Here is a 55,791-nt window from a genome sequence, read left to right on the forward strand (position 1 = left end):
TGAAACAAGAGGCCAGATAGGGCCTGCTTGTGGAGTCGAGTGCAGTTCATAGGACTGAATGCTGCATCTGCTGCCAGCTTTGCGGTACACTGGATGGGTGTGCCTTTTTTGCTGAAAAGCCGCTAAGGAAGTAAGAAATGAAAGGTCAAATGCTTAATCTAAGAGAACTGGCTCCAGAGGGCAGGACAGCCCTGTGTGGGATTATCAATGTCACGCCGGATTCTTTTTCGGACGGGGGCCGCTATAATACGGTTGAAACTGCCTTGGAGCAGGCCAGAAAGCTGATTGCTCAGGGGGCGCATCTGCTGGACATCGGCGGAGAGTCTACGCGGCCGGGCAGCCATTTTGTCGATATCAAGGAAGAAATAGAGCGGGTGGTGCCGGTTATTGAAGCGATTCGCCGTGAAAGCGATGTGCTGATTTCGGTAGATACTTGGAAGTCGGAAGTTGCTGCGGCAGCTCTCTCTGCCGGCGCTGCGATTATCAATGACATTACCGGTCTTCTGGGGGATAAAAGGATGGCTGGATTGGCCGCAGAAAGGGCAGTGCCTGTCATTGTGATGTTCAATCCAGTCATGGCCCGGCCCCAACATGCCAGTTCCAAAATCTTCCCCGTTTTTGGCTTTGAACCAGCCTTTAGCGAGGCTGAGCTGACCGCCTGTGCGGAGATGGAGATTGCCGATCTGATGTGGACTTTCTTTGGCAAGTCTCTGAAGCAGGCGGAGCGGGCCGGACTTTCCAGAGAACAGCTTCTGCTGGATCCGGGTATCGGTTTTGGCTTGACCAAGCGGGAGAATCTTTTGCTGCTGCAGGAATTGGATGCTCTGCACGAGGCTGGCTTTCCGATTTTTCTGGGGGTGTCCCGCAAGCGTTTTCTGGTCAGTATCTTAGAAGAACATGCGATTGAAAGCAATCCTGAAAAGGAAGAAGGCTTTCAAAATAGGGATTTGGCTTCAGCGCATTTGACCAGCATTGCGGCCAGCAAGGGAGTGGAAGTGGTACGGGTGCATGATGTAGCCGTTCACAGGATGGCTGCAGCAGTCGGCGATGCCATTCGTTTGGCTCAGAAAACAGAAGACATGAATTTAGCTCAGTATAAGTAAGATGAAAGAAACACAACTACCGGATGTCAGCTGGCTGGAAGCCTATCGGACGGACAGTCCGAATTTTGGATTGGAGCGTATGGAGCGTTTGCTGGAGCTGCGGGGCAAGCCGCATCTGCAGCTGTCGGTCATTCATATAGCAGGGACCAACGGCAAGGGCTCGACCATTGCCCATCTGCGCCAGCTTTTGCAACAGAAGGGCCTTAAAGTGGGAACCTTTACCTCGCCTTATCTGGTCAGCTACAATGAACAGATTGCCATCAATGGCTCTGCCATTTCTGATTTGGATCTCCAGCAGCTGCTGACAGACTATCAGGCTCTCTTGGCCCAGCAGGCAGAAGATGCTCTTTTGCTGGGAGTGACTGAGTTTGAGATTGCTACAGCCTTGGCCTATGATTACTTTGTCCAGCAGCAGGTCGATGTGGCCCTGATTGAGGTCGGCATGGGCGGGCTTCTGGACAGTACCAATGTCTGCCGGCCGGATCTGACCGCCATTAGCACCATTGGGCTGGATCATGTGGCGCTGTTAGGCGATTCTTTAGAAAAAATAGCAGAGCAGAAAGCAGGGATTATCAAGCCGACAGTTCCGGTGGTGACAGGCAGGATTGCTCCCCAGGCCTTAGAAGTTATTAAGAAGACCGCCGCCCAAAAAGGAGCACCGCTTTTGACCTGTCCGCAGGATTATCAGGCAGAATATATCCATAGCACAGAGCAGGGTCAGGTCTTTTCCTTTGCCAATGCCTATCGGGCTGAGGCTTATTATCGGACAGCTCTTTTAGGGCTGCATCAGATCGATAATGCTGCTCTGGCTATTGAGCTCTGTGACACATACTGCCGCCTCAAAGGACTGCCTCTCCTGAGTCAGACAGAGGTAGACGAGGCCCTGCTTAGGGCAGTCTGGCCGGGGAGACTGGAAAAGCTCTCAGAACGGCCCCTCATACTCATAGACGGGGCCCATAATCCTCACGCTATGCGCTCGCTCCTCGCTTCACTGTCAGAGCATTATCCGGCTCAGAAGAAGCAGCTGTTGTTTGCCTGCATTCAGACCAAGTCTCTGGAAGAAATGGTCGGGCTGCTGAAGACAGTGCCTGCTGCAGAGCTGACTCTGACGGCTTTTGCAGACAAGCGGAGTTTTTCCCGGGAAGCGATGGAAGAGCTGGCTGAAAAGGAGGGGCTGTCGTACAGGGACTGGCCGGACTATCTGGAGCATTATCTGGCTGCAGAGCATGAGGCAGATGAGCTCCTGCTCCTGACCGGTTCTCTTTATTTTCTGGCTCAGGTCAGACCCTATATCATAAAAAAACTAAATCCAAGACAGGAGTAGAGATGGATACCAAGAAAATAGAAGCAGCAGTTGCTCAGATTATTGAGGCCATTGGCGAGGACGGAAGCCGGGAAGGGCTGCAGGAAACCCCGCAGCGGATAGCCAAGATGTATCAGGAAATTTTTGCCGGCCTTGATGAGACGGCTGAAGAGCACCTGTCAAAATCTTTTGAAATTATCGACAATAACATGGTGGTGGAGAAGGATATTTTTTTCCATTCCATGTGTGAGCACCATTTTCTGCCTTTTTATGGTAAGGTTCATATCGCCTATATTCCCAACGGCCGGGTTGCCGGTCTCTCTAAGCTGGCGCGGACGGTAGAGGTCTATGCTAAAAAACCGCAAATTCAGGAGCGGCTGACGGTGGAAATCGCTGAGGCTTTGATGGACTATCTGGGGGCTCAGGGGGCTCTGGTCTGGGTCGAAGCGGAGCATATGTGCATGAATATGCGCGGAGTCAGAAAGCCGGGAACAGCCACGGTGACGACAGCTGCCCGCGGAATTCTGGCGACAGATAAGGATTTGAAAAATGAAGCCTACAAATTAATGGGCCATTAAAAGATGAGGAGGGTTGCATGGACCAACTGCGCATCAAGGATTTGGAAGTTTATGCCTATCACGGTCTGTTCGGAGCGGAAAAGGAATTGGGACAGCGCTTTGTTCTGGATGTTATCTTAGACTATGACATGACTCAGGCGGCCAAAACAGATGATCTGACGGCGTCCATCCATTACGGAGAGCTGGCTCAGGATTTGACCCATTGGTGTCAGGAAGGCAAGGAGGATTTGATTGAGACGCTGGCTTACAAGCTGATTGACCGGATTTTTCTGGCTCATCCGCTGGTGCAAAAGGTCAGTCTGGAAGTTAAGAAGCCTTGGGCACCGGTGCCCCTGCCTTTAGAAACCTGCTCGGTTAAACTGGTCAGGCAGAAACGCCGGGTCCTGATTGGCCTCGGCAGCAATCAGGGGGATAGAGCGGCCAATTTGGATGCAGCCTTGGCTAAAATGGCAGAGCAGCACATCCGGCTGGTGCAGGCTTCCGGCCGAATAGAGACAGAGCCTTGGGGCGGTGTGGAGCAGGATCCTTTCCTCAATCAGGCGGTAGAAGTCGAAAGCTGGCTGGCACCGCAGGATTTATTGCAGACCCTGCTGGCTATTGAGGCCGACCTAGGCCGTGTGCGTGAGGTCAAGTGGGGACCGCGGGTCATTGATTTGGACATTCTCTATATCGGGCAGGAAGAGATTTACAGCCCGGACTTGATTGTCCCGCATCCTTATGCGGCTGAGCGAGCTTTTGTCCTGCAGCCGCTGCTGGAAATTGCCCCGCATTTTGTCGATCCTGTACGGAGAAAGAGCATCCGCCAGCTGTGGGAGGCGGTCGAAAAATGAGAGAAGAGAGGCGGTGGGACAGACTCTTATACGGTATCTTCCAAAAGATCCATCCCTCTGTGGGTGAGGGCACAGCCATCATGGGAGTCTGTCCCACCGCCTTAGATTGAAGAGAAAGTCCTCATTAAGACTTCCCTTAGGAGAGTACGGACGCTAGCGGCTTCCTTCGGAATTCCGTAGCTAAGTTTTGAGCTTCCTCGCCTTTTGGTTTCTAGGCTTAGGCTAAAATCGTTTACAGAATTATTTTACTCTCAAAACTTCCGAGTGAGTCTGTCCCGCTCTCGCTTTTCTCACAGCGGGAAGTCTCGGTTAGTTGCTCGCCTTACTTACAATAATTGGAATCATTCAACTGTTCTTGCAACGCATCGCAGAAAATTAGAATGAAGAATTAGTGGCTCTTTGTCTACGGTCTGAAACTTGTCGCAAGGCAAGTTTTTTTCTTGTCTGAACTTCTTCTGAACTTGCTCCTGTATACTCGTACTCATCAAATAATATCGTCATTTAGTTTATCTTTTATTCCGTCGTTAACTCGCCTTGCCTTACCCCAGTACAGCCTGCGGCTCGTTGCCTAGTACTAAAAGCAAACTAAAAGACTATAAAAAGGAGCATGGGATGGAACATTTGGTAAAAATAGAAGGAGTCTGCAAGAAGCATGGGGACAGGCAGATTCTGAAGGATATTTCTTTTAGGGCCGGAAGCGGTCGGATTACAGCCTTTCTGGGACCCAATGGTGCTGGCAAAAGCTCGACGCTGAGGATTTTGCTGGGCTTGGATCGGGCAGATGCGGGCGAGGCCGTCTTTGACGGACGGACTTATAGCAGCCTGCCTTATCCCCTGAAGACAGTGGGAGCAACTTTCGATGGTATCGGCGGTCTGCCCAGCCGCAGGGTCTGTGATCACCTGCAAATCATTGCCGCCAGCAATGCCATCCCCAAGTCTCGGATTGATGAGGTGCTGGAGATGACGGGAATCGCTCATAAGAAGAAGGCACTCTTATCCAGTCTGTCACTTGGCGAAGGTCAGCGCTTGGGCTTGGCGGCGGCTCTTTTGGGGGATCCGCAGTTTCTGATCTTAGATGAGCCGACCAATGGGCTGGACCCGAGCGGTATCAAGTGGTTTCGCAGCTTTATCCGTCAGCAGGCCGATCGGGGCAAGACGGTGCTCCTATCCTCTCATATCCTGTCAGAGGTGCAAATGGTGACCGATGATGTGGTGCTGATCCATCAAGGGCGGATTATCGAGCGGGGGACACTGGAGGAGGTGCTGCAAGGTGCGGATAGTCTGGAAGAGCTCTTCTTTGATCTGACAGAAGGGAGGGACTGAGATGGGAGAATACCTGTCTTTGATGCGGGCCGAATGGCTGAAAATCAAAACAAGCAAGGCTTTCAGAGTGAGTATGGCTATCCTGCTGTTCTTGGTGCCTCTCATAACCTGGCTGGAGGGGCGGCAGTATCTGTCTGTCGGCCTGAATGCCACGCCTGAGACGACCCCAGGCCTGATAGAAGCCATTGATCCGCTGGAATACCTTGGTCTCAATGGGGCTTCGATGACTAGCATGGTCTTGGTTATTCTGGGCGGTATACTGGGTGCAATGGACTTTCAGTCTCATAGCCTGCGAACCAGCCTTTTGGCCTGCAACAACCGCCTGAAATTGCTAACAGGAAAAGTTTTGACTTTTGGCTTATTTTCGCTGCTGGTTAGCTTCTTATCAATTTATTTGAACTATATGGTTATGCACCTGGCTTTGGGGAAAGAAGGCCTCCATCCAATCCTGCTCAATCAGGCTGCGTGGAGCCATCTTCTCTGGAAAACACTGGCTGTCGTGCTGCTGGGGCTCTTGTCCTTTTTACTGGGCTTGCTGGGGCGGACCCTGCTGCTGCCCCTGCTCTTTCTCGTACCGCAGCTTTATAATCTGGGGAATTACCTGGCTGAGCATACCAGCTGGGGAGCTTATTTGCCGCAGCCTGCAAGTGAGCTGTTTGCTGCGGTGCCGACCTCTCACTATGCCAATCAGCCCTTGCAGGGACTGCTGATATTGAGCGTCTGGCTGCTTGCCGTCGGCGGTATGAGCGCCCTGCGCTTTTTGAAGACGGATTTAGGAGGACGCTACTGATGTTAAAGGCTCTGCTTAAAAGTGAATGGATTAAGTTTCGCTCTGACTATCTGTCTCTAGCTGCGGCTTTGGCGGTTTTGGCAGCTATTCCTTTTTTCCTGATGAATCTGGACTACAGTCGGACGGCAGTTGGCCAAGCCAAGGCTCTGAGCGAGGCCTTGCACGCCCTCTATCTAGCGCAGCCGGCCATCGTTATCTTTACTTCGCTCTATTTTGCCCAAGAGTTTGTCAAGTCGGGCATGCGGACCAATTTTTTGGCTGTCTCCAGCCGAAAGGCTTGGCTGACTGGGAAGCTTCTATTTCTGCTTTTGCTGCTTGCGGTTCTCTACAGTGTCATTCTAAGCAGCTGTTTCCTTGTCATGCTGGCCCGTTTTGACTTAGACTTTAGCTGGTCCTTGCTGGGAGACTTCCTTTATTTCAGCTCCATTGGTCTTTTGAGCAATCTTTTTATGGCTTTTTTAACTGCCGGTCTGGCTCTGCTGTTTCAATCTTGGATTGTGCCAGTCTCTGTTCTCTTTCCGCTGCTGATTGGCCTCAGCCAACTGCTGGCCACCTTCATCAAAGAGGCCGGCTACCTGCCGGATCTGGCAACGCTCCCTCTGTTTGAGTATGAGAGTCTGCGGTCAGGCCTCAGTCTGTCCGGTCTGGGGATTCAGGCGGTCTGGCTGCTTTTGATTTGGAGCTCTGCTATTTTTCTAATCCTTAAAAAGGATATTCGCTGAGGTGTGTTATAATGGAAACTATGAAAGAATATCGTATTTTAGCTGTGGATGATGACACAAGCATTCTCAAACTGCTGCAGCATATCTTGGAGCTGGACGGTTATTTGGTGACAGTCTGCAGCCGGCCGGAGGAGCTGGATTTGTCAGACTTTGTCGGCTATGACCTGATATTGCTGGATGTTATGATGAGTCCGGTCAGCGGTTTTGAGCTGTGCTCCTATATCCGGCCGTATGTTTCCTGTCCTATCCTCTTTTTGACGGCCAGAGAGCTGGAAGAGGACAAGGTAGAGGGCCTTTACCGGGGAGCAGATGACTATATTGTCAAGCCTTTCGGAGCCAAGGAACTGCTGGCCCGGATTCGGGCTCACCTTCGGCGGGAGGAGCGGCATCAGGAAGAGCAGTATGAAGCAGAAAACTGCTGTTTTTATCCTAGTCGCTATCAGGTGGTCTGTTTTGAGCGGCTGATTGATTTTTCTGAGCGGGAATTCAAGCTGCTGCAGCTGTTAGCCCGGCATCCTCAGCAGATTTTTTCCGCTGAAACGCTCTATGAGCTGCTGTATCCTGAGAGCTCGGATACGCAGCTTCGCTCTATTTCCGAATACATTTATCAGATTCGGCAGAAGTTCAAGCAGGAAGGCTTAAAGGCCATTGCAACTGTGAGAGGAGTCGGCTATCGATGGCAGTTAGAACCCGAAGTTTCAGAAGTCTAGTCTGGACGACCAGTCTCAAGATTGTCTTTTTTCATGGCCTGATTTTTTTAATGATTGGCTATGACTTTGGCCCCAGCCAGCTAAGTCCGCTTTATCGGGTCCTCTTTTGGGCCGTCACCTTGCTGCTGGTGACAGGCTATCAAATCCTCAAGCTGCTCTTGTGGATTGAAAGGGAGATTGGCCTTCTCAGCAGTCCGCAGCTGGACGATCAGGATCAGACTGAACAGATTCAGATTCGGGAACTGATAGCTGTTTATCAGGAGCTGCGGTCCAGCCGTCAGGAAATTATCAGCCTGCTTGACCGTGAGCAGGGACGCAATCGGGACCTGGTCCTGCAGCTGTCAGCGACTTCCCATGATCTGAAAACCCCCCTGACCGTTATCAGGGGCAATGCTGAGCTCTTGGAATTAGCCCAGCTGCCCCAGCCGCAGGCCGATTATGCGGCTGAAATTCTCCTGGCCAGCCAGAAGATGGCGGATTATGCGGCGGCCTTAATAGACTATGCCAAGACCTTTCAGGCTCAGGAGTCCGACTTTGTCACTCTGGCCCTGGCTGATTTTGTCCGTGATTTGCAGGAGGATTTTGCCCTCTTCAGCAAGGGGCAGGATTTTCATTTTTCGACCCAGCTGGACTGTGCACCGGACCTGGCACTGAGGCTGCATCCGGACTACCTCCGACGGGCCCTGATTAACATCCTTCTCAATGCTCTCCAGTATGCGGATCCTGACAGCAGAGAGCTCAGTCTGACTATCAGCTGCCCATCATCCAGCCAGCTGGTCTTTTCCATCTGGAACAATGGTCCGGCCTTTTCTCAGGAGGACTTGGCTGCTGCCGACCAGCTCTTTTACCAGAGCGAGCTTAGCCGCAATTCTGACAGCGGCCATCACGGCATCGGTCTGGCCTTTGCCAAGCAGGCAGCCAATCTCCATCAGGGCAGCCTCAAAGTCTGGAACCCGCCCCAAGGAGGGGCGGCGGTGGAGCTGGCTATCAGCAGGGAAATTTTCGAATAAAAGAGAGGAGCTGCTGCCTCTTTTTCTTTGACAAAAAATGTAAAAGAAGCTATACTATATTTATAAAGTAAAGCAAGCTATACATTCAAAAGGAGAGAAGCATGGACAACCGCATTCAGGAACTGCGCAAAAGAAAAAAACTCAGTCAGGAAGAACTGGCTGAGAAGCTAGAGGTGACGAGACAAACGATTATTTCTTTGGAAAAGGGCCGCTACAATGCTTCTCTAATTCTGGCCCACAGGATTGCCCGTTTTTTCGGGCTGGCTATCGAAGATATTTTTCTCTTTGAGGAGGATTCGTCATGAAAATAAATGATTTGTTTAAATGGCTGCTGGCTTCGGCAATCATAGCTCTGCTCTTTGGTCTGCATTTGCTCTTTCCAGCCTTTCCCCAAGAGCTGATTCCGCTGCTCAGTCTAGCTGCTATTATAATTGTCCTAAAAATCTTCCAAGCATATGAAAAATAGGAGACTGACATGGAAACATTAACGAAACAAGAATTTCGCAAAAGACTGCAGAGAAAGGTCATCATGGGGCGTATCCTGAGCTTGATTCTCCTGCTGGGGCTGGTCTGGAGCCACTTTCATTCTCTGAACGATCAGCAGGAAGGAGTCCTTGTTGGTATATTGATGGGGATTTCTTCGCTGACCATTCGCTATAATTTTGCCTTAAGACGGGAGGAAACCTTTGAGCGGCTCTATATTCAGGTGACCGACGAGCGCAACCGGATGATAGACGAAAAGGCCCGCACTCTGCTTTTTACTATCCTTTTGCTGCTGGCGGCCTGCCTGAGTGTTCTGTCTATGATTGTTCCAATCATCTTAAACCTCCATCAGTTTCTGACCCTGACCATTCTCCTGATTTTGGGGCTTTACTATCTCTTGCGTTTTATCCTGTCCAAGCGGTATTGATAATTGCAAAACTGGCAGGGGCTGTGTGGAGCTGGTGATTGGTTTGGAGAAGTGAATGTAAAAGAAGCTATACAAAAACTCTTGGAAAGACTGACTCCAAGAGTTTTGATTTTCAAAATGTTTTTATTTCCGATACAGCCGGTCATACTGATAGACCGGATCCATGGTGACATGGATGCCCAGCTTGCGCAGGACATTTTTGTCTTCTTCTGTCAGCATGACGGTCGAGTGGGCTTCGCTGCCCTTGAGGTTGCCCAGCTGCTGCATGGCCAGAGCGGCATCTGCATTGCTCATAGCGGTGATGGCCAGGGCGATGAGGATTTCATTGGAGTGGAGACGCGGATTGCGGCTGCCCAGGTGGTTGATTTTCAGACCTTGGATGGGCTGGACATACTCGGGCTCGATCAGCTTGGTTTCCTTGTCAATGGCTGCCAGCTTCTTGATGGCATTGATGACCAGGGCAGCAGTTGGTCCAAAGAGGTCAGATGTCTTGCCGGTCACGATTTCACCATTTGGCAGTTCCAGTGCTAAAGCCGGCTCGCCGGTTGCTTCAGCCTTGGCCCGGGCTGCTACAGTCACCTGCCGGTCCTGAGGGCTGATGCCCAGGTCGTTCATGAGCAGCTCAATCTTTTTGATGGCTGTTTCGGAGACCCGTTCAGCCTTGAAGTCCAGGATGGTTTGGTAGTAGCGGCGGATGATTTCCTGCTGGGAAGCCTCGATGGCCGCCTCATTGTCTACAATGGCAAAGCCGACCATATTGACTCCCATGTCCGTTGGAGAAGCATAAGGCGATTCGCCAAGGATGCGCTCCAGCATACGCTTGAGGACAGGGAAAATCTCAATGTCGCGATTGTAGTTGACCGTGGTCTTGCCGTAGGTCTGCAGATGGAAAGGATCAATCATGTTGACATCGTCCAGATCAGCTGTAGCGGCTTCATAGGCCAAGTTGACCGGGTGATGCAGGGGCAGGTTCCAGACAGGGAAAGTCTCAAACTTAGCATAGCCGGACTTGATGCCATGGACCTGATCGTGGTACATATTGGACATACAGGTAGCCAGCTTGCCTGAACCGGGTCCCGGAGCCGTTACGACCACCAGATTGCGGCTGGTCTGGATATAGTCATTTTTCCCCATGCCCTCCGGCGAGATGATATGGTCCATATCGGTCGGATAGCCCTTGATAGGATAGTGGAGATAGGAGGCAATGCCGTTCTTATCCAGCTGACTGCGGAAGAGATCGGCCGCCGGCTGACCGGAATACTGAGTGATGACCACAGAGCCCACATAGATGTCCAGCTCGTGAAAGGTATCAATCAGCCGCAGAACCTCTTGGTCGTAGGAAATGCCCAAATCGCCTCTAGCCTTGGAGTGCTCGATGTTGTTGGCATTGATGGCAATGACAATCTCGACTTGATCCTTAAGCTCTTTGAGCAGCTTGATTTTATTGTCCGGCTCATAGCCTGGCAGGACTCGGGCAGCATGGAAATCTTCCAGCATTTTGCCGCCGAATTCCATGTAGAGCTTGCCCTCGAATTGGTTAATGCGCTCCAAAATGTGGTCGCGCTGCAAGTTTAAGTATTTGTCCGAATCAAATGCAATGTTTTTCATGTCTCTTTTTACCTCTGCTAAAAATTATAACAAAAATTTGCCTGTTTTGGGGAGATGAACGGCAGAAAGTTGGGGAAAGCAAAAAGGAGTGGAAAAGAAGTCCAGAAATTGGAAGTTTCTGGCTCCTTTTCCCACCCCCGCGAGGATGATTAGGAGCTTTTTGGAGTCTAAAAGACGAACAAAAAGTCCAATCAGCTACCGCGCCAAAAGTTTTTTACCAAAACAAAGCGAGACTGAAAGACTTTTGTCTCAGCCTCAGCCCGAGCCAGCAAACAAGAAAGCGAGGGAGGTCCGGGGGACCTTTTCAGCCCGAGCCAGCAAACAAGAAAGCGAGGAAGGTCCGGGGGACCTTTTCAGCCCGAGCCAGCAAACAAGAAAGCGAGGGAGGTCCGGGGGACCTTTTCAGCCCGAGCCAGCAAACAGGAAAGCGAGGGAGGTCCGGCGGACCTTCTCACTCTTAGGCTCTGCAGGATAGGGCCGCCGCTCTAATAATTTTTAATCAGATCGACAGTTGAGCGGTCCAGCTTCTTGATCAAGGCTTGCAGGAAGGCCTGAGCCTGCAGGAAATCATCCATGGCATAAAGGGTCTGATGAGAGTGAATGTAGCGGGCGCAGACGCCGATTGTAGTGGATGGAACACCGCCGCTTTGAAGGTGGGCCACGCCGGCATCGGTTCCGCCTTTGGCACAGTAGTATTGATACTTGACGCCGGCTTCTTCGGCTGTCGTCAGCAGGAAGTCTTTCATATTCGGCAGCATGAGGTGGCCAGGATCAAAGAAACGCAGCAGCGTTCCCTCGCCAATGGCTCCCTGATTGCCGTACACATCGCCGGCCGGTGAGCAGTCAACGGCAAAGAAGATTTCCGGAGCAAACTTAGTCGTAGAAGCATGAGCACCGCGCAGGCCGACTTCTTCCTGAACGTTGGCTCCGACATAGAGTTCATTGCCCAGCTTTTGGCCGGAGAGGGCCTGAGCCAGCTCGCTGACCATGAGAACGCCGTAGCGGTTGTCCCAAGCCTTGGAAATGACATTTTTGCCATTCGCAGTGAGGACAGCGGAACTCTCAGGTACAATCGCATCGCCGGGGCGAATGCCGTAGCTTTCGGCCTCTTCCTTGCTGGCAAATCCGCCGTCAAAGACAATATCTGCTACTTGAGGAAGGCTGGGAGAGCCGTTTGCGCCGCGCAGAAAATGCGGGGGTACAGATCCAGAAATAAGAGGAATTTCCCTGCCCTCGCGGGTAAAGAGCGTGAAACGCTGGCTGCTGACGACCAGCGGGTTCCAGCCGCCGATTTCGACAACCCGGAAAGTACCGTCAGCCTTGATTTCGCTGACTAAGAAGCCGACTTCGTCCATGTGGGCTGCCACCAGAACGCGGGGAGCGTCAGCTGCTTCAGCATGCCGGACCCCAAAAAGGCCGCCCAAACCGTCTGTGACAAATTCATCCACATGAGGCCCCATCTTTTCCCGCAGATAGCTGCGAACCGGAGCTTCGTGGCCGGAAATAGCAGAAATTTCCGTTACTTCCTTGATTTTTGAAAATAAGTCTGTCATAAATATACCTTCTTTCTGCCTTTATTTTATCACTTTTTTCTGAGGAAGAACAGGGCTGAGTGAAAGCTTGGGTGAAATGGCCCGGCTTCTTGTTCCTCCTGCGATTTTATGATAAAATATTCTACATGAAAGCGAAAAAAATCATTTTAACGACAACGGCTCTTTTGGGAGCTGGAGCTCTGGCTTATGGAGCAGTCAAAGCAGTGCAGGAGCAGAAAAGGCTGCAGGAGCGCGAGGCAGTTGTGCAGGCTGTGCGGGATTTCTTTGCCAGTCAGGGTGAAATTGCCTGCCTCTATGTCAAGCTTTATGAGTCTGCAGATGACCGGCTGGTCGGCGGTCTGGTCTTGGAAGACGACCGCCATTTCACCTTTGTCTATGACAAGGGCCAGCTCAGCTATGTGGAAGAAGGGTGATATTTCCTGCAGATAAAGAGGAAGGGTTTCGCATGCGGTCGTGGGGAGTCTGACTTTTTCAGAGCTGTTCAGTCCATCATAGCCACCAGATCAAGAGTCAAATCAATAAATTTTCAGTTAGTATAAGAAAAGGGAGTGTAAAATGATTTTCACATATAATAAAGAGTATGTCGGCGATGTCCTGATGGTTATTGCTGCAGATAGTCAGGGAGCCAAGCTGGCGGTTGAGCGTAAGGGCCGTGTGGCGCGTGTTTACCGCGAGGACAGCGGTGAGACCGTAGCTTGGAATATCTTTCAGGTGTCCAGTCTTTTGGAAATAGCAGAGCGCGGCCAGATCTTTCTGACAGATGAGCAAGCAGCAGCTCTCAATCAGGAGCTGAGCAAGGAAGGCTTCGCTGCAGAGCTGGTCAATGATCGGGAGCCCAAGTTTGTCGTCGGTCAGATTGTTGAGATGGAGGCACATCCAGACAGCGACCATCTCAACATCTGCCAAGTCCAAGTAGCAGCTGACAAAACCATTCAAATCGTGGCCGGTGCCCCGAATGCCAAAGTGGGGCTCAAAACCATTGTGGCTCTGCCCGGAGCCATGATGCCCAAGGGCAATCTGATTTTTCCGGGGGAACTGCGCGGCGAAAAGAGCTTTGGCATGATGTGCAGCCCGCGGGAGCTCCAGCTGCCTAATGCCCCGCAAAAACGCGGCATTATTGAACTGGCCGACAGCGAAACAGTCGGAACAGCCTTTGATCCAGCCAAGCACTGGCAGGGATGACCAAAGAGGCGGCGGGCTGTAAGCTCTGTCAACTGCAACTCTGCCCGCCTTTCAGCACTTTCTCTAAAAAAAGAGGGAGCAGGACAGAACCACTTTTCATGTGGGGTCTGTTCTGCTCCTTTTTTAGGGGCTGATTGTTAGAGAGTTTTAAAAAAATACACTGTCCCCGCCCGTATCTTCCGGACTGTCAGAACTGACGGCCGGCTGCTGCGTTTTGGCTGCTGGCTCGGTTGGCCTGTAGCCGTATTTGTATTGGTTCAGCAGTTCATTCAGCCCTTGATTTTCCAGTTCCTTCAGGCGTTTTTTATTGAAAACAATGCTGATGAGGCGACTGTCAGCATAGGCATAAATCTTGTAGCGGGGTTGATTAAAGACTGAAAAATCATCAAAGCCGTCCTCCATCCAGAGGCTGATCTCAGATGCCTCACTGTCTTGGTTGTAGCGGGCGTGGCTGATTTGCTCCAGAGGGATGCGGTAGGTTTTGGCGGACAGCAGGCCGCTGTAATGATAGCAAATGCAGCTGCTGCCAATGGAGAGAATGGTGGACTGAACGGTCAGCCGGCGAATGGCTAGAATCAGAAGCAGCAAAAAGAAAGCTGCGGTCAGCAGGCTGAGGGCAAAAAAACTGGTGTCTTTGTGAGGATTGGAGCTAATCAGATAGTCGACAGCAGACCAGACAGCAAAGCTGCCAAACCAGAGAGCAATGAAGATAAAGAATAGCTGTTTAAGGGGTGAATGCTTGATAATCATCGGAAACCTCCATAGTGCAGAAGTGTGTGAAACAAAAAGCCGGGCCGACCTACTTTCTAAATATAATCCCCCCACAGCGTTATCCCCAAGAGTCCGGAGAACTTTTTCAGCCTGAGTCCAGAAATCGGAAAGCGAAGCAGGGCAGCGGATGAAGGAGGGCAGTTCCCGGCTTTCGTCAGGCCTGGGGATTGTTGAAAGCTGTATCACTTATCTTCGGTCTTGCTGCCTCGCCCACCGTGTGAGGATTCGGAAAGGCCATCAGGCTTTCGCCTTTTTATCTACTATACCATATTTTTTTCAATTTTTCGCTCCTTTTTTCGAATGATTAGGTAGGAGGAAAGAAAATGTATAATAAAGTCATCATGATTGGCCGTTTGACGGCCACACCGGAATTGCACAAAACGGCCAATGAGAAGTCTGTTGCCCGGGCAACAGTAGCGGTCAACCGCCGCTACAAAGGGCAGAACGGCGAGCGGGAGGCTGATTTTGTCAACCTTGTCGTCTGGGGGCGCTTAGCGGAGACTCTGGCCAGTTATGCCAGCAAGGGCAGCCTCCTTTCTCTGGATGGAGAACTGCGCACCCGCCGCTATGAAAAGGACGGTGTGACCCACTATGTGACAGAGGTGCTCTGCCAAAGCTTCCAGCTGCTGGAAAGCCGGGCTCAGCGCGCTCTGCGCGAAAATAATGCCGGTGCCGATCTGGCCGATTTGGTTCTGGAAGAAGAAGAACTCCCCTTTTAGTCAACAGGAAAAACAGACAGGAGCAGTTGCTTTTGTCTGCTTTTTTATGATAGAGCATTTGGAAAGATTTTGCTTTTTTGGCTCTTTGTAATATAATAATTCTATATGCAAAAGCTGGCGGGAAAATAAATGAGGAGTTGAAAATGGTGTTGGATAAGAGGAAAAAAGGGATTCAAAACTGCCGGAAAGGCATTCTGTGGTCGCTGTTTACCGTGCTGCTCTTTAGTTTGGCCTTGATTTATTTTCATGGGAGCATGGCGGAGCAGGACCAGCTTAAAATCGGTGCAACCTATATGACTATGAACAATGATTTTTACAAGACGCTCAATGCAGAGCTGGAGAAGAAAACCAACCAGCAGGGCAGCCGGCTCTATGTCCGGGATCCTGAGCTGGATGAGGGCAAGCAGAGCCAGCAGATTGACTTTTTTGTCAGGGAAGGGGTGGATGTCATTGTCATCAATCCGGTCAAGAGCGACAGCACTGCAATCATTTCCTCTCTGCATAAGGCCAAGCAGGCCGGCATCAAAATTATTGTTGTTGATGCACCTGTCAGCGATCAGGCAGAAGTAGACACGACGATCGTTTCGGATAATTATCAGGCGGGTGTCCTGATTGCCAGAGACATGATGAAGCGCTTAAAGAGCGCCAACATTCTCCTCTTAGAGCACCGCAATGCGGTATCAGCCATGGATCGGATTCAGGGATTTGTGAGTACGATTCGGGGCCATTCAGGCTATCAGATTGTGGCCCGCAAGGAAACCCTGGGGCAGACCGAGGAAACCATGCCGCAGGTCAAGGCTGCTTTAGAGGAGGGACTGGATTTCAATGTCGTTATGGCCCTCAATGACCGTGCCGCAATCGGTGCTTTGGCAGCTGTGAAGGATCAGGGCGTTGACCGCAGAATTTCGATTTACGGCGTAGACGGTTCGCCGGATATCAAAAATTTTCTGACGACAGGCAATGACATTGAGGGGACGGTAGCCCAATCGCCGATTCAGATGGGACAAAAGGTCGCCGAGGTCATTGAGCTCATGCAGGCCGGCAGGCCCTATGAGCGTCAGTATCTGATCCCTGTCCACTTGGTCAACAGGGACAATATCAGCCAATACACGATTACAGGATGGCAGTAATGAGACCCAATAAAAGTATTTTTTACAGCAAGATTGCCCTCATGGTGATTAATTTCATTGCCATTGTCTACAATGCCTCTATCTATCTCTTTGCGACGGATTATGTCGTCGCGAAGGGCTTCAGCCACTCGCTTTTGGAGCGTTTGGACGCGATTCCGGGTTCTCCCCGCTTGATTTTTCTGGTCTCCCTGATCTTTTATGCCTGTCTGCTGCTGGTCTTTTACTACCGGGAAAAGCACCCCAACCAGCTGTCGGTCTATGACAAGGCTACGATTATTGAAATCCTGCTCATGCTGGTCATTTTTTCGGTCCTGCACTCGTCTTATAACGGCCTTATTCTCTTGGTTTTTGCGGATATTTTCTACGGATCCAAGGAATTCAATACCTCCAAGGACAAAAAATACTGGTTTTCCTTTATTATCCTGAGCTTTGGCATGCTGCTCTTGTCCAACTATGATCTCATGTCGCTCTTTATCAAACTGCCTTCGCTGGATAGCTATATCCGTTTTTATCCCGAATCTGTGCGCTTTCTGCTGCTGCTTGGGAAAAACTTCCTTTACTCGCTGAATATCGTTGTCTTTATGATTTCTTTGCTCTTTTATATTTTGGCGGCTATTACGGAGCGCCACCGGATTGAGGAGGAACTGCGCATGGCTTCTCAGGCCAACCGGGAGCTCAATTCCTATCTGGCTTTGTCAGAAAAGATTGCCGAAGACCGGGAGAGAAAGCGAATCGCCCGAGAGATTCACGATACGCTGGGCCATGCCCTGACTGGTATCTCAGCAGGCATTGATGCCGTCAAGGTCCTTGTCGATATTGACACCGATCGGGCCAAGGAGCAGCTGCAGAATGTATCGCTGGTCGTGCGTGACGGGATTCGCGATGTCCGCGGCTCGCTCAATAAAATGCGGCCTGGGGCACTGGAAAACAACAGCCTCAAAGAGGCCCTGTCCAAGATTATCCGAGAGTACGAGGCCATTTCCAATCTGGAAATCCATCTTCGCTATGAGTGGGATACGATCGATCTGGACATTGCCAAGGAAGACATTGTCTTTCGGGTGATTCAGGAGTCTATCACCAATTCGGTGCGGCACGGCCATGCCAAGACGATTTGGATTGACCTTTTAGAGGAGGAGCAGTACACGATGACCATTCAGGATGACGGTGTGGGCTTTGACGAGCTGCACTATGGCTACGGCCTGAAGCAGATGCAGGAACGGCTGATGATTATCGGCGGCAGTGTCCGTTTTGAGAATCGCAGCGGCTTCTATACTTATATTGAAATTCCTAAAATAGGAGGTAGACATGATTAAGGTATTAATTGCAGACGATCAGGCTCTGATCCGCGAATCTCTGCAGATCATTCTGTCGGCTCACTCAGATATTGAAGTAGTCGGTACGGTCGGCGACGGCAAGGAAGTGCTGGAAAAGCTGCATCGGGTACGGCCGGATGTCATTCTGATGGACATCCGCATGCCGGTCATGGACGGGGTTCTCTGCACCAAGGCGGTCAAGGAGCAGTATCCGGATGTCAAGATTATTATTCTGACGACCTTTGATGATGATGAATTTATCTTTTCAGCTCTCAAGTATGGGGCCTCAGGCTATATTCTCAAAGGGGTTTCCACGGAAGAACTCCACGAGGCTATCCAGACGGTCTACAAGGGCGGCGCCATGATTAATCCCAATATTGCGACCAAGGTTTTCAAGATTTTTTCGCAAATGGCCCAGTCCAATTTTGCCATCACGGTGACCGAAGAAAATGTGGAAGACATGAGCCGGACCGAGTGGAAGATCATCCAGCAGATTGGCTTTGGCATTTCCAATAAGGAGATTGCGGCCAAGCTCTTCCTGTCTGAAGGAACGGTCCGCAACTACCTGTCAGGCATTCTGGCCAAGCTCAACCTGCGCGACCGGACCCAGCTGGCCATCTGGGCCGTGCAGACCGGTGTGACCCAGAGAGATTTTAGTAAGGAAAGCGACAAATGAAGTGGAGATTGCGGTATTTAGTCCTGCTGATTGTCCTTGTGACGGCTGGGGCAGCAGGCTTTGTCTATTGGTCCTCACAGCAGGTGAAAATCCTGCATATCGGAGTCTATGCCGGCTCCAGCTGGGATGTCCCCAACAGCCGTGAAAATAAGGTATTAGACAGCCTGATTAAGGAATTTGAGCAGAAACATCCCAATGTCAAGGTAGTCTATGAAAGCGGCATTCCCAAGAAGGACTATGCCGACTGGCTGGCTGAGCAGGTGTTAAAAGGCGAGCAGCCGGACCTCTTTATGGTACCGGAGAATGACTTTACCATGCTGGCGTCAACCGGAACTCTCAAACCCCTGGACAGCCTGCTGACTGATCAGGAAAAGGCTGCTTTTTACCCTGTGGCCTACAAGGCCGGCCAATATCAGGGAATCAGCTACGCCCTGCCGGTGGAGAGCAATCCGATGATGATGTGTGTCAATAAGGACCTGCTGGAAAAAGAGGGAATCAGCATTCCTGAGACAGGCTGGTCGCTGACGGACTTTTATGAGATCTGCAAAAAGGTGACCAAGGATACTAATGGCGACGGGGTGATTGACCAATACGGCATGACGGACTATACCTGGCAGCAGGCTCTGGTAGCTTACGGCGGCCATCTCAAGGACAAGTCAGGCATCAATGTAGACAGCGCAGAAATGCATCAGGCCCTGTCCTTTATGAGCAAGCTGGATACCCTCAGTCAGCACTACAAGGTGACTTCCAACGACTTTGACGAAGGGAAAGTGGCTTTTTATCCCATGAGTCTGGCTCAGTATCGGACCTACAAGCCCTATCCCTACCATGTGTCCAAGTATTCCAGCTTTTCCTGGACCTGCATCCCCATGCCGACGGCCAACGGCAGGGTGCAGGGGACTCAGGTCAAGACCTCTCTCTTTGCCATGTCTTCAAATACGAAGCAGGAAAAACTGGCCTGGGAATTCATGCTGCTCCTGTCACAGAATGAAAAGAGCCAGCAGGAACTATTTGAAAAGTCTCAGGGAAGTCCTGTTCTGAAATCGGTCGTCAAGAGTGAGCAGACGCAGCAAATCCTGCAGGCAGATGACTTCGGACTGGACTCGCTGACCTCTGAAAGGCTGGACGGCATGATGAACCGCTCGATTAAGGACATCAGTCTGGAAGTGGACCGTCATACACTGGATCAGATTGACTATCTGATTGAAAAGGCTATAGAAAATCAGGAAATCGACAGTGCCCTGCCCAGCATCCAAAAAGATATTGAAAGCGGATAAGCCTCCGCTTTCTTTTTTTGTGCGCCTGCAGTGCTTTCGGCCCTGCCTTGCTCCAGCAGTTCACCGTCACTTGAGAAAACAGATGCCATCCTCAATGAAAATCAAAGATGGCAAAGGATAAGAGCAATGGGCCATCAATCGTCTTACGAGAGACTGTCCTGCCAGCGTCTGCGTTCAAGCACTGCGGCTTGCAATCCAACGATAGAAATATACGAAGTTGGGTACTTTTTATACGGTATCGTCTTTTGGTTTGCTTGTGTGCCGACTGTTTCAGGTGGACGGACTCAACATCCGCTTTCCGGACAAGCCGAATGCATATCCGCTCAGCAGCCTAGACCAATATGACAAATGTCATTTTTTTCCTAACAATTGTCATCCAGGCAAAGTGACATTTGACAATGTGAAACCGATTCCAAAAGCTGTAGAATAAGTTTGTAAATAAAGGAGGCGAGAATATGAAATATCTTGTACTAGTCAGTCATGGGGGGTTAGCTGAAGGCGTACAGAGCTCCTTAAAGATGTTTGCCGGAGACAAGACGGACCAAATTATTGCGGTCGGTCTCAAAGAAGGAAAGTCCGTTGACGACTTTGCCCAGGATTTCCGTCAAGCTATTGCTGGACTGAGCGATGAGGACACAGTTCTGGTGCTTGCAGATATTGTCGGAGGCAGCCCTCTGACGACAGCAGCCAGTGTCTTAGCTGAAATCGGCAAATTGGAATCTGCCGTTGTGCTTGGCGGGCTCAATCTGACCATGGGCCTTACCGGCCTCGTCATGAAGGACATCTTGGAGGGGAAAGAACTTGCCCAAGCTATTCTTGCAGAAGCCAGCGCGGCCCTGCAGGAGTTTGAAATCCCTTCGGAGGATGAGGAAGAGGAAGACGATGATATCTAGAGCGAATGCTCTTGGCTGGGATTCCATTTCTTACAATTAGCTTGCGGCAAAGAGCATACTTGCTGCTAAGCTGTACGGATTAGTAAAGCAAATGAACAAAACAGAAACAAAGGAGATTGCACTAAAATGGTAGTAACATTTGTACGGATTGACGACCGCATGATTCACGGTCAAACTGTCACTCGCTGGGCCAAGGAATATCCTTGCGACGGACTCATTGCTGTGAATAATGCTGCAGCGGGAAACAAGGTCCTAATCCAGGCCTACAAGGGCGCTTCGGATAAGAAAACCTTTGTCTGGACCAAGGAAGCCTTCAAGGAAAAATCTGCTAAGGTAACCGAGTCAGACAGCCGTTATTTCCTCATCACCAAAAATCCTGTTGACATGAAGGAAATCTTAGTAGATCAAGGCTATGTACCGGGCGATGTCAAGGAAATCATTGTCGGCCCGGCCAACGACCGCCCCGGTGCAGTGAAGCTGGGCAATAACCAGTCTATCACGCAGGAAGAGGCGGAAGCCATCGAAGCCATTGAAAAAGCCGGTTACAAGGTGAAATTTCAGCTCCTGCCGGATGTTTCCATCGGCTACTGGAGCGACTTCAAATCTAAATTTGGTTTTTAAAAGTTAAAACTTAGAAAAAAGGAGAAAGATTATGACAATCTCTTGGTTACAAGCTGCCCTTCTCGGACTCTTTGCTAGTTTGGCATCCATGCCGGGTATGGGTGGTTCCAGTATTGGTAACTATACTCTTGGCCGTCCCTTGGTTGGGGGCTTGGTCAGCGGCCTGATTCTTGGAGACATCAAGACCGGTATCATGGTCGGGGTGGCCCTGCAGGTCCTCTACATTGCTTTGGTCACACCCGGCGGGACAGTTTCTGCTGATGTGCGTGCTATTTCTTACATCGGTATTCCGCTGGCTATTCTGTTTGTGCATTCCAAAGGCATCACCGGTGAAGCGGCTATCGCTGCAGCGGCGGCTCCAATCGGAGCTGCAGTAGGGACCATCGGTACCGTGCTATTCTACGGAACAGCTACGACAAACCTGCTCTGGCAGCACATCGGCTGGAAAGCTGTCGAAAAAGGAGAGTTCAAGAAATTATATGCGGTCGACTGGGTTTACCCATGGATTTCTCACTTTGTCTTCTCTTTCCTGCCAACCATGATCATCACGAAATTCGGTCCAAATATGGTTGAACTGATGAAAGAGCACCTTCCAATGGACGGTTTCATCATGAAGGCCCTCTTTACAGTCGGAGCCCTTCTTCCATGTGTCGGTATTGCCATTCTTTTGAAACAAATTGTCACCAAAGCTGCTGACTTCATTCCATTCTTTGTCGGCTTTACCTTGGCTAAATCACTTGGCTTGAACCTAGTTGCCAGTGCCGTTGTTTCCCTGATTTTTGCAGTAATTTATTATGAATTAGAAGTGATTAAATCAGCTCGCCTGACAGCACCGGCAGGTGGAGGAGAGTTTGATGACGATGAGGAGGATATCTAAGATGGCTGAAAGAAAGAAAATATCTAAAAAGACTTTAGCGAAATCATTCCACCACTGGTACTATGGCCATTTGACCTGTTTCTCTCAAGAGCACATGCAGACTTTTGGCTACCTGACCTCTATGCTGCCAATCGTGGAAGAGCTCTACAAAGATAAGGCAGAGCAGAAAGAAGCGATGCAGACCTATACGGCTTTCTTCAATACAGAGCCTCAGCTGGGTGCTCTGGTGGTCGGTATTACTGCCGGTCTGGAAGAAGCGCGTGCAAATGGGGATGCAGTTGACGGCGAGACCATCAATGGGATGCGTGCCGGTCTGATGGGCCCTATCGCAGGTATCGGGGACTCCCTTGTAGTCGGAACGTTAATCCCTGTCCTGCTGGGGATTGCTCTTGGACTTTCAAAAGGCGGCAATGTTGCCGGAGCAATTTTCTACATCCTCGTATGGAACATCTTGATTTACGGCGGTATGCGCTTTGCCTACTTCAAAGGCTACGAGTTGGGGGATAAGGCGGTAGAATTCCTTGTCGGTCCTAAAGGCCAGGCCCTGCGCAAGGCTATCAGCGTGATTGGCGGTATGGTAATCGGTGCTGTAGCTGCAACCTGGGTCTCTGTAACCACTTCTCTGGAATTAAAAAATGCAGATGGCGAAGCCTTTCTCAACCTGCAGGAAAAAATTGACGGAGTCTATCCAGGTCTCCTGACAGCTGGCTTTATTACCCTCTGCTGGTGGCTCATGGCTAAGAAGAAAGTGTCACCAAACATCGTCATGCTTCTGTTGGTGCTGATTGCACTGGTGGGAGTTGCCCTCGGATTCTTTGATCCTGGACTGAAATACTAATAAAAAACTAGAACGGAGAACATCATGACAGAACAAGAACTGATTCAAGGCTATGAAACAGAAATCCAGTACCAAAAGCATATGATTGAAAATCTTGGGCGTTGGTTCAGTCTCTTCTTTGCTCTGGCCAGTATCGGCCTTGTTCTGATTTATCTCTTTCATCAGTCCAATCTTCTGGCTTTCATAGCCGGTATTGTCCTGGCTGCGCTGGGGATGCTGGCCATGCTGGTCTTTGGCTACGGTATCTACAGAGGCCGGCTGAATCTGCATAAAGTCATTGATGATTTCGAAGAAAAGCTGAAATTAGCCCAATAATTTTCAGGCAGCCGTTCTTCATTTTACAAACTCCCCCTGCTGCCAACAGCTCACAGCGGCCTGTCGGCGGCTTCAAAAAACTTTGTCAATTTTGGCAAAGTTTTTTCTTGACTATTTCTGACCAAGTGATACAATAGAGGTTATAAGAGTTAGCACTCTAAGACAGAGAGTGCTAAAAATAGAAATTGGAGGAAAAATATGTTAAAACCATTAGGTGACCGTGTGGTCCTAAAAGTAGAAGAAAAAGAGCAAACAGTTGGCGGCTTTGTCATCGCAGGCAATAGTCAGAATGCGACCAAGACAGCTGAAGTTATTGCTGTCGGTCAAGGCGTCCGCACGCTGAATGGCGAGCTGGTGGCGCTGTCGGTCAAGGCAGGTGATACCGTCTTGGTAGAAAGCCATGCAGGCATTGAGGTCAAAGACGGTGAGGACAAGTATCTCCTGGTCAGCGAAGCCAATATTTTGGCCCTTGTTGAGTAAGAATAGATAGAAAGAGGAAATGATAAATGGCAAAAGATATTAAATTTTCAGCAGATGCAAGAAGCGCGATGGTCCGCGGTGTTGATACATTGGCAGATACTGTCAAAGTCACCTTGGGCCCCAAAGGACGCAATGTCGTTCTGGAAAAATCCTTTGGCTCACCCCTGATTACCAATGACGGTGTGACCATTGCCAAGGAAATTGAACTGGAAGATCATTTTGAAAACATGGGGGCAAAATTAGTGTCAGAAGTTGCTTCCAAGACCAATGATATTGCCGGCGACGGAACCACCACGGCGACCGTTCTGACTCAGGCTATTGTCCGTGAAGGGATTAAAAATGTCACAGCCGGCGCCAACCCAATCGGCATCCGCCGCGGGATTGAAACAGCGGTTGCGACAGCTGTCGAAGCTCTGAAAGCCAACTCAGTACCTGTTTCCAGCAAGGAAGCCATCGCTCAGGTTGCTGCGGTTTCTTCCCGCAGCGAAAAAGTCGGCGAGTACATCAGCGAAGCGATGGAAAAAGTCGGCAATGACGGAGTTATTACAATCGAAGAGTCCAAGGGGATGGAAACAGAGCTGGATGTGGTTGAAGGGATGCAGTTTGACCGCGGCTATCTGTCCCAGTACATGGTGACCGACAATGAAAAAATGGTGGCCGAGCTGGACAATCCTTATATCCTGATTACGGATAAGAAAATTTCCAACATTCAGGAAATCCTGCCTCTTTTGGAAAGCATCCTGCAAAGCAGCCGCCCTCTTCTGATTATCGCAGATGATGTAGACGGCGAAGCCCTTCCGACTCTGGTCCTCAATAAAATCCGCGGTACTTTCAATGTGGTTGCTGTCAAGGCGCCTGGCTTCGGTGACCGCCGCAAGGCTATGCTGGAAGACATCGCTATCCTGACAGGCGGCACGGTCATTACCGAAGATCTGGGTCTGGAGCTCAAGGATGCGACCATTGAAGCGCTTGGACAGGCTTCTAAGGTTACGGTGGACAAGGACAGCACAGTGATTGTAGAAGGTTCAGGCGATGCAGCAGCGATTGCCAATCGTGTCGCCGTTATCAAGTCACAGATTGAAAGTGCTGCTTCTGAATTTGACAAAGAAAAATTACAGGAACGTTTGGCCAAACTGTCTGGCGGTGTTGCGGTGATCAAGGTCGGCGCTGCCACCGAAACCGAGCTCAAAGAGATGAAACTCCGCATCGAAGATGCTCTCAATGCAACCCGTGCAGCGGTAGAAGAAGGCATCGTATCCGGAGGCGGTACGGCCTATGTCAATGTGCTGGATGCTGTCGCAGCTTTGGAATTGGACGGCGATCAAGCAACCGGACGCAACATCGTTCTCCGCGCTTTGGAAGAGCCTGTCCGTCAGATTGCTCTCAATGCCGGCTTTGAAGGCTCTATCGTCATTGACCGCCTGAAAAACTCTGAAACAGGTACAGGTTTCAATGCCGCAACCGGTGAATGGGTCAACATGATTGAGGCAGGGATTATCGACCCTGTCAAGGTAACCCGCTCAGCTCTGCAAAACGCTGCCTCAGTAGCCAGCCTCATCCTGACAACGGAAGCGGTTGTCGCAGATAAGCCAGAAGCAGCCGGTCCAGCAGCTCCAGCTATGGATCCAGGCATGATGGGCGGCATGATGTAATACAGGAAAATAATATAGGCTGAGATGAGTTTCTCGGCCTCAGCTTGAAGAAAAAGTCCGTTTTGGACAATTTTCTTCAAGCTTTTTTCTTTATGTAAAATATAGGTCCATTTATTTTGCTAATACCAATATCCGTCTGAAATCAGAATATCAGCGCAGAGTTTATGATATTCAACAGTTTGTCAGTGATTTTACAGTCTTTTCGTTTGCTTTTAGTAGTGAAACTGTCTGTTCCACTCTCATGGTTTTGGCATGAAGCTGAAAGCGGCGACTGCTGCAAGGCCGGTTATGCTAGGGAAAGATTTGGAGAAAGACTGCTCTCCTATCGAGTTAGCAGTGCATAGAGGTTCCCTAAATATACTTGGCTCAGTGCTTGTATTTGCTTTCTTTTTGAACGATAATAGGTATCTTGACTAATACTATATATTGTGTTATCATTTTTTTGTAAATACGATATATAGTGTTATCGTATAGTGAATCGTTTTGGAGGTACAGAACCATAGTGATTATTTTAGCAGGTATGATTGGTGTAGGAAAAACAACCTATACGGATCGTTTGGCCGAAGAGTTGGGGACCCAGCCGTTTTTTGAACCCGTGGAAGAAAATCCAATTTTGGACAAATACTATGAAGATCCGGAGAAGTACGGTTTTGCCCTGCAAATCTACTTTTTGAATAAGCGCTTTAAGATGATTAAAGAGGCTTATTATGATGATAATAATATTCTCGATCGCTCGATTTATGAGGATGCGCTGTTTACTTATATCAACACCTTGATCGGTAGTATTAGTGAACAGGAATATGATATTTATCTGGAGCTGCTGGACAACATGATGGAGGAAATCCAAGGATTGCCAAAGAAAGCGCCGGACCTCTTAATTTACTTAGATGGCAGTTTTGATCATATCATGAATAACATCAAAAAACGTGGACGTTCTTACGAGCAGCCAAATGAGGAAAATGGTTTGTTGGATTATTACCAACTGCTGTATAAGCATTACCAAGATTGGTATGATGATTATGATTATAGTCCTAAAATGAAGATTAGAACGGATCAGCTGGACATTTCCAATTCAGAGGATTGGAATAAAGTTTATCAAAGGATTCAGCAGCAGATGGAGACCATTGGCTTAAACACAGAAAAATGAGAGTGGAGGAAGGCATGCCTGACACCAGAAAGCCTATTTTACAAGCAGCACGGGATTTCGTCCGCCAAGAGCTGAAGGATGACAGCAGCGGCCATGACTGGTGGCACATCGTTCGTGTTGCAAATAATGCTGTAGCGATTGCAGAAAAAGAAGGGGCGGATCTCTTTATTTGTGAATTGGCTGCGCTTTTGCATGATATTGCAGATGGCAAGTTAAATGAAAGCGAAGAAGCGGGCTTACAAAAAGTTGAACAGTGGCTCATATTGCACGAAGTTTCTGAGATTGACAGAAATCATATTGTGGATATTATTTCAAAGCTGTCTTTCAAAGGCGGGCAGACCAGAGAAGACATGCCTAGTTTAGAAGGAAAAATCGTACAGGATGCTGATCGATTAGACGCGATTGGTGCGATTGGCATTGCACGAGCAATGGTGTATTCTGGACATACAGGAAGACCGATTCATGATCCGGATCTGCAGCCGAGAGAAATGATGACCCTGGAAGAATATCGGAATGGGAAAAGCTCGGCCATTATGCACTTTTACGAGAAGCTGCTTAAGTTAAAAGATACCATGCATACGTCGGCAGCTAAAGAGTTGGCAGAAGGCCGCCATCAATTTTTAGAAGTCTATCTAAATGAATTTTATGATGAATGGGAAGCCAGGAAATAAAAATAGCTTGGCATCTGAAACTTGAAAAAAGCTTCTTTTTAAACTGTTTCTATCGTCATTTAGTTTACTTTTTATTACTCTGTTAGCTTAAACAGACTGTTGAGCAGCCTGACACTTCCTAGCGGAAGCTTTATCCGCCGCCTCAAGACCTCCGGTTTTGAGCAGCTCGCTGCCCTATCGTCCTCTATTTTAAGTGATAGACTGGAAGTTTCCCTGCTTTCGAATTTTTAGGCAGGGTTAAAGAGGCTCCCCGAACCTTCCTCGCTTACTCATTTTCATATACAGACGGGCAGGCGAATATATCAATTTTTAGGGAGGGAATCAAGCTGAAAAAGGCTGGTTTTTCTCATTTTTAAGAGCATAATTTTTTTGTTTTCTTCTCTGTTTTTAGACAGAAGTTGACAATGTGTATACTAAATCCGAACATTCACTTGAAAAGGTGTACTAATATTTGACTTATAAAAGCTACTATGTTAGTCTAATATTTATAGTAAACCGGAAATGTAAAGTGGATTTAATTCAATTTAAACATTTCTGGCAAAAAAGTAACATTGGAGGGATAGATATGAAGAAAATATCTCAGACTTTTGCAGGCTTTTTGTCGGTTGCCTGTGTACTCATCTTCGGCTTGTTTGTCAGCCAGCAGTCAGTTAAGGCCGAGACAGTGGATGATGTCATTACATCAATCAATGTCTATAATCAGAAAGGCGAAAAACTGACCGAAAGCCTGTCTCCTTGGGAACGATTCCAGATTGATGCCAACTTTGCTTTCAACTACGGCAAGGTGAAGCCGGGAGATACGACGACAATTGCACTTCCTGCCCAGTTTGCTCTGGAAGGGGCGGATTTTGAAGTGAAGGATGATGACGATAATTTGGTTGCGACAGCGGTTGTCGATGCGCCCAACAAGCAGATGACGCTGACCTATACAGATTATGTCTTGACCCGTTCGCACATCGAAGGGAAAGTTCACCTGCTCGCCCGGATTGACCACACTGTTTTCAGCAGCCAAGGCTCTGTTCCCCTGCGGCTGACAGTCGGTAAAAATATCATTGAATATGGAAATATTGACTTCAAAGGGATTCCTGGTCAGGCTACACCATTTACCTTTGTCAAGTATGGCTGGGACAATGTCGACGATGTCAAGTCCATCACTTACAGCCTCAATCTCAACCAGCTCGGTCAAAATTTAGACAATGTCGTCATTTCAGACCAGCTCGGTTTTGACAGCGGCGAGATTGATCCAGCAAGTTTCCAGATTCTGAAAGGCTCTTGGGTGACGGATTCATCAGATAATTCTTACCATCTGAGTCAGGACCGTGAAAATGTAACCAGTAACTATCAGATTAATTTGGCAGCTGACAAGCGTTCTTTCACCATCAATATGGGCAATATCCAGTCTTCAGAAGGATTTTACATCCGTTACCGAGTGAAATTCCCAACGGCCCCTGTCAGCGGCACCCAATTTCCAAATGAAGCCATTCTGAAAGCTAATAATATAGAAGACCAGCGTTCTTCTGCGTCTGTTCGCTACCAGCGTGCCAATGGCTATGCGCGTGGAGATGTTTACGGTGTGCAGGTGATCAAGAAGGATGACAAGGGCAAACTGCTGGAAGGCGCTGAGTTTACCCTTTATGACGAAGACGGCGTTACTGCTATTGAAACAGTAACCAGCGATGCCAATGGTGTGGCTGCTTTCAGCAATCTGGTCAAAGAGCGTTATGTGATTAAGGAGACCAAAGCACCGTCAGGCTACCAGCTGTCAAATGAAGTAATCAATGTCAATGCTGCTGAGCTGGATACTTACGGTTCAGGTATTCTTCACAAAGACTTTGTCAATATCGCCGTACCTCGTGCTGTTCAGCCGCCGACAAAGAGCAGCAGTTCAAGCGATTCCAATACCGGAACATCAAGCAGCTCATCAACATCAAGCCAAACAGGTACAGAAGTTACCGTTGATACGACCGCAGAAGGGACTGGCAATGTAAAAGTCAGTGCCGGCGGCAAGAAGGTGCTGCCTAAAACAGGCGAAAATGCCAGCTGGATAATGATTGCGGCTGGAGTTGCCCTGGTAGGTCTGGTAGGCTTTATCGTACTCCGCTCCAAGAAGAGTCATAAGTAATCAAGCTCCTGAGGAGCAACTGCTTCTTTTGCCAGTCATGAGAGGGAAGGCAGTCCGCTCTTGTTTCGGGTTGCAGATGGAGCTTCCATCCGTTAGGATAGGCCAGGTTCCTTCTGCACAATCCCCTCTCTGGTAAGCTAATATCTGCGAGGCTGGGACCATAGTATCTCAGCCTCGCTTCCTGTTTCCGGGCTCGGGCTGTCGGAGCAAGTCAAAATGATAGGCTGAAACTGTCCCCCAGACAGTTTCACTACTAAAAGACTATATTTTACAATCAGTCATGATCTTGTATCCCTTTATTAATACAGGTTTTGATATTTCGTAACATTTCTTCTGTAAAATGAAACGTGACTAAGATGTTTCCTAGAACAGATTAGTTGCCAGAATCTACGGGAAGGCCGCTTTGATATGCAGCGTTAACAGCGTATCAACTGTTGATTCATATATAATCTTTTTCCATTCCTAACCCCAAAAATTATAAGACAGTCATTAGGAATGCAGCTCGGTGTGTGATAATCTTTGTCAGATTTTCATTGTACTCTTTGACAATCAAAACCCTATTTGTTTGCTTCGGCTTACCTAATCTATTTTTATTTCATTGAGTATAAAAAATCATTTTGCTTTTGCCTTTTCCCGTAGTTTTCTTTTGCTGATAGACAGACCTCCCTGCCAAAACGGCGGGGAGGTCTGTTGTTTGAAATGGTGGATCTGGAGCAGAGCTTTATCCGATTGGTTCTTCCTGTGTCAAAAAATTCGGCAATGAAGAATTGATCAAGAGTTTAAAGAAGGCGAAGAAAACTGATAAATTGAAAGAAAATGCAGAATTTCAGCAGCTGCGTAATCTTCTGGGTGAGGAGCAGCTGGGTGATTTCTGCCATAAAGGCTATACTAGGGACGACATTTCAGAAATCATCCAAATACCGGCGGTGCCAGTTGAGGCCGGCTAGATTGCTGGCGGATTTCCCAATACTGACAAAGACATTGGAATAGTCGACCGGCACATCCCCTCCCTCCAGATAGATGGGCTCTGTTTGGGATATGGCCGCTGCTTGCAGCTCCTCTTTTTTCATATCAGCGACAATCTCCTGATAGCCCCGTCTTTCCTTTTGGCACATATCAATTTGCAGCTGGCCCTCGATGAAAAGGCCGCTGTCACTCATGGCACTGTATCTGGCATAGATCTGCTGTCTGAAGCTTTGCTCATTTTAAAATATGTAGCTATTCGGCAGTAGTATTTTGAGATGACAGATTGGTTTAAAGCAGGTCTGAAAAAGCCATCATGGATTGATACCGTCAGCTATTATGAATGAGATAATGTCCAAATAAAGCTTACTATTATTGGGGAAATGTCTCAGCGAGATATTGAGCAATTTAAAATTTTTATTCGAGAACGACTAGAGCAGTGAGAGGTCTGTTCTAGCCAGCTTTATTTCAAACTCTCTATCTATTTGTTTGATGAGTCGGTTTTTCTATGTCTCCTAAAAAGGAAGTCCATAGGACATATCCGAGCTTAGAGGTATGATGCCCGGCGCAGCCTGGGTATGGTCAAACGGATAAGTCCAAAGGCTGTAGATAAAACCTTTACCAGCAAAGATTGGACATGAAAGATTCTGGTAGAGACTGAGACCTAGGAAAAAAAACGCAAGTCCGTAAGCCTTTGCTTTCTCAACCTCAAATCATTCGCCTTTTCGGAATAAAAATGTTATACTGTAAGCAAATTTATAGATAAAAATGGAGGTTTTGTCAATGGACTACGTCAGTTGGATTCATTCTAAGGCCGGTCACAATAAAATATTTCTGCCTTTTGCAGCGAAGATTTTGCTCAATGCTGAAGAAAAGATTATCTTGCAAAAGAGGGCAGATAAGAGAGTTTGGAACATTTCTGGCGAGATTATGGAACTGTCCTTCTTTTCCTAGGAAGAGTGCCAGAACCTGCAGTTGGCTGGCTAGCAGAATGTGGATATTTTGGGAAATTATTTTGCTGGTCATTATCCCTTGGAGCGATAGCAAACAGTTGAGATGTTAGTTCGTCTGTTTCATTAATGAATGACAGTTTAGATGCTAAAGTTTGCTGTAAATTCTATAAAGAATAAAGGAGATGGTCAAATGTCTCATGATTATTTAAAAGAGACGATAATCCGTTTAAGTTCCTCTGATAATTGGGAACAAGCAAGAATGGAGTGGACTAAAGCAAAACTTATAAAAATTGACAGCAGCCATCGGCAAAGCTGTCTCTGTGGCCATAAAAATATCAAAAAACTCTTTTCTATTGTCAGAAATGATGGATCAGAAATAGAACTGTATCCAATTGGCTCTTCCTGTATTGAGAAATTTGAAAATGAAGAATTGACTAAGAGCTTAAAAAAAGCAGAAAAAATCTATAAATTGAAAGAAGGTGATTCCTTTCAGGATCTCCGTGATATGATGGATATAGAACTGTTGGATCAATTCTATGAAGAGGGCTATTTTAAGGAAGATAAAGAAAATGAATTTAACACTTGGAATGATTATATTCTTTTTAAAATGGCTTTGAGCAGAAGCGGCAAGGAAAGGCAACTGGCCTATAATAAAATGGACCGTATACTGTACGTTGTAAATGACTATCTGCGCCCAGAGTTAAATGGGATATTTGATATAGATGAATATAAAAAGAATTTAAAATTATGGAAAAAAGAAGAAGAGGAAGAAAAAAAGCGACAGGAGAAATTGCGTAGGGCGGCAGAGGAGGAGCGGATACAACGGCAAAAGGAGGCTAGGGAGAAAAAACTACAAGAGCAAAAACTTCAAAAACAAAAAAAGTATGACCGACTTCTTGCCTGGCTTAATCAGCAAATGGATCCTGAATCTCAGGAAGTTAAGGATTCGGTCAAGCGAAGCTCTGACCTTGATAAGAAAATTGATTTGATTACTTATTTTAAAAATCTTAAAGAAAAACAGTCCCGACAGGAAATAGAAAATGATGCAGATTTGCTGTCGGAAGTGATGAGACTGAGACGGCAGGTCAAGTCCCTCTATCCGCGAACGCCTAGAGCTAAAAAGTGCATTGATTATGTCGATCATTATGCAAAAAGCAACAGAGAGCATTTGTTTTATATGAAGCGGCTGCTAAAGGAGGTGGAAGAAGGAAGGCTCTAGAAAATGATAAATTATATTCATAAAAAGGCGCTGGGATGATTAGGCACTTTTTGGAGTCTAAAAGACGAACAAAAAGTCAAATCAGCTACCGCGTCAAGAGTTTTTTACCAAACAAAGCGAGGCTGAAGGACTTTCGTCCCAGCCTCTTTTTCATGTGTTATTTCATGCCCCCTGCATGGATTTGGGAGGCTTACTCATCTTGAAAGAAAATAAAAATATTGAAATATAAGTGATTTTCGGAATATACTTGGAGTAATTTTCAATATAATTATTTCAAAATGGGGCAAAAGTGGGGCAAGTAAAAACTAAAACTGTTTGAGACTATGAAACATGAACTAAAAAAGTTTCCAATTTTGCATAGTTGGAAACTTTTTCTATTATTTTTAATAACTAATTATCTTGAGGTAAAAATTCTGAAATCAAAACTTCTGAAATCAAAACTTCTTGACTAATCGATTCAGATAAAGCTTGTTTAAATGCTAATTTTCCTAAAGAATAGGATTGGTGGTCTATCGTTGGGAGTTTCAACAGATGCCCAACTAATAGACGTTCCTGACCAATGATATAGGGAATTTTTTTCTCTCTTTCTTCATATCCCTTTATGAGACCAGCTGCCACTTCATCACTTGTAGCTAATATACCATCGATACGATCGTCATTGACTAATTCATGTGATACGTGTAGGCCATCATTAAAATCATGAATATTCCCAAATACCATATATGGAGTCGACTGTTGCCCATAAACATTGTGATAAGCTAATAATGCAGTTTGATAGGTAGCCGATGATTCATTATCTCTTGAAAATAACAAAACTAAGTGTTCCAATCCTCGTGCTTTCATCGCAGAAAAAGCATCCACAAATGAAGAATAGCGGTCCAGGTAAGCAGAGGATAGTAACGGATAACCCTGCAATTTTTCACAAACCACTATTCGTCCATATTTCGCATAGGTTTCAATCCTATCAAGACGAATAGCTCTCGAAGTGAAGATTAAAGCGTCAATAGCTTCCATTTTAAGTTGCTTCAGGTAGGAAAGTTCCAATTCTTCGTTGTAATCTGAAGGCATCATGACAAGTTGATAGTCGCTAGCTTTAGCAGCATCTAGGAGACCATTGATTAATTGTGTAAAATAAGGGTGCTGGGTGTGTGGAATGACGACCCCTATTTTTTGTGTTTTTCCTCGACTTAAATCTCGTGCTAGCTGGTTTGGCATATAGTCCAGCTCGTTGATAAGATCCATGACTTTTTGTCGTGTCTCATCAGAGACATGTGGATGGTGATTGATCACACGAGAAACGGTTGATTTAGCCACGCCAGCTTTTTTAGCTATTTCACTGATACTTGTCATTATAGGGCTCCTACTTTAAAAAATTGTGAATCCCATATCCTACGCCATCTTCATCATTTGACTTCGTTATTTTATAAGCTATCTCTTTGATATCATCAAAGGCATTATCCATCACAATAGGATAGCCAACCATTTCAAGCATAGGCAAATCATTATGTCCGTCACCAAATGCAGCTGTTTCTTCTTTGTCCAACTGCTCTTTTCGAAGGATATGTGCAATTCCTTTAGATTTTTTAGCTAGGAGATGTGTAATTTCAAGATAGGCTTTACCTGAACGTTGAATCGTGATTTGTGGTAAGTATAAACTTTGAAGATACTTTTCCAATTCTCGCATCGTTGCTTCATCGAAAGTAATCATCATAATTTTAAAAGTATTTCCTTGACCCTCTAAAAACTCTTCTTCATTATCAATAAAGGTTGGCGTTTGACGGGTTAAACTTTGTTCATACTGGATTCCTTCATCTATTTTATCACAATACCAGTTATTCATATCATAATAAGATAAACTAACTTGAGGGAAGTGTTGACGGATTCCTCTCAGCAACTGTTTAACCGTTTTATTTTTAATGGTTTGCACATGAATCGGTAGGACTTGATGATGATTTCCTATGGTATAAATTAATCCTCCGTTAAAAGCAACCTGAACCCCTTTTAATTGAAGGGCATCAGTGGCCTCCTTCATTTCCATTGGTGCTCTAGCAGATACTAAAGTGATGGGAATCCCTGCTTCGCGTATCAAGGCTGCATTACTGTCACTGACCTTTCCTTCGTTATTTAACAGTGTTCCGTCCATGTCACAAAAAATACGTTTGATTTTCATATAGATGACCTCTTTTACTTTTTGAAACCAGTATAAACTCTGGAACGCGTTCCATGTCAAGCATAATTTTAAAAAAATTTTTGAGAAAACAAATCGTATTTTATATATGTTATTCGTGGGACAAATGATTTTGAGACAAGCAAAAAAGCCTTGAAATCAAGGCTTTTTCTTGTTGTTTAGATGCCCCCTGCAGGGATCGAACCTGCGACCCACGGATTAAGAGTCCGCTGCTCTGCCAGCTGAGCTAAGGAGGCAATAGAAAAAGCTGTATTGGTGCCGGACCTTCACGATTTGTATTGAACCCGCGCAATTAAGCAGGTGGGCAACTCGCTCTAACTGAAGCTGCTTCCGCGTGACACGGCCTGCATGCTGTTAGAAGTCTTTTGTTTCCCTAATAATACAAAAAATAGTCGGTCAACACTTAAGTGTGAAGTCGTACACCACAGCGTTTCTATAATTATAATACCATAAATTTTGAAAAATTCAAGTGAAAAATGCGATTTTTTGCAAACGATACCATCATTTTTTTAATTGATCGATCTTTTCCTTTGTCATACCAAGGGCTCGCTCGTATTTTCCATTTTCATTTGGGGTGAAATAATCAGCATTTTTTATCTTGTCAGGCAGATAGTCCTGCTGGACCCAGTTGCCGGGATAGGAGTGGGGGTACTTATAGTCCTGAGCGTTGCCCAGTTCCTTGCTGCCGGTATAGTGGCCGTCGCGCAGATGGCGGGGGATGGGCAGGTTACCATTCTTTCGCAGATCAGCCAGAGCCTTATCCATGGCTGCGTAGGCCGAGTTGGACTTGGGGGACAGGGCCAGATCAATGACGATATTGGCGATGAGGATGCGGGCTTCCGGAAAGCCGATTTTCTGAGCCGCCTCCAGGGCTGTGACGGTATGAATCTGGGCGTCAGGATTGGCCAGGCCGATATCCTCGTAGGCGATGACAGTCAGCCTCCGGGCCAGACTGGGCAGGTCTCCGGCTTCTACCAGTCGGGCCGCATAGTGCAGGCTGGCATTGACATCGGATCCGCGGATAGACTTCTGCAGGGCGGAGAGCACATCATAGTGGCCGTCCCCGTCCTTGTCCATGGTGATATAGCTTTTTTGCAGGCTGTTTTCCATCACATCCAGCGTGATGTGGCGGCTGCCGTCCTTGTCTTCCTTGGTAGAAAGAACAGCCAAGTCCAGCGAATTAAAGGCGGAGCGCAGGTCGCCGTTGGTAGAGGCGGCGATGAAATCCAGGGCTTCTGCATCCAGCTCAACGGGGAAGTCAAAACCGCGCTCTTTGTCTGTCAGAGCAGTCTTAATGGCCTCCTTGACCTCTTCATTGCTGAGGGGTTCCAGCTCAAAAATCTGGACCCGGCTGCGGATAGCAGGAGTGACTGAAAAGAAAGGATTTTCTGTCGTAGCTCCAATCATGATGATCAGGCCGCTCTCTAATAGCGGCAGCAGAAAGTCCTGCTTGGTCTTGTCCAGCCGGTGGATCTCATCCAAAAGCAGGACCAGTCCGCCGGAGAATTTGGCTTCCTCGGCAATCTCCTGCAGGCGTTTCTTGCTGTCAACGGTGGCGTTGAAGGTCCGGAAGGCAAATTTGGTCGTGCCGGCAATGGCGGATGCGATGGAGGTTTTGCCAATCCCCGGCGGTCCGTAGAGAATCATGGAGGACAGGCGGTTGGCTTCGACCATGCGGCGGATGATTTTGCCGGTGCCGACCAGATGCTGCTGGCCGATAATCTGGTCAATATTGGTCGGCCGCATGCGCAGGGCGAGATTTTCTGGCATTGGGATTCCTTTCTGTCAGTGTTTTTCTTTGAAAATTGTGTTACTATTATAGATAGTAATATTTTATCACATTAGAAGGAAGAAGGCATGGCTAAGTACGGTTTTTTGGATATTTTGGATGAGGAAATGGGGAAAAATTTCCCTTTTGACTATGAGATGAGCTGGGACAAGAAGAACCACGCTGTGGAGCTGGCCTTTCTTTTGGAGGCCAAAAATCAGTCTGGCATTGAGCTGGTTGATGCGGACGGTGAGAGCTCAGATCAGGATATTTACTTTGAGGAGGCGCTGATTTTTTACAATCCGGCCAAGTCTCGCTTTGCAGCGGAGGACTATTTGGCAGCCATTCCCTACGAGCCCAAGAAGGGCCTGTCGCGGGAGTTTCTGGCCTATCTGGTCGATTTCCTGACTCAGACAGCTGAGCGGGGCCTGGATGCTCTCTTAGACTTTCTGGCCGACGAGGAGGCTGTGGAGTTTGAGCTAGGCTGGGATGCAGCGGCTTTTGAAAATGGCCGAGCAGACTTGGCTGAGACGGATTTCTATCCTTATCCCAGGTATTAGGAGGCGTTTATGGCAGAGGGACTAGATTTGCTGCACAAACAGATGGATTTTTCCGGCTGCAAGATTGCCTTAATCTGTGGTGATCAGCTGCTGACCATATTGCGAGACAATATTCCAACCATTCCTTGGCCGGGGATGTGGGAGCTGCCGGGCGGCGGCCGCGAGAGCGAGGAGACACCCTTTGAATGTGTCCGGCGGGAGGTTTTTGAAGAGCTTGCTTTGAAGCTTGAAGAAGCCGCTGTTATCTGGGCTAAGGAATATCAAGGGATGGTCAATCCAGACAAAATCTCTATTTTTATGGTGGGAACCATCACTCAGGAAGATGTTGCCAGCATCGTCTTTGGTGACGAGGGACAGGCTTACCAGATGATGGCTGTTAGTGATTTCTTGGCGTCTGAAAAAGTCATTCCGCAGCTGCAGGGCAGGTTGAGAGATTATTTGGAGGTGCAAGCATGACCCATCTTGAACGGGCAGGGGCTGAAGATTTGGAGACCATTATTGAAATCCAAAGGGCTAGCTTTCAGGCTGTCTATGAGAAGTATCAGGACGAATACGATCCTTACTTGGAGGACAGAGAGCGAATCAAGTGGAAGCTGGCGGAACGTCCCAACAGCTATTACTTTTTTATCAAGGAGAACCAGGAAATCCTTGGTTTCATCCGCATCCAGACCAATGAGGAGCTGACCGAAGCCTGGCTGGGGACGGCGGCGATATTGCCCCAGTATCAAAACAAAGGCTATGGCTCAGAGGCTATCCGTCTGCTGGAGCAAGAATGCTCATCCATCAGCCAGTGGGATTTGTGTACAGTTCTGCAGGATGAAAGGATGGTCCATTTTTATGAGAAAAATGGCTACCGGCAGACTGTAACCAAGCCTGAAAAAGAAGGCATGGACATGGTCTATATGACCAAAAGCATCAAGAGAAGGAAGCAGGAATAAGCAATGAACACATGGCAGGAATTAACGATTGAGGTGCATCGAGAGGCGGAGGAAGCGGCTTCTAATATTCTGATTGAGTCGGGCAGTCAGGGCGTGGCCATTGACGACAGCGCTGACTATTTGGGTCCGGTCGGACAGTACGGTGAGGTCTTTCCGGAGGTTGAGCAGGCAGAGACGGTCAAGATTACCGGCTACTATCCAGAGACGGCGGATATGGCGGCAGTGACAGCTGAAGTCCATGCCCGGCTGGAAGAGCTGGCAGACTTTGGTCTGGAGACTGGTCCGGTCGGCCTGACCCAGCAGGTCTTGGCCGAGGAAGACTGGGCGGACAACTGGAAGAAATACTATGAGCCTGCTCGAATCACCCATGATCTGACCATCGTACCCTCTTGGACGGACTATGAGGCGGCACCGGGTGAGAAGATAATCCGGCTGGATCCTGGCATGGCCTTTGGCACGGGGACCCACCCGACGACCAAGATGAGTCTCTTTGCTCTGGAGCAGGTCCTGCGGGGCGGAGAGACCGTGCTGGATGTCGGCACCGGCAGCGGCGTTCTCTCTATTGCCAGCTCTCTCTTGGGCGCCAAGGCCATCTACGCCTATGACTTAGACGAGGTGGCGGTGCGCGTGGCGCAGGAAAATATCGCTCTCAATGCCCATAGGGACAATATTCAGGTGGCGGCAGGTGACCTGCTGCGGGGCGTGGAGCTTGAAGCTGATGTCATTGTGGCTAATATCCTGGCCGATATTCTGCTGCTCCTGACCGAAGATGCCTATCGTCTACTCAAGGATGAGGGCTATCTGATTATGAGCGGCATCATCTCAGACAAGTGGGACTTGGTGCGGGAGTCGGCTGAAAGGGCAGGATTTTTCCTGGAAACCCATCTGATTCAGGGCGAGTGGAATGCCTGTGTCTTTAAGAAAACGCAGGATCTTTCCGGTGTGATAGGAGGCTAAATGCAGCAGTATTTTGTAAAAGGAAAGATTGAATCTCCTCTGGTTGTTGTGGACAAGGACACGGCCAAACACATGTTTTCGGTCATGCGGCTTAAAGAGGGTGACCAAGTCACACTGGTCTTTGATGATGGCGTGAAACGGCTGGCTCGGGTATTGGATCCCAACCAGCAGAGCTTGGAAATCTTGGAGGAGCTGGCAGACAATACAGAGTTGCCGGTTCAAGTGACCATCGCTTCTGGCTTTCCCAAGGGAGACAAGCTGGAATTTGTCGCACAAAAGGCAACGGAGCTAGGAGCCGGTGCTCTCTGGGGCTTTCCAGCGGACTGGTCAGTGGCCAAGTGGGATGGCAAAAAGCTAGCCAAAAAGAGTGAAAAACTGGAGAAAATTGCTCAAGGAGCAGCGGAGCAGAGCAAGCGCAATCTGATTCCAGAAGTTCGGCTTTTTGATAAAAAGGCAGATTTTCTGGTAGCCTTGGCAGCCTTTGACCGCATCATCGTGGCCTATGAAGAGTCGGCCAAAGAGGGCGAATCTGCGGCTCTGATTCAGGCTCTGGCAGGCTTGGAAGCCGGCGCCAAGGTCCTCTTTATCTTCGGTCCCGAAGGTGGCCTGTCACCGGCTGAAATCGAGGCCTTCCAGCAGGCGGGTGCCATCCTGGCCGGCCTGGGTCCCCGTATCCTGCGGACCGAAACCGCGCCGCTCTATGCCCTTAGTGCGGTCAGTGTGCTGCTGGAGTTGGGGAAATGAAGCTCTTTCATGGAATCCATAGGTTTTCCCTTGCCATCTTTGGTTTTCTTTGAATATAAAAAATCAGCGGAAAAAAGACACCGCTGATTTTTCTGTAGCTTAATTTTTTTCTTCTTTTTTCAGGCCTAGCAGACTGGCAAAGCCAACTGTTAAGACTCCTAAGATAGCGAGAGCGGAATGCTTCTCCCCGGTTGCTGGAAGGCTTTCTGCTCCTGCCTGTTTGTGGGACGCTTGCTTGTTTGTGCTAGGATCAACAGCAGTCAGGACTGGGAAGTCGACCCTGCTGTGCTGCAGATTGGCTGCTTCAACTGCGATAGTCGGAGAGCTTGGTTGCTCAATAGGAACCGGTTCAGTTTTCGGTGCGACGTAGACGAATTTGTATTCGCCGAATCCTTCTTGGGCTGAAGCGGCCAGATAGACGATGTCGCTGTCGCTGCCAATCAGGTCCTTGGCCTTGTCAGCCGTCAGGAAGCGGATGTCCAGACCCTGTATGGTATCCGCAAAATGCCAGTTTCCGTCTGCACTTGGATTGATGTTTTGGACGGCCAGAATGTAGTTGATAATAGCCTGGCGATTTTCCAGATTGAGCAGGCGGTTAAGACTGGCTTCCCGCACGCCTGGGAAGTTGCCGTTGGCCCGGTAGTTGTTGGTCACGACGATAAATTCCTGATTGGGGTCAATGTCCCTGCCTTGGTACTTGAGGTTGCGGACCCGGCTGGCATTGGCATTGACCGTCTTGCCCTCGCGGTCGTATTTATTAGGCTGGGTGATGTCAAACTCATAGGTGACCCCGTCAATGACATCAAAATTGTAGGTCCGGTAGTTGGTGTTGATGAGGTCCTGCGGTGCGGTCTTGGTCGGATCAATGGTATTAAACTGACCGGCAGACATTTCCAGCCATTCCTTGAGCTGGGCGCCGTTGACCTTGAGAATGGCCGTGACATTGTCATAGAGATAGAGGTCAGCGACATTCTTGATGGCGATAGGTCCTGCGGGAATGTCTGTATAGGCTGTCGCATCGCCGCGGGTGCCGGCCTTAAAGGGAGCAGCAGCGGACAGGATCGGCAGCTGGCCTTCCGGTGTTCCGGCCAGTTCCTGCTGGGCATACCAGAGCTGGGCATTGTTGACGATTTGGACGGATGGGTCGTCCTTGACCAGAGCGAAGTAGCTGGTAATCGGTGCTGTTGTAGTCCCGACCTGCTGGCGGACATAGCTGACTGTGCCTTCGTGCGCCTCTTTGGCAATGTCGATGACCCGCTGATCAGCTTCGTGGGACTTGGTATCTACCTTGCGGATAGCGCCCTTGCTGTCGGTCACCTGCCAGTTGCCATCCTTATAGGTCAGGCTGAGATCAATGACCCCCAAGTGGTCGCCGTATTTGCCGGCCATGGTGACCGGAGTGCCGTTGATCCTGCCATTAATGCCGTCTACTCCGGCATACTTTTCATAAAAGCCGCTGCCATTGCCGCTTGGGAATTCGGCATGGGAATGCCCTGTCACAACGGCATCAACACCCGGCAGGCTGGCGATTTGATAGCCTTCATTTTCCTCGCCTTTTTCATACTTGTCATCGCCGATACCGGAGTGGGAAAGGACCAGGGTGATGTCTGCGCCGGCCTTGCGCATCTCAGGAATGATGTCCTGAATAGCCTCGACAGAGTCGCGAACAAGGACCTTGCCTTCCAGATTGGCCTTGTCCCAGTTGAGGATTTGCGGCGGCACAATACCGGTGACACCGATTTTGACAGTTGTCAGCCGGCCTTGGGTATCTGTGAAGGTTTTTTCGATGATTTTATAAGGCTGGTAGATGAATTTTCCAGTCGCAGGGTCCACCACATTGGCATTGACAAGAGGCATGCCGGCTGTTTCAATGACCCGGTTCAGGTAGTCCAAACCGTAGTTGAATTCGTGATTTCCCAGAGTTCCAGCCTCAAAGCCCAGTGCCTGCAGGGCCGCATACATAGGGTGCTGCTCGCCCTTTTCCACAGGATCCACGATAGCCTTGTAGGTCCCCAGCGGCGTTCCCTGAATGGTGTCGCCATTGTCCACTAAGAGGACATTGGGATTTTCCTGCTTGGCCTTTTCGATGAGGATAGCTGTTTTGGCCAGACCCAGCGTCTCTACCGGCTTGTCCTGATAGTAGTCGTAGTTGACCAGATTGGTGTGAAGGTCAGTCGTCGCCAGGATACGGACATCCACCTGCTGCCCTTCTACCGGTTTGGTATCCTCGCTTTGGCTGGCAGCACGGGCCTCGGCTGGGAGATTGGCGCTAGTGTCTGCGGTATTTTCTGGGGAAATAGCAGAGCTGCTCTCTGTATTTTCTGCTGTATCGGCAGCGTTTGCCTGAGCAGGGCTGCTGTCTGCCGTGCCGCTGGCGGCTGTTACCGGATCAGCCGGTTTTGCTTGGCTGATTTCTTCTGCCTGCACCGCATTTGCGGCCGCTGCTGTCAGGACTGCCGCACTTAAAAGAAATACCGTTTTTTGAAGAGTGGATTTGGACATAATAACTCCTTTTTAGAAATGTATTTGCACAGATTATTATACTATATCAAAACGCTTTCAGCAATATGAAGTTTTAGGAAAAAGAAGCCGGTTTTGCTTCGAGCGATAATCCCGGCTTGGCGGCTGCCTGAGTCTGGGAAGAAGTGTCTGCCCTATAGGAGTGGGTTTTAGATTTATAAATGGCTGTTTATAGTATATAATTGTAATAAGAAGAGCCGTGGAGGAGTTTGCATGTCTAAGAAAAATAAGATTATAATGAGAACGATCAGCTGTCTTGCGCTGGTTCTGCTTGGCGGCGGAATGTATCTGGCCCACAAAAACCAAGAATTTCAGAATGAAATGACCAGAATTGTCCATAGCGAGGAAGTGAGGAGGCTGATTGAAGAAGATTTAAAAAGAAAGGACCCGAATGCTTTAACGGATAAGGGGAAGATTCGTTCTTATAAGATAGATGATAGCTCCATCAAACATAATCCAATGGGAGGGATTATGTTTCATATTATCATTAATGATAGTATCAGTATGGTTGGGAAAATGGGAATTCAAAAAGATGGCGGAAGTGAGCAACTAAGTTCAGTTGGTATGGATGAATCAGCAGGTTTGCGGGCGTTGTTGGAAAGTGACGACGAGTGATTCAATATCTTAGTTATGGCGAGAATTTCTTGCTTTAATTGAAATGATAATAGAAACAGGGGGTGTCTTATGAAGCAAAAACATAAAATAATACTAGCGTTTGTCAGTTTTCTTGCAGCTGTTTGTCTGGGAGTAGGAATGTATCTGGCGCACAGACAGCAAGAACTTCAGAATGAGATGGCGAAGATTGTCCACAGTGAGGAAGTAAAGAAATTGATTGTGGAAGAATTAAAAGCAATTGATCCGAATGCTTTAACGGAGAAAGGGAAAATCCGTTCTTATAAAATAGATGATGCGAGTATTCGTCATAATCCGATGGGGGGGATTATGTTTCATGTTATAATTAATGACGATTCGGATGCTATATTTAAATTTGGTATAAAGAAATATAGTCAAGATGGTAGAATGAGTTTAGTTGGCGGCACTCTTACGGAAAAACTTCAACAGTTACTAGAGGAGTGATGGCCAAATAGTCATAAGGAGATTTCTTTTTAGAGGTGAATACATGAAGAAAAAACATAAAATTATCTTATCAGTTATCAGCTTGTTTGTGGCTGCTTGCATAGGAGTAGGTCTCTACCTAGCTCACAAAAACCAAGAATTCCAGAATGAAATGTTCAGAATTGTTCACAGTGAGGAAGTGAGGGAGTTGATTGAAGAAGATTTAAAAAGAAAAGATCCTAATGCGTTAACAGACAAAGGGAAGATTCGTTCTTATAAAATTGATGATAGCTCTATTAAGCATAATCCGATGGGGGGGATTATGTTTAATGTTATCATTAATGATAGTATAAGTATGGTTGGGAAGTCTGGTCTTCGAATGGATGGTGAGAATGGGAAAATTCGTATGGTTGGTATGAGTGAATCAGCGGGTTTGCGGGCGTTGTTGGAAAGTGACGACGAGTGATTCAATATCTTAGTTATGGCGAGAATTTCTTGCTTTAATTGAAATGATAATAGAAACAGGGGGTGTCTTATGAAGCAAAAACATAAAATAATACTAGCATTTGTCAGTTTTCTTGCAGCTGTTTGTCTGGGAGTAGGAATGTATCTGGCGCACAAAAATCAAGAATTTCAGAATGAGATGGCGAAGATTGTCCACAGTGAGGAAGTAAAGAAATTGATTGTGGAAGAATTAAAAGCAATTGATCCAAATGCTTTAACGGATAAGGGGAAAATCCGTTCTTATAAAATAGATGACAAGACCATCCGTCATAATCCTATGGGCGGAATCATGTTTCATATTGTGATCAATGAAAACCGAGATATTATAGGTAAGTTTGGCATTCAAAAATATGGGGAAGACGAACCAATTAGTACAGTAGGAATGTCAAAATCAAAGAAATTTCAAGATTTGCTTAAGGAGTGATTTCGATGTTTTACAATGATGAAGAAAAGAATAAGATTGCTTGGCAAGAATATACAGATTATAAACTTGGTGATGATGTTGTAATAGATCCAAGTGTCGGAAATGATATTACCATTGGATATGTTTCTGATATTTTTAGCGGCCCTACTGGAAATGATATGAAAGATGCCTTAAAGGATAAGGAGAGTGTTCAGAGCTTTTTTAAAAGAGCAGAAGAAGAAAAGTTTGGTTTAGATGGTTATGTCATTACAGATAAAAAGGTGGGAGGAAATGTTAAACCTGAGGATGTAACAGAAATTACAGTGTTATTTCAAGGTTCTGAAGTTGATTTTTCTTCTTTTAAGGGGGTGAATGGCTCGATAAACGACTGGGGATTCACGGATACTCAGATGGCAGCGAATATTTTGCGTTCTTGATATCTTGGTATTAATAAAGGAGTGGCTAAACAGCAAAAGTTGGCAGCAGAGGGGCTTAAAGAAATGATGGATAAGTATCCGAATGCTCGAGTTAGTCTCTACGCTCACTCTCTGGGGTCAATGGATGGCCAGGTCGCTTTGGCAAGTCTGGAAGACAGTTACTTACAGCGAATTGACGGAGCCTACCTCTATGAGGGCCCCAATACCTATCCGGTTCTGACTGACAAGCAGAAGCAGCAGGTTGATAAGATTAAGTACAAAATTTTTAATTATGTCAACACGAATGACCTTATTCCCATCGGTATCCTACATCTGGAAGTGAAGGAGTTGTGGGCACGCTTGTAAGGATTAACAGCAAGCAAACTGGGGACTGGATTTCACAGCATATGTGGGGCGGCTATGACTACAAAGCAGGCTATCTGAATGTTCAGGAGGCCGATTTGCAGGGCTATCACCTTGCCCGTGTCAAGCAGGTTCAAGAACAGCTGGAACTAAAGCGTCAGTCCCTGAGCGGGCTCTATCAGAAAGTCAGCGCAGGTGGTTATACTAGAACGGAGAGCATTTACATGGATAGTGAGCAAGCTATGGCTTTTACTGCAAGTTTAAGTGATGTGGCGGCTATCTGAAACTCTTGGCTTTGGAGAGTATAAAGACCTTGGGAAAAGCGGCTTTAGCGGAGGTGCAGCAGGAAAGGGAGGCAGTGAAAACCAATGTTTCTGCGTCTGCAGCAAGCTGGCATCAGTCTGTCAGTCAGATGACAGCGGGCTTGGATCAAATGCTAGCAGGTCAATTTTCTAATCAAGTCAAAGAAAGCGCCCTTCAAAAGAGCGGCAGCATTCAGGAATTGCAGGATATGTGCAAGCTCTAGTGTTTGGAGGCTATAAGGCGGCTGAGGCCTCTGATTGAAAACCGCCAAAAGACAGTTTCCAGCCATCCGCTGTTGCGCCCGGAGTTTTTGCTGTGGTAAACAAGTGCTGAAAAGCTTCAGTTCTGCCGCTGTCTGAGGCCTGCTCCAGACTGATTAGGCAAAGACGGAGCGCCTGCTTTCCTGCCGCTACAGGCGGTTTTTTTGTTTAGTGGATTTTTTCCAATATTTCCTTGTTTTCATATTGCTTTAAAAGTGATAAAATGGTAAGAAGAAATTGGAGAAGTGAGATGCCAAAAGAAGTGAATTTGACGGGCGATCAGGTCTTGGCCCTGACCCGAAAATATTTAGCCGCAGAGGATGTGGCTTTTATACAGAAGGCCCTGGTCTATGCGATTGACTGTCACAGCGGGCAGTTTCGCAAGTCGGGGGAGCCTTATATCGTGCATCCGATTCAGGTGGCGGGGATTTTGGCCAAGCTCAAGCTAGATGCGGTGACAGTGGCCTGCGGCTTCCTGCATGATGTGGTTGAGGACACCAGAGCGACTTTAGATGATTTGGAAAGGGAGTTTGGGCCGGATGTGCGCGTGATTGTGGACGGTGTGACCAAGCTGGGGAAAGTCAAGTACAAGTCCCACGAGGAGCAGCTGGCGGAAAATCACCGCAAGATGCTCATGGCCATGTCCGAGGACATTCGGGTCATCCTGGTCAAGCTGGCTGACCGTCTGCACAATATGCGGACGCTCAAGCACCTGCGCAAGGACAAGCAGGAGCGCATTTCCCGAGAGACAATGGAAATCTATGCTCCGCTGGCTCACCGCTTGGGGATTTCCAGCGTCAAGTGGGAGCTGGAAGACCTGTCCTTCCGCTATCTCAATGAGACGGAATTTTACAAGATTTCCCACATGATGAAGGAAAAAAGGCGGGAGCGGGAAGCCTTGGTGGATGAGGTGGTCCAGAAGATTGAGACCTATGCCGGTGAGCGCCATCTGCATGGCAAAATCTACGGCCGGCCTAAGCACATCTACTCCATCTACCGCAAGATGCAGGATAAGAAAAAGCGCTTTGATGAGATTTATGATTTGATTGCTATCCGCTGTATCTTAGATACCCAGAGTGATGTTTATGCCATGTTGGGCTATATTCATGAGCTTTGGCGGCCGATGCCCGGACGGTTCAAGGATTATATTGCCAATCGCAAGGCCAATGGCTACCAGTCTATCCATACGACCGTTTATGGACCCAAAGGTCCGATTGAATTTCAGATTCGGACCAAGGAGATGCACGAAGTCGCTGAGTATGGGGTCGCAGCCCACTGGGCCTATAAGAAAGGGGTCAAGGGGCAGGTTGACAGCAGAGAGTCCGCCATCGGGATGAACTGGATCAAGGAGCTGATGGAGCTGCAGGACCAGTCCAATGACGCCAAGGACTTTGTGGACTCCGTCAAGGAGAGCTATCTGGCTGAGGAAATCTATGTCTTTACGCCGGATGGTGCAGTCCGCTCGCTGCCCAAGGACTCCGGCCCCATTGACTTTGCCTATGAGATTCATACCAAGGTCGGCGAAAAGGCGACCGGTGCTAAGGTCAACGGCCGCATGGTGCCGCTGACAACCAAGCTGAAAACCGGCGATCAGGTCGAAATCATCACCAATGCCAACTCTTTCGGTCCCAGCCGGGACTGGCTCAATGTGGTCAAGACCAGCAAGGCCAGAAATAAGATCCGTCAGTTCTTTAAAAATCAGGACAAGGAACTCTCTATCTCCAAAGGACGGGAGCTTTTGCAGGCTCAGTTTCAGGAGCATGGCTATGTGGCAAATAAATACATGGACAAGAAGCACATCGAGGAAGTGCTGCAAAAGACCAGCTATAAGACGGAAGATGCCCTTTTTGCCGCCATCGGCTTTGGAGAAATTGGTGCGATTACCATTTTCAATCGGCTGACAGAAAAGGAACGCCGCGAGGAAGAGCGGGCCAAAGCCAGAGCAGAAGCTGAGGAGCTGGTCAAGGGCGGCGAGGTCAAGGTCGAAAACAAAAAAGACACCCTCAAGGTCAAGCATGAGGGCGGCGTAGTGATTCAGGGGGCTTCGGGGCTTTTGATTCGGATTGCCAAATGCTGCAATCCAGTGCCGGGCGATGACATTGTCGGCTATATTACCAAGGGACGCGGAGTCGCTATCCACCGTGTGGACTGCATGAATCTGAGAGCTCAGGATAACTATGAGCAGCGCTTGATTGATGTTGAGTGGGAAGATAACAATACGACCAAGGAATACATGGCCCATATCGATATTTACGGCCTCAACCGCTCCGGCCTTCTCAATGATGTCCTGCAGGTCCTGTCCAATACCACTAAAAACATCTCAACGGTCAATGCCCAGCCGACCAAGGATATGAAATTTGCCAATATCCATGTGTCCTTTGGCATTGCCAATCTGTCCATGCTGACGACGGTGGTGGACAAGATCAAGAGCGTGCCAGAGGTCTATTCGGTCAAGCGGACCAATGGCTAGCCGGCTTTGAGGATAAGCCGCCGCTGCTCAAGAGCAAGAGAAATAAGGGATAAGGAAAAGACATGAAAATCGTGATTCAGCGTGTCAAGCACGCGCAGGTCAGTATCGGCCAAGAGCTGTACAGCTGTATTGGGCCTGGTCTCCTGCTCCTAGTGGGCGTAGGGCCTGATGACAGTCAGGAGGATCTGGACTATGCCGTCCGAAAGATTGTTAATATGCGGATTTTTTCGGATGATGCGGGCAAGATGAACCTGTCTGTCAAGGATATTGGCGGTGAGATCTTGTCTATCTCCCAGTTCACTCTGCATGCAGATACCAAAAAAGGAAACCGGCCAGCCTTTGTCAAGGCCGCACCGCCAGAGATGGCCAGCCGTCTTTACGATGCTTTCAATCTGGCCTTGCAGCAGGAAGTGCCGACCCAAACAGGCCTTTTCGGTGCAGATATGCAGGTGGAGCTGCTCAATGATGGACCGGTCACCATTATCTTGGATACGAAACATCGATAAAAAAGAAGAAGCCCATGGACTGGCTGAGCGAGCTGGTTTATGGGCTTTTGTGCGCTTAAAGATCGTCGTCCTTTTCAACCAGTTCCATGAGATTGGCTAAGATTTTATCCAGACTTGCAAGGGTTTCCTGCTGGCGGTCGGGCTGATAGAGAGTTCGGAAGTAGTTTTGGATAGTGCCTTCAAAATCTTGGGGCAGCCGGGAGCAGTTATCCAGAGCATACTGGAGCATGCGCTTTTCGCCGGGATGGGGTTGGGTATTGAGGGCAAAGAGCAAGTCAAAGTAAGAGGCGAAAAACTCGCTGCTCCTGTGGTTGATGCTGAGGAGGTCCTGACGTTTGAGGGCTTTTTTGATTTGCCTTGAGAATGCTGGCAGGGCTTGATCCAGCAAGAGAAGCTGCTTGGCGATGATATTCTTTTTCAGCTCGGTGGGATAGGGCAGGCTGTACTTGCTCTGGAGAGCAGCGTAGCGGCCATGGCGGTCGTACAAAATCTTGCTGTGGAGCAGATTGTACCACATGCAGGTGGTGTAGGCATTCTGGGCTTGGTGGCTGAGGACGACAGTCTCGAGATCTTGGTCAAAATCATCCAGACGGCGGTAAATGAGCTCCATCTCGATGCCGTTCTTGAGCACGCAATCATCCTCTAACTCCCAGAAATGATTGCCGATTTCCATATATGAGCAATGCTTGCTGAGGATGCTTCGCCGAATCTCTGGAGCAAGGGGAGCGGTCAGGTAAACATAGACATCATAGTCGGAGTCTTGGTCAAAATGCTGGCCGGCCCGAGAACCGCCGAGGACAAGGGCTTCTACTTGGTCCAGCTGGGCCAAGTCTTTAAAGAGTTCCTGAGGCATGCGTTTTCTCCTTTGCATTTTTGCCATCATTGTAGCAAAAAGCAGGAACCTTGGCAAGTCAGCAGGAAAAATGGTGCCTCCGTCTATTCTTTAGAAATATTTTAGAAGGACTTTATAAATATTTGAAGTTTGTCTTGTATAATAAAGTTAAAGAAAGGAAAGGAGTCTCTTACCATGGAAAATCTAGTTCAACAGATGCTGAATGCTTTGATTCAAATCGCTTTGTTTGCTTTGCTTCCTTTTGTTTGGTGGTTGATGACGGCCAGAAGAAAAAGTCCGTTTTTAGACTGGCTAGGTTTAAAGTCGCTAAAAAATACTGGCAAGCATAGGGTGTGGCTGTGGATTCTGCTGGGGTCGTTATTTTTCATGCTCTTTTCGTTTTTGCTATTGCAAACGACTGTGAAAGGCCTTGAGACAGCAACCTCGGGCTTTTCCGGCCTTGGTTTCCGTGCTCTGCCAGGTATTCTGGTCTACAGTCTTTTTCAGACGGCTTTGCCGGAGGAGCTGCTATTCAGAGGCTTTCTTTTAAAGAGATTGGCTAGCTGCTTCCCCTTTGTAGTGGCCAATACCATACAAGCTGCCCTTTTTGGTCTGCTCCATGGCTTTATGTTTATGACAGTGCTCTCTTGGCAGCAGACCCTGCTCATCATTTTGTGTACGGGCGGCATCGCGGCCTATCTGGGCTTTGTCAATGAAAAGAAGGCAGGCGGATCCATTTTAGCCAGCTGGAGCATGCATGCGCTGGCCAATGTGATTGCGGGGATGTTATCGGCTTTCATGCTGCTTTAGTTGAGTAAGCACTATCCAATCGTTTCAAAATAAAAGGCCTGTTTCGTAAGTTGAAAAGGCCTTTTTAAATTTTTTCCACATAAATCTGCTGGGCAATCATGGGATTGAGTTGGATTTCTTGACTTCCGTTCTTGAGGAGGTAGCTCTGGGCGAAGGTATCGTATTGGAGCAAGGTGATGGTTTGGCCGATTTGCAGCTTATGCTTCTCCAAGTATTTGAGCAGGTCAAACTCATCATGTACGCGCCGAATGATATAGTCGCCGGGAGTTGAAGCGGCTTCCAGCGTCAGCTGGTATTCTTCTGTCAGCAGCTCCCCTTTGGCTGGAATAGTGCCGCCGTGAGGGCAGGTCTTGGGGGATTGCAGCATGGCGTCCAGGCGCTCGACAAAGCGCTCAGAGACAGTATGCTCCAGAACTTCGGCTTCCTCGTGGATTTCGTCGGTCGAATAGCCGAGATGATGGACCAGAAAGACCTCGATCAGCCGGTGCTTACGATAGAGGTCAGAAACCAGCTTCAGTCCGAGATCTGTCAGCAGGTAGCCGGCCTCTTTGTCCTTGACCAGCAGTTCTTCCGCCAGCATTTTCTTGATCATTTCGGTCACAGCCGGCGGTGAAACCTGCATGAGCTGGGCGATTTCCTTGTTGGTAATTTTTTTTCGGCGGCTGCCAATCTCATAGATGCACTTGAGATAGTCTTCTTTATTTGGAGTCATCTTGCTTCCTCATTCTTTTTCTATCACTAGTATAACAAAAATTGCGGCAAGAATACAGTGGGCAAGGCTTGTCCTGCTATGCAGATTGATAGGTCTGCTTTTCGAAAAGCAAAAACTGACAGGGCCGGCCGATAAAGCCGAAAAGCGCTTTTTCTATTTATTGTCTTAAACCAGTGTTTGAAGGGGAATTGGCTTGCTTCAGTCACGGCCTCATCGCAGTGCTTTGCTTGCTTCCTCTTGGAAGTTCCTGCCGCTTCAAAAGTTCCGCTGGAGCTTGTCGGCGCTTTCTTGCTTTCTTTTTCTGCAATCTCAAGATTTCCGGGCCTGGTGTGGCTTCTCATCCTTGGATTTTCCAAGAGCAGGCTGCCGATGGAAGCGGCATATTTATTGATAAAAGGACTTTTTTTGAATATTATTTTATTTTAGTATAAATGATTGACAAATAAATTTACTGGCATTAAAATGTTAGTGTATTGATATAAGCAAACGCTTACAAAAACATTCCGAGGAGGTTTTTTATGGAATTTCAAAAGCAGCAGCGCTTCTCCGTTCGCAAGTATGCTGTTGGGGTGGCATCTGTCTTGGTCGGTGTCCTGTTTTCTGCTCAGGTTGCTTTAGCTGATACTGAAAGTCAGCTTCAGCCGCCTCTTCCTCAGCTGGAACAGCCAGCGATGCAGCTGGAAAGCTCGGCGGCCCCTCAGCAGCCTTCGGATTCTGTGCCGGCTGCTTCCGCGCAGCCCAGCAGCAGTCAGACGGAAGGCGGCAGCCTTTCTGATCCGGCAGCGGATGCTGCGAGTCCTTTGGCCAAGCAGGAAACAGCCGGAGTCGAGCAGCCGCTGTTGCAGGAAACAGCAGCAGGCACGGCTGGATCAGAGCAAGCAGCGGCGACCGCGGCGCCAACGGCCGGTCCGAGTCTGGATAAGCTGCCCCAGCAAAGTCAGCCCCTGTATCAGGATACAGATGCTGTCAGAGTCTTGGTCAAGCTGAAGGAGGAAAAAGACCTTCCGGCTGATTGGCTGGAGACGGAAAGCGGCCGCCAGCTTCGGATTGCCAGCAGGGCACCGATTCGCAGAGAAGTCTTGGCTGAGCTTGAGGCGCAGGGGATTCGCTATCAGAAGCTTTATGAATTTGACCTTCTTTTTAATGGCTTTGCTCTGGAGACCACTTATGGCGATGCCAAAAAAATCAGAGGCTTGGCCCGGGTGGATAAGATTGACCTCAGCCTCTTTCATGAAAGCGAGCGGTCAGCAGCTCCGGCCGCAGCAGCTTCCCCTCAGTCTGGCAGTCCTGTAAAAGTCAGCGAAGAGAACAGCCTGATCAATCTGCAGCCGCTGTGGGACAGAGGGATTAAAGGTCAGGGACAGGTCGTGGCAGTGATTGATACCGGGATAGATCCCAGCCATGATATTTTCCGCCTGACAGATATTTCCAAGGCCAAATACAAGAGTGAGGCTGAGCTGGAGGCGGTGAAGCAAAAGGCCGGCATCCGCTATGGGAAATGGTACAGTGACAAAATCGTCTATGTGCATAACTACAGCGACTTAGATGAGCAGGTAAAAGAAGAAGACCCCATCTCCCACGGAGCCCATGTCGCCGGTACTGCGGTCGGAAATGCCAGCCAGCCATCGCCGAATGGGGAAATTATCCGAGGAGTCGCACCAGAAGCGCAGCTCATGTTTTTGCGGGCCTTTTCTGACACCAAGGGCGGCGGAAAAGTGCAGACCTTTGTCTACACGAAGGCTTTGGAAGACGCAGTCAAGCTGGGTGCGGATACGGTCAATATGAGTCTGGGGACAGCTTCGGGTGCTATGAGTGATATGGGGGACATTACCCTGCAGGCCTTTGAACTAGCCAGAAAGGCCGGTGTGACCGTTACGGTGGCAGCGACCAATATGGCCACCAATGGCTTCTGGTACAGCAAGCCGCTGGCCAGCACACCGGACTATGGGATGGCCGGCTCCCCCTCTATCAATCCCCATGCTCTGTCTATTGCCTCTATCAACAGCCTGACCAAACATGAGTCAACAGCTGCTTCGATTACAGTGCCTGAGCTGGCCGGACAGACAGCCTTTGATAATGGTAAGATTGAGATGGTTTCCTATGTCGAAAGGGATTCCTTCCGCACGACAATCCCTCAGTCTTATGTCTATGTTGAGCGGGGCGGGGCAGCCAATTACCAGGACAGCAAGGTTGATGGACAGGTGGTTCTGACTGAGCGGGGCGGTTCCGTCTCCGATGTTGACAAAATCAAGTATTTGAAAGCAGCCGGAGCTGCTGGTCTTGTCTTTTATCAGATGGAAGAGCAGGGAGACAGACCGGTCAAGTTTGACATTGGCGGTCTGGGCGAACGTTTCCCGGTAGGTGTGATTGGTCACAAATTCGGCCGGGAACTGGCGCGTCATGCCGGCAGCTACAGTCTGCATTTTGATATTCATTTCAAGCGCATTCCTTATGAGCAGGCGCGGGAAATGTCCGACTTTTCTTCTTGGGGGCTGTCAGCTGACGGCGACCTGAAGCCGGATGTGACCCTGCCCGGCGGTATGATCTACTCTTCGGTCAATAATAACGAATATTACATGGATCGCGGCACCAGCATGGCAGCACCGCATGCAGCTGGAGCGGTCGCTCTGGTCAAGCAAGTCCTGCAGGAGCGCTTTCCAGCTGCCTCATCTGAGCAGCTCCATACCTTGATGAGACAGCTGGTGATGAGTACCGCTGTACCGCATGTCAACTCAGAAAGCGGCACCTATTCTTCGGTCCGCCAGCAGGGAGCCGGGATTATGGATGTGACAGCAGCTGCCTACGGAGATCTCTATCTGACAGCTGATGGTGACAGGAGCAGCCTGACCTTGGGAAATGTGGAAGACAGCTTCCGCTTTGATGTGACCGTTCATAATCTGTCCGGCCAGGACCGGCAGCTGGCCTATCGGACTGTTGTCGGGACAGATGAGGTGGCGGACGGCAAGATGACGCTGAGAACGCGGGAATTGGCCCGGATAGAAGGAAGGGAGACAGTCACCGTACCGGCTTACGGCAGTAAGACGGTTACGATTGCGGTTGACAGCAGTGCCTATAGAGAAGAGCTGAGCCGGCTTATGAAAAACGGCTACTTCCTTGAAGGTTTCGTCTTCTTCCGAGATGCTGCCAGTCAAAAAGAGCTTGTCAGTCTTCCTTATATCGGCTTTAAAGGAGCATTCCAAAATCTGCAAGGTATTGAAAAGTCAATCTATGATTACGCAGAATCCGAGAAACCTTTCTACTATTACAAGGATAAAACGGATTATGCCGATGATGCTGTACCGGCAAATCCTGAGAGAAACCCTGACAATCACTTTACTTCTCTCATCAGCTATGTTTATGAAAACGGTGCTTATGAGACCAAGACTTTGGGCCAGGATGGCGAGCGTTTTGACGGCAGTCAGCTCTACTTTTCGCCAAATGGGGATCTGCGTTTTGACACCGTCAGATTCAAGGCGGTCATGCTGCGCAATGTCGAAAATGTCCATCTGGCTGTTTTCAAAAAAGAGGATCAGGAGCGCTTGCATCCCGTCTATGAGAGCGGCAATGAAAGTCACAGGAAGACAGACTGGAGCTACCGCAGAGGCAGTCGCAGTGAAATCTTCTATGACCTCGACTGGAATGGGACTGACAAGGACGGCAGTCGGCTGCCTGACGGGGAGTATCAGTTTGTCGTCTCCTACCGTCCTGCGGCATCCGGAGCCTTGGAGCAGGAGCTGAATTTTTCGGTGAAGATTGACACGACAGCTCCGCAGATGGCAGCCGGCACTGCCCACTATGACAAGGCCAGCCGCATTTTCCGTCCGGGCAGCATTGTAGAAAGCGGCAGCGGTCTGGCCGGCACCTACCTGAGCTATCAAAAAGACGGCCAGGAGGTCAGCCTTGAAGCGAATGCGGATGGCTCCTACACTTTGCCGGCAGATGCAGACCCAAGCACCGTCCGCTTCTATGTCTGGGACAAGGTTGACAATACCAGTGAAGTCGACATGGACGGCAGAGCAGTCTCTGCGGCTGCAGCTGCAGATGGTGCTGCCGGAAGCGGAGCTTCTGCTGCCCCTGCTACCGCAGCGGCTGGAGCCGGCAAGGCAGCTGAAAACGCAGCAGCCGGCACACCTGCTGCGCAGAATCCTGCAGCCAGTCCGGGCAAGGGCTCGATTGATCTTGTTTTTGCAGACAGCGCCGGCAATGCCATTAATTACTATTCCTCCATTGTTCGCTATCAGGTTCTGGATGCGGCCGGTCAGCCTGTCGCAGGTGAGTTTGACGGGACACAAAACGGCGGCAGCTATCCCGAGCTTCCATATGGGAAGTACACGGTTCAAATTGCCTATTCAGATGAACACTATGACTGGGGCAGCGATACGGTCAAGGAAGTGACTGTTGATGAGGAACATCCGCGGCCAACTGTTACCTTTCATTTTACTTATCTGGATGCCAATCGTTTTAGTCTGGTATTTGACCGGCCATTGCCAAAGGGGACGGCTGTCAAAGTAAGGAACAGCAAAGGCCGTGAATTTGACCTGATTCAGAGCAAGTACGACAGAATGGCCTTTGAGAGAGTTCTTTACAATGGCGGCTATACAGTCCATATCAGCCTGCCGGAGGACTATGAAGTGGCTGAGAATGATTTTCTTTACAATGTCGAAAACAGGATTAACCGCCGTCTGGTCAGTCTCATCGTTCCAAGCTATGTCAGTCAGCTGCCGACTTCTGAGGATTCTGTGCTGAAAGGGATGATTGACTTTGGCACCGGTAAAATCTCCGATAAGGCTGTGTTTACAGTCGCAGCGGTAAGTGATGATGTACCTGAAACAATCCAAAAAGAAGCAGAGGAGCACAGTCAGCTGCCGGCCTTCTATCAGCTCCGTCTGCAAAAGAAGGGACAGGATATCGAGACCGCCGGGAAAAAGACCATTCGTCTGACCGGCATCAAGGGGCATCTTGCAAAGGTCTATCTGCAGACAGGGACTGGCTTGGAAGCAGTCACTGCCAAGACAGAAGACGGCAGCTTGATTCTGGAAATGGACAAGCTGGGCAGCATCATTGTTCTGACAGACAGGCAGGTCAGTGAGCTGGATAAAAGCCAGCTGCAAGCAGCAGTTCATTCTGGCTATCAGCTGCTCTTACAGCCAGTCTATCAGTACGACAGCAAGGACAGACAGGATGCCTTTCAAGCCGCGCTTCTGGCTGCAGAAGCTGCGTTG

The 55,791-nt window shown here is 48.5% G+C and carries 59 protein-coding genes and 1 tRNA gene (1 of these 60 cut by a window edge); 49 read left to right on the plus strand and 11 right to left on the minus strand.

Annotation, left to right across the window (positions count from 1 at the left end):
• The first annotated feature begins 149 nt into the window (after positions 1-149).
• The 12 genes from folP to DHL47_RS03950 all read left to right on the plus strand — a co-directional run bounded on the left by folP (position 150) and on the right by DHL47_RS03950 (position 9,279).
• Positions 150-1,103: a dihydropteroate synthase gene (folP, locus tag DHL47_RS03895; protein ID WP_128836847.1), complete on the plus strand. Its 954-nt coding sequence runs from the start codon at positions 150-152 to the stop codon at positions 1,101-1,103.
• A gap of 1 nt (position 1,104) precedes the next feature.
• Positions 1,105-2,427: a bifunctional folylpolyglutamate synthase/dihydrofolate synthase gene (locus tag DHL47_RS03900; protein WP_209550965.1), complete on the plus strand. Its 1,323-nt coding sequence runs from the start codon at positions 1,105-1,107 to the stop codon at positions 2,425-2,427.
• A 2-nt stretch (positions 2,428-2,429) separates the two neighbouring features.
• Entirely contained in the window at positions 2,430-2,984 is a 555-nt protein-coding gene (folE, locus tag DHL47_RS03905; protein WP_128836779.1) for a GTP cyclohydrolase I FolE, read from the plus strand.
• 17 nt (positions 2,985-3,001) lie between these two features.
• Positions 3,002-3,814, plus strand: coding sequence for a 2-amino-4-hydroxy-6-hydroxymethyldihydropteridine diphosphokinase (gene folK / locus DHL47_RS03910; protein ID WP_209550966.1), 813 nt, complete (start codon positions 3,002-3,004; stop codon positions 3,812-3,814).
• Between the two features lie 612 nt (positions 3,815-4,426).
• Complete coding sequence (locus DHL47_RS03915) at positions 4,427-5,137, plus strand: ABC transporter ATP-binding protein (RefSeq protein ID WP_209550967.1); 711 nt, start codon at positions 4,427-4,429, stop codon at positions 5,135-5,137.
• Position 5,138: 1 nt separating this feature from the next.
• Entirely contained in the window at positions 5,139-5,927 is a 789-nt protein-coding gene (locus tag DHL47_RS03920) for a lantibiotic ABC transporter permease (RefSeq protein WP_209550968.1), read from the plus strand.
• Positions 5,927-6,649: a lantibiotic ABC transporter permease gene (locus DHL47_RS03925; protein ID WP_209550969.1), complete on the plus strand. Its 723-nt coding sequence runs from the start codon at positions 5,927-5,929 to the stop codon at positions 6,647-6,649. Before DHL47_RS03920 ends, DHL47_RS03925 begins: the two co-directional genes overlap by 1 nt.
• An 11-nt stretch (positions 6,650-6,660) precedes the next feature.
• On the plus strand, positions 6,661-7,359 hold the full coding sequence (locus DHL47_RS03930; protein ID WP_209550970.1) for a response regulator transcription factor: 699 nt from the start codon (positions 6,661-6,663) through the stop codon (positions 7,357-7,359).
• Entirely contained in the window at positions 7,326-8,369 is a 1,044-nt protein-coding gene (locus DHL47_RS03935) for a sensor histidine kinase (RefSeq protein ID WP_209550971.1), read from the plus strand. The genes DHL47_RS03930 and DHL47_RS03935 overlap by 34 nt, the downstream gene beginning before the upstream one ends.
• A 101-nt stretch (positions 8,370-8,470) precedes the next feature.
• Positions 8,471-8,674 (plus strand): helix-turn-helix transcriptional regulator, encoded by a 204-nt coding sequence (locus DHL47_RS03940; protein WP_128836772.1) that lies wholly within the window; start codon positions 8,471-8,473, stop codon positions 8,672-8,674.
• Positions 8,671-8,835: a hypothetical protein gene (locus DHL47_RS03945; RefSeq protein WP_164828422.1), complete on the plus strand. Its 165-nt coding sequence runs from the start codon at positions 8,671-8,673 to the stop codon at positions 8,833-8,835. Before DHL47_RS03940 ends, DHL47_RS03945 begins: the two co-directional genes overlap by 4 nt.
• 9 nt (positions 8,836-8,844) lie before the next feature.
• On the plus strand, positions 8,845-9,279 hold the full coding sequence (locus DHL47_RS03950) for a DUF2178 domain-containing protein (RefSeq protein WP_209550972.1): 435 nt from the start codon (positions 8,845-8,847) through the stop codon (positions 9,277-9,279).
• Between the two features lie 123 nt (positions 9,280-9,402).
• Here DHL47_RS03950 and DHL47_RS03955 read toward each other — a convergent pair whose 3' ends face one another.
• Both DHL47_RS03955 and pepA read right to left on the minus strand, forming a co-directional pair.
• Complete coding sequence (locus DHL47_RS03955) at positions 9,403-10,887, minus strand: DUF1846 domain-containing protein (RefSeq protein WP_209550973.1); 1,485 nt, start codon at positions 10,885-10,887, stop codon at positions 9,403-9,405.
• 485 nt (positions 10,888-11,372) lie between these two features.
• Entirely contained in the window at positions 11,373-12,440 is a 1,068-nt protein-coding gene (pepA, locus tag DHL47_RS03960; protein ID WP_128836769.1) for a glutamyl aminopeptidase, read from the minus strand.
• A gap of 125 nt (positions 12,441-12,565) precedes the next feature.
• On the opposite strand from pepA, the gene DHL47_RS03965 reads away from it, so the two are divergent.
• Together DHL47_RS03965 and ytpR are read left to right on the plus strand one after the other, a co-directional pair.
• A complete protein-coding gene (locus tag DHL47_RS03965; RefSeq protein ID WP_128836768.1) occupies positions 12,566-12,853 on the plus strand; it encodes a DUF4651 domain-containing protein in 288 nt (95 codons plus the stop codon).
• Between the two features lie 142 nt (positions 12,854-12,995).
• Positions 12,996-13,622: a YtpR family tRNA-binding protein gene (gene ytpR, locus DHL47_RS03970; protein ID WP_128836767.1), complete on the plus strand. Its 627-nt coding sequence runs from the start codon at positions 12,996-12,998 to the stop codon at positions 13,620-13,622.
• A 147-nt stretch (positions 13,623-13,769) separates the two neighbouring features.
• Here ytpR and DHL47_RS03975 read toward each other — a convergent pair whose 3' ends face one another.
• Positions 13,770-14,372, minus strand: coding sequence for a hypothetical protein (locus tag DHL47_RS03975; protein WP_209550974.1), 603 nt, complete (start codon positions 14,370-14,372; stop codon positions 13,770-13,772).
• A gap of 344 nt (positions 14,373-14,716) precedes the next feature.
• Between DHL47_RS03975 and DHL47_RS03980 the strand changes: the two genes are divergently transcribed.
• From DHL47_RS03980 to DHL47_RS04050, 15 genes are all read left to right on the plus strand, one after another.
• Complete coding sequence (locus DHL47_RS03980; RefSeq protein WP_128836765.1) at positions 14,717-15,112, plus strand: single-stranded DNA-binding protein; 396 nt, start codon at positions 14,717-14,719, stop codon at positions 15,110-15,112.
• A 143-nt stretch (positions 15,113-15,255) separates the two neighbouring features.
• Positions 15,256-16,242 carry a sugar ABC transporter substrate-binding protein gene (locus tag DHL47_RS03985; protein ID WP_209550975.1) on the plus strand — a complete coding sequence of 329 codons (987 nt, stop codon included), beginning with the start codon at positions 15,256-15,258 and terminating at the stop codon, positions 16,240-16,242.
• Entirely contained in the window at positions 16,242-17,555 is a 1,314-nt protein-coding gene (locus DHL47_RS03990; RefSeq protein ID WP_209550976.1) for a sensor histidine kinase, read from the plus strand. The genes DHL47_RS03985 and DHL47_RS03990 overlap by 1 nt, the downstream gene beginning before the upstream one ends.
• Positions 17,548-18,231, plus strand: coding sequence for a response regulator transcription factor (locus DHL47_RS03995; protein WP_128836763.1), 684 nt, complete (start codon positions 17,548-17,550; stop codon positions 18,229-18,231). The genes DHL47_RS03990 and DHL47_RS03995 overlap by 8 nt, the downstream gene beginning before the upstream one ends.
• On the plus strand, positions 18,228-19,508 hold the full coding sequence (locus DHL47_RS04000; protein ID WP_209550977.1) for an ABC transporter substrate-binding protein: 1,281 nt from the start codon (positions 18,228-18,230) through the stop codon (positions 19,506-19,508). Before DHL47_RS03995 ends, DHL47_RS04000 begins: the two co-directional genes overlap by 4 nt.
• Before the next feature lie 455 nt (positions 19,509-19,963).
• A complete protein-coding gene (locus DHL47_RS04005) occupies positions 19,964-20,401 on the plus strand; it encodes a PTS sugar transporter subunit IIA (RefSeq protein ID WP_128836761.1) in 438 nt (145 codons plus the stop codon).
• 126 nt (positions 20,402-20,527) lie between these two features.
• Positions 20,528-21,022, plus strand: a complete 495-nt coding sequence (locus DHL47_RS04010) for a PTS sugar transporter subunit IIB (protein ID WP_128836760.1) — start codon at positions 20,528-20,530, stop codon at positions 21,020-21,022.
• A gap of 31 nt (positions 21,023-21,053) precedes the next feature.
• Positions 21,054-21,899: a PTS mannose/fructose/sorbose/N-acetylgalactosamine transporter subunit IIC gene (locus tag DHL47_RS04015; protein WP_128836759.1), complete on the plus strand. Its 846-nt coding sequence runs from the start codon at positions 21,054-21,056 to the stop codon at positions 21,897-21,899.
• Positions 21,883-22,737, plus strand: a complete 855-nt coding sequence (locus DHL47_RS04020; protein WP_164828421.1) for a PTS system mannose/fructose/sorbose family transporter subunit IID — start codon at positions 21,883-21,885, stop codon at positions 22,735-22,737. The genes DHL47_RS04015 and DHL47_RS04020 overlap by 17 nt, the downstream gene beginning before the upstream one ends.
• Before the next feature lie 24 nt (positions 22,738-22,761).
• Positions 22,762-23,052 carry a DUF202 domain-containing protein gene (locus tag DHL47_RS04025; protein ID WP_128836757.1) on the plus strand — a complete coding sequence of 97 codons (291 nt, stop codon included), beginning with the start codon at positions 22,762-22,764 and terminating at the stop codon, positions 23,050-23,052.
• A gap of 198 nt (positions 23,053-23,250) precedes the next feature.
• Entirely contained in the window at positions 23,251-23,532 is a 282-nt protein-coding gene (gene groES, locus DHL47_RS04030) for a co-chaperone GroES (RefSeq protein WP_128836756.1), read from the plus strand.
• Between the two features lie 26 nt (positions 23,533-23,558).
• On the plus strand, positions 23,559-25,184 hold the full coding sequence (gene groL, locus DHL47_RS04035; protein ID WP_128836755.1) for a chaperonin GroEL: 1,626 nt from the start codon (positions 23,559-23,561) through the stop codon (positions 25,182-25,184).
• A 502-nt stretch (positions 25,185-25,686) separates the two neighbouring features.
• A complete protein-coding gene (locus DHL47_RS04040; protein WP_209550978.1) occupies positions 25,687-26,331 on the plus strand; it encodes a deoxynucleoside kinase in 645 nt (214 codons plus the stop codon).
• Positions 26,328-27,002, plus strand: coding sequence for an HD domain-containing protein (locus tag DHL47_RS04045; protein ID WP_420853829.1), 675 nt, complete (start codon positions 26,328-26,330; stop codon positions 27,000-27,002). Before DHL47_RS04040 ends, DHL47_RS04045 begins: the two co-directional genes overlap by 4 nt.
• Positions 27,003-27,567: 565 nt before the next feature.
• Positions 27,568-29,124 (plus strand): Ig-like domain-containing protein, encoded by a 1,557-nt coding sequence (locus tag DHL47_RS04050; RefSeq protein ID WP_209550980.1) that lies wholly within the window; start codon positions 27,568-27,570, stop codon positions 29,122-29,124.
• 902 nt (positions 29,125-30,026) lie between these two features.
• Here DHL47_RS04050 and DHL47_RS04055 read toward each other — a convergent pair.
• Positions 30,027-30,284, minus strand: coding sequence for a hypothetical protein (locus DHL47_RS04055; protein WP_128836751.1), 258 nt, complete (start codon positions 30,282-30,284; stop codon positions 30,027-30,029).
• Between the two features lie 586 nt (positions 30,285-30,870).
• Between DHL47_RS04055 and DHL47_RS04060 the strand changes: the two genes are divergently transcribed.
• Together DHL47_RS04060 and DHL47_RS04065 are read left to right on the plus strand one after the other, a co-directional pair.
• A complete protein-coding gene (locus tag DHL47_RS04060) occupies positions 30,871-31,041 on the plus strand; it encodes an NUDIX hydrolase (protein WP_164828420.1) in 171 nt (56 codons plus the stop codon).
• 189 nt (positions 31,042-31,230) lie between these two features.
• The gene (locus DHL47_RS04065) at positions 31,231-32,259 is read left to right on the plus strand and encodes a hypothetical protein (RefSeq protein ID WP_128836744.1); all 1,029 of its coding nucleotides are present in this window, start codon (positions 31,231-31,233) and stop codon (positions 32,257-32,259) included.
• 390 nt (positions 32,260-32,649) lie between these two features.
• Here DHL47_RS04065 and DHL47_RS04070 read toward each other — a convergent pair whose 3' ends face one another.
• From DHL47_RS04070 to DHL47_RS04085, 4 genes are all read right to left on the minus strand, one after another.
• Entirely contained in the window at positions 32,650-33,609 is a 960-nt protein-coding gene (locus DHL47_RS04070; RefSeq protein ID WP_209550981.1) for a LacI family DNA-binding transcriptional regulator, read from the minus strand.
• A 10-nt stretch (positions 33,610-33,619) separates the two neighbouring features.
• Positions 33,620-34,429 (minus strand): HAD family hydrolase, encoded by an 810-nt coding sequence (locus tag DHL47_RS04075; RefSeq protein WP_128836742.1) that lies wholly within the window; start codon positions 34,427-34,429, stop codon positions 33,620-33,622.
• Between the two features lie 181 nt (positions 34,430-34,610).
• Positions 34,611-34,683 (minus strand) — tRNA-Lys (locus DHL47_RS04080).
• 265 nt (positions 34,684-34,948) lie between these two features.
• Positions 34,949-36,217 carry a replication-associated recombination protein A gene (locus DHL47_RS04085; RefSeq protein ID WP_209550982.1) on the minus strand — a complete coding sequence of 423 codons (1,269 nt, stop codon included), beginning with the start codon at positions 36,215-36,217 and terminating at the stop codon, positions 34,949-34,951.
• An 87-nt stretch (positions 36,218-36,304) separates the two neighbouring features.
• On the opposite strand from DHL47_RS04085, the gene DHL47_RS04090 reads away from it, so the two are divergent.
• Genes DHL47_RS04090 through DHL47_RS04110 form a run of 5 tightly spaced genes read left to right on the plus strand, consistent with a single transcriptional unit; the run spans position 36,305 to position 39,414 of the window.
• On the plus strand, positions 36,305-36,775 hold the full coding sequence (locus tag DHL47_RS04090) for a DUF3013 family protein (protein ID WP_128836740.1): 471 nt from the start codon (positions 36,305-36,307) through the stop codon (positions 36,773-36,775).
• A 9-nt stretch (positions 36,776-36,784) separates the two neighbouring features.
• Positions 36,785-37,231 carry an NUDIX hydrolase gene (locus DHL47_RS04095; RefSeq protein WP_209550983.1) on the plus strand — a complete coding sequence of 149 codons (447 nt, stop codon included), beginning with the start codon at positions 36,785-36,787 and terminating at the stop codon, positions 37,229-37,231.
• The gene (locus DHL47_RS04100; RefSeq protein ID WP_209550984.1) at positions 37,228-37,713 is read left to right on the plus strand and encodes a GNAT family N-acetyltransferase; all 486 of its coding nucleotides are present in this window, start codon (positions 37,228-37,230) and stop codon (positions 37,711-37,713) included. The genes DHL47_RS04095 and DHL47_RS04100 overlap by 4 nt, the downstream gene beginning before the upstream one ends.
• Before the next feature lie 3 nt (positions 37,714-37,716).
• Positions 37,717-38,670, plus strand: a complete 954-nt coding sequence (gene prmA, locus DHL47_RS04105; RefSeq protein WP_209550985.1) for a 50S ribosomal protein L11 methyltransferase — start codon at positions 37,717-37,719, stop codon at positions 38,668-38,670.
• On the plus strand, positions 38,671-39,414 hold the full coding sequence (locus DHL47_RS04110; protein ID WP_209550986.1) for a 16S rRNA (uracil(1498)-N(3))-methyltransferase: 744 nt from the start codon (positions 38,671-38,673) through the stop codon (positions 39,412-39,414).
• A gap of 99 nt (positions 39,415-39,513) precedes the next feature.
• Here the strand turns inward: DHL47_RS04110 and DHL47_RS04115 are convergent, their stop codons facing one another.
• Complete coding sequence (locus DHL47_RS04115; RefSeq protein WP_209550987.1) at positions 39,514-41,916, minus strand: bifunctional 2',3'-cyclic-nucleotide 2'-phosphodiesterase/3'-nucleotidase; 2,403 nt, start codon at positions 41,914-41,916, stop codon at positions 39,514-39,516.
• 231 nt (positions 41,917-42,147) lie between these two features.
• Here DHL47_RS04115 and DHL47_RS04120 point away from each other — a divergent pair, with 231 nt between their 5' ends.
• The 10 genes from DHL47_RS04120 (at position 42,148) to dtd (ending at position 48,215) form a co-directional block, all read left to right on the plus strand.
• A complete protein-coding gene (locus DHL47_RS04120; protein WP_209550988.1) occupies positions 42,148-42,549 on the plus strand; it encodes a DUF1310 family protein in 402 nt (133 codons plus the stop codon).
• Between the two features lie 69 nt (positions 42,550-42,618).
• A complete protein-coding gene (locus DHL47_RS04125; protein ID WP_209550989.1) occupies positions 42,619-43,011 on the plus strand; it encodes a DUF1310 family protein in 393 nt (130 codons plus the stop codon).
• 43 nt (positions 43,012-43,054) lie between these two features.
• Positions 43,055-43,456, plus strand: coding sequence for a DUF1310 family protein (locus tag DHL47_RS04130; RefSeq protein WP_209550990.1), 402 nt, complete (start codon positions 43,055-43,057; stop codon positions 43,454-43,456).
• Positions 43,457-43,525: 69 nt separating this feature from the next.
• Positions 43,526-43,918 (plus strand): DUF1310 family protein, encoded by a 393-nt coding sequence (locus DHL47_RS04135; RefSeq protein WP_209550991.1) that lies wholly within the window; start codon positions 43,526-43,528, stop codon positions 43,916-43,918.
• 5 nt (positions 43,919-43,923) lie between these two features.
• Positions 43,924-44,334 carry a hypothetical protein gene (locus DHL47_RS13315; RefSeq protein ID WP_245335538.1) on the plus strand — a complete coding sequence of 137 codons (411 nt, stop codon included), beginning with the start codon at positions 43,924-43,926 and terminating at the stop codon, positions 44,332-44,334.
• Positions 44,335-44,397: 63 nt separating this feature from the next.
• Positions 44,398-44,679 carry an alpha/beta hydrolase family protein gene (locus tag DHL47_RS13320; RefSeq protein WP_245335539.1) on the plus strand — a complete coding sequence of 94 codons (282 nt, stop codon included), beginning with the start codon at positions 44,398-44,400 and terminating at the stop codon, positions 44,677-44,679.
• Positions 44,664-44,960: a hypothetical protein gene (locus DHL47_RS13325; protein ID WP_245335540.1), complete on the plus strand. Its 297-nt coding sequence runs from the start codon at positions 44,664-44,666 to the stop codon at positions 44,958-44,960. Before DHL47_RS13320 ends, DHL47_RS13325 begins: the two co-directional genes overlap by 16 nt.
• Before the next feature lie 29 nt (positions 44,961-44,989).
• Positions 44,990-45,202, plus strand: a complete 213-nt coding sequence (locus tag DHL47_RS04145; RefSeq protein WP_245335541.1) for a hypothetical protein — start codon at positions 44,990-44,992, stop codon at positions 45,200-45,202.
• Positions 45,203-45,489: 287 nt separating this feature from the next.
• Positions 45,490-47,709: a RelA/SpoT family protein gene (locus DHL47_RS04150; RefSeq protein WP_128836729.1), complete on the plus strand. Its 2,220-nt coding sequence runs from the start codon at positions 45,490-45,492 to the stop codon at positions 47,707-47,709.
• A gap of 62 nt (positions 47,710-47,771) precedes the next feature.
• Positions 47,772-48,215 carry a D-aminoacyl-tRNA deacylase gene (dtd, locus tag DHL47_RS04155; protein ID WP_209550992.1) on the plus strand — a complete coding sequence of 148 codons (444 nt, stop codon included), beginning with the start codon at positions 47,772-47,774 and terminating at the stop codon, positions 48,213-48,215.
• A gap of 55 nt (positions 48,216-48,270) precedes the next feature.
• On the opposite strand, the gene DHL47_RS04160 is transcribed toward dtd, so the two are convergent.
• The gene (locus DHL47_RS04160) at positions 48,271-49,068 is read right to left on the minus strand and encodes a nucleotidyltransferase domain-containing protein (protein ID WP_209550993.1); all 798 of its coding nucleotides are present in this window, start codon (positions 49,066-49,068) and stop codon (positions 48,271-48,273) included.
• Positions 49,069-49,118: 50 nt separating this feature from the next.
• On the opposite strand from DHL47_RS04160, the gene DHL47_RS13330 reads away from it, so the two are divergent.
• Positions 49,119-49,397, plus strand: coding sequence for a hypothetical protein (locus tag DHL47_RS13330; protein ID WP_245335547.1), 279 nt, complete (start codon positions 49,119-49,121; stop codon positions 49,395-49,397).
• Complete coding sequence (locus DHL47_RS04165; RefSeq protein WP_245335546.1) at positions 49,324-49,857, plus strand: CPBP family intramembrane glutamic endopeptidase; 534 nt, start codon at positions 49,324-49,326, stop codon at positions 49,855-49,857. Before DHL47_RS13330 ends, DHL47_RS04165 begins: the two co-directional genes overlap by 74 nt.
• A 64-nt stretch (positions 49,858-49,921) precedes the next feature.
• On the opposite strand, the gene DHL47_RS04170 is transcribed toward DHL47_RS04165, so the two are convergent.
• A complete protein-coding gene (locus DHL47_RS04170; RefSeq protein WP_209550995.1) occupies positions 49,922-50,569 on the minus strand; it encodes a metal-dependent transcriptional regulator in 648 nt (215 codons plus the stop codon).
• 518 nt (positions 50,570-51,087) lie between these two features.
• Here DHL47_RS04170 and DHL47_RS04175 point away from each other — a divergent pair.
• A protein-coding gene (locus DHL47_RS04175) for an SGO_0316/SGO_0317 family LPXTG-anchored serine peptidase (RefSeq protein ID WP_209550996.1) crosses the window boundary here: on the plus strand, positions 51,088-55,791 show its 5' portion. The gene runs 300 nt beyond the window's last position; only the first 4,704 of its 5,004 coding nucleotides appear in the window; the start codon lies at positions 51,088-51,090; its stop codon lies off the right edge, out of view.

The organism is Streptococcus panodentis (genome assembly GCF_017884005.1).
In the GTDB taxonomy this organism is placed as follows: Bacteria; Bacillota; Bacilli; order Lactobacillales; family Streptococcaceae; genus Streptococcus; species Streptococcus panodentis.

Bases quoted from the DNA above. Each gene is read 5' to 3' on its own strand.
- folP (WP_128836847.1), top strand. From the start codon at position 150: ATGCTTAATCTAAGAGAACTGGCTCCAGAGGGCAGGACAGCCCTGTGT.
- DHL47_RS03900 (WP_209550965.1), top strand. From the start codon at position 1,105: ATGAAAGAAACACAACTACCGGATGTCAGCTGGCTGGAAGCCTATCGG.
- folE (WP_128836779.1), top strand. From the start codon at position 2,430: ATGGATACCAAGAAAATAGAAGCAGCAGTTGCTCAGATTATTGAGGCC.
- folK (WP_209550966.1), top strand. From the start codon at position 3,002: ATGGACCAACTGCGCATCAAGGATTTGGAAGTTTATGCCTATCACGGT.
- DHL47_RS03915 (WP_209550967.1), top strand. From the start codon at position 4,427: ATGGAACATTTGGTAAAAATAGAAGGAGTCTGCAAGAAGCATGGGGAC.
- DHL47_RS03920 (WP_209550968.1), top strand. From the start codon at position 5,139: ATGGGAGAATACCTGTCTTTGATGCGGGCCGAATGGCTGAAAATCAAA.
- DHL47_RS03925 (WP_209550969.1), top strand. From the start codon at position 5,927: ATGTTAAAGGCTCTGCTTAAAAGTGAATGGATTAAGTTTCGCTCTGAC.
- DHL47_RS03930 (WP_209550970.1), top strand. From the start codon at position 6,661: ATGGAAACTATGAAAGAATATCGTATTTTAGCTGTGGATGATGACACA.
- DHL47_RS03935 (WP_209550971.1), top strand. From the start codon at position 7,326: ATGGCAGTTAGAACCCGAAGTTTCAGAAGTCTAGTCTGGACGACCAGT.
- DHL47_RS03940 (WP_128836772.1), top strand. From the start codon at position 8,471: ATGGACAACCGCATTCAGGAACTGCGCAAAAGAAAAAAACTCAGTCAG.
- DHL47_RS03945 (WP_164828422.1), top strand. From the start codon at position 8,671: ATGAAAATAAATGATTTGTTTAAATGGCTGCTGGCTTCGGCAATCATA.
- DHL47_RS03950 (WP_209550972.1), top strand. From the start codon at position 8,845: ATGGAAACATTAACGAAACAAGAATTTCGCAAAAGACTGCAGAGAAAG.
- DHL47_RS03955 (WP_209550973.1), bottom strand. From the start codon at position 10,887: ATGAAAAACATTGCATTTGATTCGGACAAATACTTAAACTTGCAGCGC.
- pepA (WP_128836769.1), bottom strand. From the start codon at position 12,440: ATGACAGACTTATTTTCAAAAATCAAGGAAGTAACGGAAATTTCTGCT.
- DHL47_RS03965 (WP_128836768.1), top strand. From the start codon at position 12,566: ATGAAAGCGAAAAAAATCATTTTAACGACAACGGCTCTTTTGGGAGCT.
- ytpR (WP_128836767.1), top strand. From the start codon at position 12,996: ATGATTTTCACATATAATAAAGAGTATGTCGGCGATGTCCTGATGGTT.
- DHL47_RS03975 (WP_209550974.1), bottom strand. From the start codon at position 14,372: ATGATTATCAAGCATTCACCCCTTAAACAGCTATTCTTTATCTTCATT.
- DHL47_RS03980 (WP_128836765.1), top strand. From the start codon at position 14,717: ATGTATAATAAAGTCATCATGATTGGCCGTTTGACGGCCACACCGGAA.
- DHL47_RS03985 (WP_209550975.1), top strand. From the start codon at position 15,256: ATGGTGTTGGATAAGAGGAAAAAAGGGATTCAAAACTGCCGGAAAGGC.
- DHL47_RS03990 (WP_209550976.1), top strand. From the start codon at position 16,242: ATGAGACCCAATAAAAGTATTTTTTACAGCAAGATTGCCCTCATGGTG.
- DHL47_RS03995 (WP_128836763.1), top strand. From the start codon at position 17,548: ATGATTAAGGTATTAATTGCAGACGATCAGGCTCTGATCCGCGAATCT.
- DHL47_RS04000 (WP_209550977.1), top strand. From the start codon at position 18,228: ATGAAGTGGAGATTGCGGTATTTAGTCCTGCTGATTGTCCTTGTGACG.
- DHL47_RS04005 (WP_128836761.1), top strand. From the start codon at position 19,964: ATGAAATATCTTGTACTAGTCAGTCATGGGGGGTTAGCTGAAGGCGTA.
- DHL47_RS04010 (WP_128836760.1), top strand. From the start codon at position 20,528: ATGGTAGTAACATTTGTACGGATTGACGACCGCATGATTCACGGTCAA.
- DHL47_RS04015 (WP_128836759.1), top strand. From the start codon at position 21,054: ATGACAATCTCTTGGTTACAAGCTGCCCTTCTCGGACTCTTTGCTAGT.
- DHL47_RS04020 (WP_164828421.1), top strand. From the start codon at position 21,883: ATGAGGAGGATATCTAAGATGGCTGAAAGAAAGAAAATATCTAAAAAG.
- DHL47_RS04025 (WP_128836757.1), top strand. From the start codon at position 22,762: ATGACAGAACAAGAACTGATTCAAGGCTATGAAACAGAAATCCAGTAC.
- groES (WP_128836756.1), top strand. From the start codon at position 23,251: ATGTTAAAACCATTAGGTGACCGTGTGGTCCTAAAAGTAGAAGAAAAA.
- groL (WP_128836755.1), top strand. From the start codon at position 23,559: ATGGCAAAAGATATTAAATTTTCAGCAGATGCAAGAAGCGCGATGGTC.
- DHL47_RS04045 (WP_420853829.1), top strand. From the start codon at position 26,328: ATGAGAGTGGAGGAAGGCATGCCTGACACCAGAAAGCCTATTTTACAA.
- DHL47_RS04050 (WP_209550980.1), top strand. From the start codon at position 27,568: ATGAAGAAAATATCTCAGACTTTTGCAGGCTTTTTGTCGGTTGCCTGT.
- DHL47_RS04055 (WP_128836751.1), bottom strand. From the start codon at position 30,284: ATGAGTGACAGCGGCCTTTTCATCGAGGGCCAGCTGCAAATTGATATG.
- DHL47_RS04060 (WP_164828420.1), top strand. From the start codon at position 30,871: ATGGACTACGTCAGTTGGATTCATTCTAAGGCCGGTCACAATAAAATA.
- DHL47_RS04065 (WP_128836744.1), top strand. From the start codon at position 31,231: ATGTCTCATGATTATTTAAAAGAGACGATAATCCGTTTAAGTTCCTCT.
- DHL47_RS04070 (WP_209550981.1), bottom strand. From the start codon at position 33,609: ATGACAAGTATCAGTGAAATAGCTAAAAAAGCTGGCGTGGCTAAATCA.
- DHL47_RS04075 (WP_128836742.1), bottom strand. From the start codon at position 34,429: ATGAAAATCAAACGTATTTTTTGTGACATGGACGGAACACTGTTAAAT.
- DHL47_RS04085 (WP_209550982.1), bottom strand. From the start codon at position 36,217: ATGCCAGAAAATCTCGCCCTGCGCATGCGGCCGACCAATATTGACCAG.
- DHL47_RS04090 (WP_128836740.1), top strand. From the start codon at position 36,305: ATGGCTAAGTACGGTTTTTTGGATATTTTGGATGAGGAAATGGGGAAA.
- DHL47_RS04095 (WP_209550983.1), top strand. From the start codon at position 36,785: ATGGCAGAGGGACTAGATTTGCTGCACAAACAGATGGATTTTTCCGGC.
- DHL47_RS04100 (WP_209550984.1), top strand. From the start codon at position 37,228: ATGACCCATCTTGAACGGGCAGGGGCTGAAGATTTGGAGACCATTATT.
- prmA (WP_209550985.1), top strand. From the start codon at position 37,717: ATGAACACATGGCAGGAATTAACGATTGAGGTGCATCGAGAGGCGGAG.
- DHL47_RS04110 (WP_209550986.1), top strand. From the start codon at position 38,671: ATGCAGCAGTATTTTGTAAAAGGAAAGATTGAATCTCCTCTGGTTGTT.
- DHL47_RS04115 (WP_209550987.1), bottom strand. From the start codon at position 41,916: ATGTCCAAATCCACTCTTCAAAAAACGGTATTTCTTTTAAGTGCGGCA.
- DHL47_RS04120 (WP_209550988.1), top strand. From the start codon at position 42,148: ATGTCTAAGAAAAATAAGATTATAATGAGAACGATCAGCTGTCTTGCG.
- DHL47_RS04125 (WP_209550989.1), top strand. From the start codon at position 42,619: ATGAAGCAAAAACATAAAATAATACTAGCGTTTGTCAGTTTTCTTGCA.
- DHL47_RS04130 (WP_209550990.1), top strand. From the start codon at position 43,055: ATGAAGAAAAAACATAAAATTATCTTATCAGTTATCAGCTTGTTTGTG.
- DHL47_RS04135 (WP_209550991.1), top strand. From the start codon at position 43,526: ATGAAGCAAAAACATAAAATAATACTAGCATTTGTCAGTTTTCTTGCA.
- DHL47_RS13315 (WP_245335538.1), top strand. From the start codon at position 43,924: ATGTTTTACAATGATGAAGAAAAGAATAAGATTGCTTGGCAAGAATAT.
- DHL47_RS13320 (WP_245335539.1), top strand. From the start codon at position 44,398: ATGATGGATAAGTATCCGAATGCTCGAGTTAGTCTCTACGCTCACTCT.
- DHL47_RS04150 (WP_128836729.1), top strand. From the start codon at position 45,490: ATGCCAAAAGAAGTGAATTTGACGGGCGATCAGGTCTTGGCCCTGACC.
- dtd (WP_209550992.1), top strand. From the start codon at position 47,772: ATGAAAATCGTGATTCAGCGTGTCAAGCACGCGCAGGTCAGTATCGGC.
- DHL47_RS04160 (WP_209550993.1), bottom strand. From the start codon at position 49,068: ATGCCTCAGGAACTCTTTAAAGACTTGGCCCAGCTGGACCAAGTAGAA.
- DHL47_RS04165 (WP_245335546.1), top strand. From the start codon at position 49,324: ATGACGGCCAGAAGAAAAAGTCCGTTTTTAGACTGGCTAGGTTTAAAG.
- DHL47_RS04170 (WP_209550995.1), bottom strand. From the start codon at position 50,569: ATGACTCCAAATAAAGAAGACTATCTCAAGTGCATCTATGAGATTGGC.